This window comes from Fenollaria sp. C0166D3 (assembly GCF_056590255.1).
Map to the genome: position 1 here is coordinate 111,875 of NZ_JBWPVU010000004.1, position 57,671 is coordinate 169,545.

The following is a 57,671-nucleotide window of genomic DNA, read 5'->3' on the forward strand; positions in this document are numbered from 1 at the left end:
ATAAAAAAAGACATGCCATAATAAAATGACATGCCCATATATAATATATTTATTTTTCTAATTCTTTTAGCGCTTCCAATATCAATTCCAAAATCAGCTCTACAAAGTACGCCGCATCAACATTTTTATCTGAAGTGGCAAGAGCATCGTAGTAGTCCTTCTGTCTTGATTGTATCAGCTCTTCGACAGGAAGCCAGTAAAACACTTCATTATAAGTGCCTAATAAAACTGTGTGCCAAAGCCTTCCCATTCGGCCATTGCCATCTTGAAACGGGTGAATAAACTCAAACTCATAATGAAAGATACTGCTCTTAATAAGTGGATGAAGGTCCGAGTCCTCATACCACGCAAATAAATCACTTACTTCTTCAGCTACAAGATCTGCAGGCGGCGCCATATGTATAAGCTTGTCACCATCGAAGATGCCAACTCCTTCACTCCTGAATCTGCCGTTCTCCTTAATAAGTCCTTGCATCATAAGTCTGTGTGCTCTAAGAAGGTCGTCTATAGAACCCGGCTTCATCTCAAGCATTAGCTCATAAGCGTCATAGGCGTTTTTCACTTCTCTAATCTCGTTTGGATTGCCAAGGACCCTCTTGCCAGCGATGATGCTTGTCACCTGCTCAAGCGAAAGAGTGTTCGCTTCAATCGCAAGCGACGAGTGTATAGTCTTGATCCTATTTTCTTTTCTTAGCTTCGGATTGATTTTGCCCGGCTTTATATTTACTCTATCTAATTCGGCTTCAATTGAATCTACTAATTTAGCTATCGTTTCATTCATTGTAAATGGTGGAGCATAGTTCTTCATAGTATCACCTCTAAATATATATACCCAAAAACACAAATTGGGTATATATAAATAAGGGGGATGATAGTATGAAAGTACATGTAATTACAGGCGGCGGTAGTGGTATAGGCCTTGAAATCGCAAAGGCTTTTGATAGTGGTCTTGTTATCATTACTGGAAGAACTGAGGAAAAGCTAAAAAAGGCGTGCGAGGAGCTAGAAAAAACTGGCAAAGCGAAGTACGCGTACAAGACTTGTGACGTTTCTGACAAAACAAGCGTTATGGATCTACTAGAATTTGCTTCAGAGAAGGGCGATTTGATGACAGTAGTCAACTCAGCTGGCGTTTCAGGCGTCGGAGCAAGTGTAGAAGCCGTTTTGAACGTTGACCTAAAAGGCACTAAGTTCATCACTGATGCTGCTTACGACTACCTTGCAAATGGCGGCGTCCTTATAAACATAGCGTCAATGATGGGCCATATCGTTCCCGTGAGTGACGCATACATCAACGAGCTAATTGAGCCAGACAAAGATGGTGCTATAGAAAAAATCGCTGGCCTTGTTAATGGCAATAGCGATAACGCATATAACTTTGCTAAGCTTGGCGTTATTGAGATGGTTAAGGCAAACGCAATGAAGTTCGGCAAAAAAGGACTTCGTATCATGTCCGTATCTCCAGGCATCATCATGACAGAGATGGCAAAAAACGCACAAAAAGACAATGCAGATATAATGAAAAAGATGGTAGAAAATACTCCAGCACAAAGAACTGGCGAGCCAGAAGATATTGCAAATGCAGTAAAATTCTTAGCAAGCGACGAGGCAAGCTTCATCACAGGATGTGATTTGCTTGTAGATGGCGGCTTATCACTAGTATTAAAGTCAATGTATCAATAATTTTACGCATACGAAAGGAGCGGACAAATTGTCCGCTCCTTCTTTTTGTATTCATCTAAGTCCTTGGGTTTAAGCTCATTGCAACAAGTGTTACATTCACAACTAGCATAAGCATAGTCGCTGTTAAATACACTGCTAATTTTATTTTACTTGACGTACTGTCTTTATCAAATTTTTTATTTGCCCACACAATAAATTCTGCTAGACCAAAGACAGTAAAAACAATCAATGGTGTAGTAAAAAATAGCATAGTGTCTGGACTAGAGCCTCTTTTAATTGAAAACATTATTAAAAAGTATAAAATTTCTATAATTATCATTTTGTCACCTATTTAAAAAAGCTCACTACGCCCGCTTCACTTATCTCTTTCATGCCGATGGCCTTGTAAAAAGCATTGGCTACTTCATCTTCACCATCGGTATTAACTTGTATCCATCGAACACTTTTATACTTTTCAAAAACTTCCTTCATAAGCTTTTTAGCTAAGCCCTTGCGTCTATAATCCTTCTTAACAATAAGGTCTTGCACTAAGACTACGTGTTCAGCGTCTCCTACGCATCTTACAAAGCCTAGGAGCTCATCTCCATCCATATATCCAAGCGTTAATAAAGAATTTTTTATCGCCCTACTAAGCTTTTCGTCATCAGCTAAATAAGCGCTCCATCCCGATTCTTCGTAAAGAGCCTTTATTTGTGATAAATAGCTTTCGTCTATTTCTACTAGCTTCACTAGTCTATCTCCCAAACTACTGTTACAGTGTCATTGACATCGATGTCATCAGCATCTATGTCAATATCTAATGATTTCAATGGCGCAGCACAGATTTGGCTATCCATTAAACTTAGCGGCTCAGAATATATCTCAATCTCGCCCCAAGAGTAATTAATGTCTACAACGCTTTTTAGCTTAACACCTGCAGCCTCGCTAAGGATTTGCGCCTTTTCCTTTGCATCCTTGATAGCCTCTCTAAGTAAATCATTTTTCGACTTTTCAATATCTTTAACAGTGTAGCTTATATCAAATCTCACATCAAGTGGCGACGCACTCACTTCATATAAAAGCTTGCCTAAAATCTTGTTGTCATTATCAATCTTGATCTTTGAGTTATGAGTGTACTTGTAGCCAATAAACTTTTCATGTCTATGGTTATTGTCGTCGTACCAAGTATCATAATCTGGACTTACGTCTAAGTTAGTAGTCTTTAGAAGCTCGCTATCGATGCCAGCCTTTGCTATAAGAGCCTTTAAGTCCTTAGTTGCCTTGCTTGCCATGGCAATGGTCTCTGCATAATCAGTGTAGACTGCACTTGATTTGAAGCTTACGACAATGGTATCCGGCTTTAATGATAATCTTCCTTTTCCTGTTACTCTTAAAGTTCCCATTTATTTATCTCCTCCATTATAATATATGTATGCTAATATAATTATACCACAAAATAATAGCGCCCACTTGATAATAGTTAAGTGAGCGCTAAAATATTTTTATTTAATGCAATTTTTAAATTTCACGAATAAAATGTGATGATTGAGCGACGTGGACCGACGAGGCAAGCGGAATGTACAAATGTACCTGAGCATTGCCGAGGAAGGAACGAGCTCAAGGGCACATTTTAACGTGAAATTAATTAATATTGTCATTTGTTTTTGGTTTCGCCACAACTGTCACAACTATAAACAAGGCTGCAAATCCAAGCATAATAAGTAAATTCGTTTTTATTGCGTCAAAACTTGGATTTGAGGCTAAAACGTCATTATTCTGTATATAGTAGTAGCTCGGGAATATCTTTCCTATCTTTAAAGCTGTTTCGCCTAAAAACTCTTGCGGAACAAAGGCGCCGCATAAGAAGGACGAGCCGAGTGAAACTACATTCGTTACTCCTCCAACGGCGTTGTCGTTCTTAACTAGGCTTGATATCATCAGCGCCATCGGCACTATAGCAGTAGTAAATACAAGTGAGTTTAGCATCATAAGATTTACGTGTAATTTTGAAAAATCATACTTATACAAAATCACATACAAAAGCATATACAAAAACCACACGATTAGCGCATTTGCGATGTGCCCAAGCGTTAGATATAGATTCATCTTTTTACTTGGCACAGGCGAGGCCAAATTTCTCATCGCAATCTTCTTTCTCTTGTAAACTTTGACAATGATTGAGACGATGAGTATAATTTGCGAAAGAAGTAGATAGTTTAGGAAGTTAAAGAAAAATCTCGCGTCTTCGTCAGTTTTAACAGCACTTCCACCTTTGATGGCTATATCAAAGTTCTTTTCTAAGTCCTCGTCACTATACTTAATCGCATCACTTAGATCAAAGCCGGCCTTCTCGTAGGCAGCCACTTGGCTTAAGTAGATATTGACCTTCTCTTTAACATTCATCGCGTAGATATCGTTAGGCGCCGACCTATATAAAACTTCCCTCGCTTCGTCAAAGTCCTCAGGTATCTCAAGCATAGCACTTATCGATCCATAGAACAATTTATCCTCGACCAAGGACTCATCCATGTCCACGATCTTGTCATTTTTAGCTAAGTATGTGCCGAGCGCCTTCGAAAGCTCCGTCCCTGCCTTGTCGTTTAAGTATATATCAACCCCGACACTCTTGTAAGCCTCTTTGTTCTCACTTTTTGTTGAAAATACAAGTAAAGCCGCAAATATAACTGTATATAGAATTATGGCTGTCCTGTGCGCCCATACTATTTTGAAATAATTTTTAAAGACTTTCATATTCTTTACCCCTCATGAAACATAGCGATACTATAATGAAAATGGCTGTAACGATGCCTAAGTAAATCATATTTTGCATAAACCTATCCATCGAATCGTAGTAGTATAGTGAGCAGACCGCATCAGTCACGATGGCAACAGGATTGATCTTGTTGATGATAGGTGCCTTCTCAGCTACAATCACCTTCATATCGCTCTTCATCATGCCTGCCAAAAACGACATCGTCATGGTGATGGCGATACCCAGACCTATCTTAGTGTCGATCGTTGCCTTATTTGATACGCCTAGCAAAATGCCAAAAGCAACGCCCGTTAGTGACGATAGCGCCGACAAAGCTACAAGCGGAAGAGCTCTGTCACCAAATTCTATTCCTAAACCATTTTTTAGGTAAAATATGAAAAATAAAGTTATCGCAAAATTAATAATCCAGCTCGCAAGCACTGCGGCTCCAAGGCTTACACTCTTTTTAACAGGCGATATCGCATTCCTTTTAGCGTTAACCGAAAGATTTGCTTCGTATTGGTAAATTACATACATTCCCCACATGTAGCCGTATATAGTCGTCATACCAAGAAGCGTGTAGAAAAACGCATTGACTGGATCCATATTTTTTCTAGAAAGATCTTTTATATGATTATCCACATCCAAAATTTTGCTCAAATCAGCACGTGGATCCTTTTGCATGATCCTAGACACCATCGAAGCCTTTTGTGAATACACATTCATGATCGTCTCAACTATAGTCTCAGATATGCCAGAGCGCTTAGTATAAATCTTGTCCATCGACTCGACATAGGCCTTGATACTATCGTCCTCATCCAAGATGTCTTCACTCTTTGCACGAGTCACTTTGAAGTAACCTTCGTCCTCCATTTCCTTCATAAAACTACTAAAGTTCTCATCCTCCATAAGGCTCTCGTTCACCGCCACGCCTATGGTCTTGAACTTCCAGTTATCACTAATGCCGCCAAAGGCAAGCTTGAAGAATATCCCTAGAACTATAGGGAATATCAAAGCCCAAAATAGCATTGCCCTCTGCCTTAAAAGGTATCTAAATGTATTTTTAAATGAGTGCAAAAACATCTTAATCCCTCAAATCTTTGCCAGTTAGTTCCAAGAAAACGTCGTTAAGGCTTGGCTTTTCAACATTTAGAGAGCTGTAGCGAATCTTGTTCTCATCAAGAAGCTTGATTAAGTTCATTAAGTAGCCATCGCCATGATCAAAGCTTAATTTGACAGAGCCGTCCTTGTTCTCATAGCTAAGTAAGTGCTCAAGCGCCTTGATCTTTGTAATGACATCATCATTTAGATTTTTCGAAGTAAAAGATATTTTTTCATTCATAGTAATCATGTCCTTAAGCTCTTCAGAAGTGCCCTTTGCAATGACCTTACCCTTGTCAATGATGACTATATCGTCACAAAGAAAGTCAACCTCGTCCATGTAGTGCGATGTGTAAATGATAGTCGAGCCCTCATCGTTAAGCTTTTTGATCCCTTCCAAAATACTGTTTCTTGATTGAGGGTCAACAGCCACAGTCGGCTCGTCAAGAATGATAATCTCAGGTCTGTGAGCAATGCCGCAAGCAATATTAAGCCTTCTAAGTAGACCGCCAGAAAGCTTTTTCGGTTTAAATTTAACAAAATCATTTAAGCTAACAAGGTCCAGAGCCCTCTCTACAAGCTCCTTCCTCTTAGCCTTATCACTTATATATAGACCGCAGAAGTAGTCGATGTTCTCGTAAACACTTAGCTCGTCATAAACGCCAACGTCTTGAAAAACAACACCAATCCTTCTTTTAATGTCATAAGCATCAGGCGACATAGGCTCACCAAATATCTTCACAGTGCCCGCATCCTTCTTAAGAAGAGATAAAATGCAGTTTATAGTCGTCGACTTACCACTACCATTGGGCCCAAGTAGACCCAAGATCTCGCCCTTCTTCACGTCCAAATCCAAATTGTCAACAGCAGTGAGCTCCTTGTACTTCTTTACAAGACCCCTTACCTCTATAACAGTATCCATAATTACCTCCTTACAAGTGTTCACTATAATTATATCACTAAAACCATTAACATAGAGTAAAATATTTGTAAAATACATGTAAATTCATACAAAATACAAAATATACGAAGTGGCAAAACCATAAACATGGTGAAAATGGATGCAATAGCTTTACATTTAAAAATAAATGGAGTATAATAAACATAGATTGGGGGAATAGTTTTGAAAAAGTTATACCAAGGAAAAACAAAAGACGTTTACGAACTAAACGACAAAGAAGTATTATTAAAATTTAAAGACGACGTAACAGGCAAAGACGGCGTGTTCGACCCAGGCCAAAACCAAGTCGGCCTAACAATGGAAGGCGCAGGACACAGCGCATGCCTACTAACAAAGTTCTTCTATGAAAAATTAAACGCAAAAGGACTAAATACACACTTCGTTTCAGCAGATCCAGAGAAAAACGAAGCAGTAGTTAGAAAAGCAAAAGTTTTCGGTAACGGCGTAGAAGTCATCGTGAGATACAGAGCAGTTGGCTCCTTCATTAGACGCTACGGACAATACGCAGAAAGCGGCATGAAACTACCAGCCTACGTTGAAATCACACTAAAAGACGACGACAGAAATGACCCACTAATTACAAAAGACGCACTAGAAATGCTAGGCATCATGACAGGAGCTGAATACGACGAACTAGTAGGTCTTGCTAAGAACATCGGTGAATTCGTAAAAGATGAGCTTGCAAAGAAAGACCTAGAGCTATACGACATAAAATTCGAGTTCGGCATGGTCGATGGTAAAGTCGCTTTGATAGATGAAATATCAGGCGGCAATATGCGTGCATATAAAGGAGACGAGTACGTAGAACCACTTAAATTGGAAAAGATATTATTGGAAGACGTTAAATAGATAAGAGATAAATGGATAAGGAAAAGGCTATCGGGTGATAGCCTTTTTTGTGTGGGTTATTTGTTTTTTGTCAAATAATCATCATTTTCATCTGCAGCCCAGCTTAAATTATCAAGCTTTTCTGAATAAGTTGTATTTAAATCAAGTTTATTTTTCTTAATTAAATTATAATACTTGTTATCATTAACGTTATCACTAAAATAATAATCTATTTTATCTATTATACTTGCAAAATCTAAGTAATTTATATATTTAAAATCATCTGTTTTAAAACCTGTATTGAGAACATATTTATAATCTTCAAAATCATAGAATTTATCTTCATTTTCTGAAGTTAAATCAATATATATACTAGTTGCTTTTGCCAATAAACAAATATATTGAAAATCCCTATCTATATATTGAGTATTATTGTTAGGGTGAGCCATTGAGTAGTGTTGATTTGGTGTTAGCATTATTAAATTTTCAACATAATCAGCAATGCTAGGATATTCTGATTGCATAAAAATATGATGAGCTTGTGAAGCTTTAACTATTTCAGTATCTTGTATAACTTCTGATAGTCCGCTATTATAACGGTAATTATAATTTCGTAAAGCTTTTTTAGCCTTATTAACAGTATAGTTAGCCATGGCTTTTGCTTGCAATTGTTTAATTGTTGGTTCATGTTCAGCTCTTGTTATAGATTTATCTTTACCACTAAGTTCATCTCTCCAATTTGATCTATTATATTGTAAATCACTTAAAATAATAGTATTCTTTGAAATTCTGCCTTGTTCCGTCCCTTGCTTTTTTAACTTAAATGCCAATGGATTTAAAACTTTTGTAAATATTCTACCACATTCAGTTTCCCCGTTTATTTTAGTATGCTTAATTGTAAAATCAATAAAATTATCTCTTAAAGTTTTATATGATTCTTTACTTTGCTCTTCAAAAAATGTTTCAAATGAATCTAATAAATCACTATCACTCAAAACTTTAACAATATATTCGTAAAGAAAATTTAGAGCATTCATAGGTCTTAACGCTATTTTTTCTAATATTTCTCTATTATTTATAGAATAGTAGTATCTATTCTTTTCCTTTCTCACATTGAGCACCTTACTATATCCTAATAACTTAATAGGCTGACCAAAATATTTGTCATATTCATTACTAGCTTTTAATTCAGGATCTGGTTTTGAAAATATTGTTATTACATTTTCTCTAGCGTAATCGCTATGCCAAATATCAGAAACAGTAAACTCTTTTACATCTTTTTCGTCAACATATTCTATGATGCAGTCAGCAATTATAGATACGACATCATAAGTGCATTTCTGATCAATCCATCTAGCATCTCCTGATTTTCGTACATCATAATCATATTTGTTTAAAAATGTTTTTAGTTTATTTTCATTCATTTTATTTTTCTCCCAAACCAAAATACACTAGTCTTATCTATATTTAATGACCTTGTTTGCTTATTTCTTGCTATTTTGTAAAACTCTCTAAACTCTTCTGTTGAAAAATAATTTCGCTGTTCTTCCGTTAGTATAACATTTCCCTTTGGTATTAAAATAGCAATAGAACCATTTACTACATAACCTTTTTCTTTTTTCATTACTCTTGGCTTATAGGTCATATTAGGAGTCATATAAACAGATACGTTATCCATAAATTTTTTTACAGCTAAATTTTCTAAGTCTTTTAAACTTATGTATGCATCATAACCCTCTATATTTATTATTTTGCAGCCATCATCACTTATATTTCGAGATTTTAAAACTCTTACATAATCAGTTAGTTTATTTTTGTTCGCAATTTTAGAATTTTTATTAGTAATTTGTCTGTCTCTAAATACATCAAATATATCAAATTCCATTTTTGCTAAAACATTGTCAAAAAATTCATTTCTATATATAACCCAATAAGGAAGCTTTGGATCAGATATATAATCAATATTCTGGCTTAATGTAATACTATCAGTAATTGATTTTACAATAGTTTTTAGTCTTCTTTTTTGTGTATCTATCATTAAATTGATTGTTTCGATTAGAACACCTTTAAATCCCAATTCTCCAAAATCGTGTATATAATCTACGGTATAGTTCCTCAGCAAATCTCTTGTGTCCCTAAATTCTGGAGTATTCAATATATTTTTAGGTAATATTAGTGATACATAATTTGCAATGCTAATCGCTTTTTCTAAGAAAAACTCAGCTAAATTTTTTGAATATTTATTAGTATTGTTTTCTAAATATTTTTTCAGAGTTTCTCCACTTATTTTTGTGAACGGCGGATTGCCAATTAACAAGTCAATTTTTTTACCTTTAAAATCATATTCAAGAAAGTCTTCACATATATAAGTAAGTTCAAAATTTGCAGGTGGATTGTTTAAAGATTTTAATATTTTTAAAATATCTTCATCTATATCTACTAATATTAAATTTACTTTTTTCTTATTCTCATATTTTTTGTATAACAAATTTAAAAAATTACCGGCACCAACTGATGGCTCAACTATTGTAATTTCATCTTCTTGAAAATCTGGCAAATCTTCAATTATGTGTTCCACTATAAATCTGTTAGTATAAAAGGCTGAATGAGATTGTCTTTTTGTATTAGACATCTCAATAATTCTTAAAATTGTTGATTCAGAATATATTTCTTTAACATCCTTTACAAATTTTGTTAAATTATTAATATCGTCAAGTTTTCTTTCTTCTATTATCAGCTTTATTTGAGTATCTTTAAGTGTTTTTTTTGACATAGCATTTTTTATATTTTTTGCTATCTCTGAAAAAATAGCTGTAGGCACAGCCTCACCAATACTTTGGCGAACATTCATTTCTAATCTTTTGGATATATCTTTTTTTTCTTCAATACTTAACTCGTTTAATTCTTTAAGAGTCTCTTTAGTCCATTTGAATTCATTTGGTATTGTCATCATTCTCATAAGCTCACGTATTGAAAACACTCTGTCATCAATAGGATGGACTGTATTTTGACTAGCTAGCTGATCGTTTCTAGTGTGTACGCAAGGAGCCACTTTATCAAATTCTTGTCTAGTATATTTGTCCGCATTTTTAGCCTTATTATACACAATCTTTCCATCTATTATTCTATGTGGAATCAATTCAGGTTTTTTATTATTAAACGCACTTTCACCTTGTTCAAGACAAGATATCCAATCTCTCATTCTTGTAGGGTATTCCCTAAAGCTATGAAAGAAATCATTTTTATCATATTCGCCCCAGCTTAAGCTTTTCATATCTCCTATTACTTCATATAATGATTTCTCTTTTCTATATTTAGGGAATAATTCTAAAGGTACTACCAAGTCAGATAATTCTTTTCTTACGCCAATTACCAAAATCCTAGTTCTTGATGAATTTGATCCGTAATTTTTAAAATTAAGAATTTTTTTAGAAATTAAATATTGTTCAGATAATTTTGTCTCTATCATTTCACCTATTGGCATTATATCGCCATCATTTAAAGTGCACCCAGTTTTCCAAAAAGACGCCACATTCTCAAACACAAAAAATCTTGGGCTAATATCTTTTATTATTTCAACACTTTCTACAATTAAACTATTTCTTTGTAAATCATTATTATTTTTTTTGTGATTAGCAACGCTCATTCCTTGACAAGGCGGAGTTGCAATAATTACATCTACTTTATCATTTCCAAGTTTTTTCCAACGTTTAATTTCATCATATATCTTTTCTTTAGTCTCTACTTTCGTTATATCACCATCAATATATCCTGAATCAAATTTACATTTAGCATTTAACTTTTGAATTTCTAATCGTCTTTCAATTATTTCATTAGTTGCGATGCACTCGAAACCTTCTTGCTTAAATCCATAACAGCCAACACCAGCAGATGAAAACAAAGAAATATAAGTAAGTTTATCATTTAGCATTTAAATTTACCTCGCTTTTATATTCAATAATATCTTCAATATTGCACTGAAAATATTCACATATCTTAGCTAAAGTATCTAGGCTTACATTTTCATCCCTGCCCATTTTAGCTATAGTCTTTGGTGTTGTTGATATAGCTAATTGTAAATCAGTTTTCTTCATGTTTTTATCTATTAATAGCTTCCATAATTTATTATAAGAAAATCCCATATTAATTCTCCTGTTCTATATAATTACTTCCCAAATATATATTTTTACTATATTATTATATCGGTTAAACTTAGATTTGTCAACTGACAGTTGACTTATATGATTTAACAAATCTTAATTTTCAAATATAAGTAACAATATCTATAGCGATATCATATAATTAAATTCTTTTTCTGGTGATGTTCAATAAAAAAGAGCCGCCATGCGACCCTAGTTTGTTGTTTATTCAGTTATCTGCGCAGTTGAATCTTGACTTAAACCCATCATCTTAAATAATCCCGAAAAATATTTATCCAACAATTCTTTTCTTAAAGCTTCATTGTGTTGTAGCCTGCCAATAGCATGAATTTCGTAGTCGTTATAATGTATCTCTTTACCGACTATTTTTAATATATCTTTAAAATGACATATTTTTAACGCCTCTTTGTAATTCTTTGTAGAAATAATTTCTTCTAATTTCTCACTATATTCTTTTTTTACCTTTTCTATATCTAACCTCCGTATTCTAGAACTAACATAATCTATTATCTTTTCAGTGTCTTCACACTCATCCTCGGCAACTCTTTCGGCTTCGAAAAACTCATCAACTTTTGTTTTTATTTTTTTATTAATTATTTCTTTTTTTCTATTCTCCATAGTCTTAAAAAACTTATCCTTGAAGTTTTCTTTTTTTATATTATATTCATCGGATAATTCTTCAATCAAAAGATTGACTATCTCTTCTGAAATCAAAAGCATCTCAATCTCATTAAAATATAGTACAAATATATTATTATTTTTATATTCTTCTATTTTTGGGAGACTATGCTGATCTCTGTCTATTATTCCGTAAGCAGTATTTATCTTATTTTCAATTTTGTTATAAAGTTTTGTGTATTTTTCAACTTCTATATGACCTCCAACCGGTACTATTGATGCTTTTCCATCGAAAAGAATAGAATAAACTTTATTGTCGAGACTGCCTTTAGTCCCTTCACAAAATATTATTGGTACCTGGGAACCCAGTATCTCCGTTAGAAGTTCTCTTGGCAATCCAAAAAGATCTTCATCTATTTGTTTAATTTCCCAATTTTTTTCTCCATCAAATGACCTGAGCCAATAAAGATCATTATTAAATCTTGTTGAAATAAAATCTACATTGTGGGAAATATAAATAAATATACAATCTCTCCTAATATTTTCAAGCAAATTCCATAATTTTTTATAAATTGAAGGATTCAAAAATGTCTCCGGCTCATCAATTATTATATAACTGTTTTCTTCTGCATTTAGAACACTTAATATATATAAAATAACGACTTTTTCACCGTCGCTCATATCATTAATATTATATAATTTACCATGTTTAGAAGGCATTATTATCCTATTATTCGTATCTTCTTCCCATGATATTTCAGGATATATTTCACTCCATAATTTAATGAATTTTTTATAATTAGTATTTTCAACAATATTATTCTTTTCTTCACATGAATTTATTTTTTCTTTATTGTTAAGGGCTTCAATATACTCATTTATAGTTAATGAAATTAATGCGCCAAAAATAATAGTTAAGTTATTAAACCTATCGTTATATCCATTGTTATATTGATCATCAAAAATTCCTTTTTCATTATAATTCATTTTTTGAATACCCAAAATTTTTTCTCGATTCATAAATGGTATGTCTTTGTCTTTTTTATTGTAGTATAAAATTTTTTGAGCAGGAATCACTACAATATTATCTGATAGAGAGTTTTTCATATATGCAGAAAAAGCTGATTTCCCTGAGCCATTTGCACCTAATAATACCAGATTTTTTTTGCCTAATATTTTTAAATATCTAATTCTATCTTTCTCTTCTTCTATATTTTTAAATAGCTCCTCAATTTCTTTAATCAAATTATCTTTTTCATAGCCTACTCTAAAAGAAAAACTTTGAATCAGATCATTAGCTGTTGATGTTAGAGATTCTATTGAATCATTAATCATATTGGCTAAAACTTTATTCTCTTCTAACTTACCATCTTGTGTTATCTCTGTTTCCAGTTCGTGTAAATCAGTCATAACATTGTTTTCTAAAATATCTGTATTTAAATTTTCTACACCTTTTACCTTCTCCCTAAGTTCTTCTAACTTACTTCTTAGATTTTTTATATTAGTAATATTCATAATTCCTCCATATTTAAACTATATTTCTTTTTGTTTATATTATTATTATATCATACTTGCAAAAGTTTTAAAAAATATAGCTATAAATTGCAACAATAACTTAGCCACCCAGACATCATACAAACAAAATGTATAGTATAGCTTAAAAGTATTTATTTTTATTAAACTAGATACTTTTAAGCTGTTTTATTTCCTTTATGAACTCTTCTTTTGCAGTTTTGTAATTAAAGATTTTTCTTGATAAATTATTCATCCACTCGTTTATTCTGTATATTTTTTCTTTTGATACTTCTTCTAGTGATGTACCTTTTTGTATAAATCTTCTTATTAATTTATGTTGGCACTCACTGGTTCCTCTTTCCCATGATGTATATGGATGACAAAAATATATATCTACATATTCTGCTAATTCTGATAAGCTTGAAAATTCTGAACCATTATCTGATGTTATACTTTTAAAGATTTCTTTGTTTAACTGCGTTTTATCTTTTAAGAACTTAAGTCCAATGTCTACTGCATCGGGTGTTTTTCCATTTATTTTTATTAGTTTTTCATATCTTGTTTTTCTTTATGTCTTCATCTGATAATAATAACTTTAATAAATCTTCGTTCATAGTCATTATATCTGAATAAACTTTTGCTTTTAATAGCTCTCCATCATCTGTAACGTAATTGCTATTTGATTTAAGCAAATTAGCAACTTTGTCTAAAATATTTTCCTTCATATATATTACCTCCCATCATTCCTACTCTAATTATATCACATAATACTCTTTTTAACTTATAAAAATAGATGCCAAGTACTTTTATCTCTTGACATCTATCCTATCCTATTTATCTTTTATCCTTAGCAGTGTCGCTATTGCCTGCTCTTTTGTGTAATGGCTCTTCGGTGAAAATCTTCTTTCGCTTACCCCTTGCATGATTCCTGCTGTATAAACTTTTTTAACGTCATCTATTGCCCAAGTGGAGATGCTTTGGCTATCTGCAAAGCTAATATCGCCTGATGCTAAATTCATCCCAAGCTTTTCGCTTAGCTTTGACAAGATCACTGCGGCTTCTTCTCTTTTTATTTTGCCATTTGGATTGAATTTATTATTGCCAAGGCCATGTACTATGCCTTCGTAAGCTAATTTTTCAACGGCTAGCAAAACGTTATCGTCAAATTTAACTCTGCCTGTAATTTCTTTTTTTGTCATGCTCTCATATAGGTTTACGGCGATGCTGCAAAACTCGCCTCTCGTTATATCGTCACGATAATTATTTTGAAGTATTGCAGGAACTAGTCTTTCGTCTATGGCTTTCGTAATCTCTTTTTCTGCCCATGCTGATGGCTTTTGCCAATCTTTAATCTTTTCACTCTTGTTTAAATCGATGCTATATTTTTTATTATTTTTATATGCATCAAATTTACCTTTGCCAAGATATTCTACTCTATTATATTCAAATGCTACAAGTACATTTCCGCTTCTATCGATCACGCCGCTTTTTGCATTGTTTGTAGTTGCCTGAGAGCCAGCGTACCATTCATTTGCCTTGCTTTTAACGATGGCGTAGTCGTCTTCAAAAACTATTCCCGATGGCCAAACTTCATCTATAATAAAGTCTAGGACCATATTTTGCTTATGGTCAAGTAAAGCTAGTTTAGGAACAAGGGTTTCTTTAATTGCCTCACTTTTTTCGTTTAATACATTTTGCTCGTTTTTTGCATTTACTTTTAAATATCTAGAAAGGGTAATGTATCCAGCCCCATCTACTCCGCTTACCATGCCATCGAAATGTGTAGGCGTTAAATTTCCACTCATATCGGAAATATAATACTTTTGATCTGTATCGGACTTATCTTTTTCTGTCAATAATAATTTATTCTCTGGTAAAAAGTATATGTCTTTATACTTAAATGGTATTGTGACGCTTCTTTCTTGTGTGTCTATCACGCCGACAAAGCCACTTGCACCATCATTTGAAATGTAAACGATGACGTAGTTATCTTTTGTTTTGTCAAAGGATATATTGTGTGAATTGTATTCAAAGTGGTAGCCAAGAACTGGTTTAGGCGCTTTTTCAAGCTCTGATACAATCGCATCTATTTCCTTTTGATTTAGACTTATATCGCTAGATGCGTATGTGCCTTTGCTAAAAGCTATTGTTAAAAATATTAATAAGACTATTTTAAATAAATATTTTTTTATTTTCATTGTCATTTACCCCTAATACCAACTATTTTTAATTATTTGAGTATCATTCTTTACTATAATTTCATTCTTCGCTTACGCCATTGAAGTATTCATCTGTATATAATACTTCTACTTCTCCTGACCAATTAAGAATAGATCCAATAAAATCATTAATATCTAGTCCTGGCATTTCATATATTTCCTCATCTCCAAAAGTTCCACAGGCATCCTCTAAAAATACAGTTTCGTAACCTCTATCAGAGGATAAGATGCTACTAAACAAGCAGCAATATTCTGTGTTAAAACCACAGATATATACCTTTGATACTTTGTTTTCACTTAATATTTCATGAAGATTTGTATTATGAAATGGATTACATGATGATTTTGGTATAAGATAATCAGCAGCTTCTCTAAATTCATCTAGCAATTCTACATCGCTAGAACCTTTATAAAACGGACTGTCGCTGTCGTCTGAAAAATGTTGTGTCAAGACTACGATATCGCCTTTACTCTTAAAATCATTTATTAACAAGCTAATATTCTTTAAAGTGTTTGAGAAATCTTTTTTCTTTAAAATCCCTTTTTGTACATCTAATACAATTAATGCGTTCATAATTGATATGACCTCCTTTTATTATTTATATTATATCACATATCCCCTCTCCCTTGTTTATTTTTCTATTATAGTATATAATTTATATATAACAAATTTATCTATAAAGGAGTGAGCGCATTGAAAGAGTTTTACAAGAAGTACTTTATGAAGCAAAAGATGATGCATCCTGTGATTTACTCCATGATCCCTATCGCCTTAGTGGCAACGTATTTCTACGGTCTAAGGGTTTTGGCTCTCTTAATCACAAACGTGCTCGTCGCTCTATTCGTTGAGTACTTATCGAACAAGAAGATTTTTAAGCTCGAAAAGGTTTCTGAGGCGGCTTTCGTTACTGCCTGTCTCTACACTATGACGCTGCCTGCATCGATCCCGTTTTGGATCTCGGCTGTGGGCATGGCTTTTGGAATTTTCTTTGGGAAAATGGTTTTTGGCGGCTTCGGCAAGAATATTTTCAATCCTGCTTTGGTTGGCCGTGTATTTATCTATGTTAATTTCCCTAAGTTCATGACTATTTACTGGAATGAGGCTGCAAATGGCCTACCTGGTGGCTTTGGAACTTTCTTAACTAGGGGTCTTGACTCTCTATCTGAGGCGACACCTATGACGATGTTTAAGCTTGACGGCACTCTCGAAGGGGTTCAAGCGATGCTTTTAGGTAATATCCCTGGTGTTATCGGAGAAACTTCTAAGGTCTTAATCATCATCGCGGCTATATACCTAATTGTAAAGAAGGTGGCTAGCTGGGAGATCATGGCTGGAAGCACTTTGGGCTTCGTTGCTCTAAGTTTAATTCTTCGTGCTATGGGCGTGACTACTGTGCCTGACCCAATCAGCGGCATCTTGATGGGCGGTTTCTTATTTGGTACTGTCTTTATGGCGACTGACCCGATATCTGCTGCTAAGACTACTCTTGGCAAATGGATTTATGGCGTCATCATCGGCGTTGTGACTGTTATCATCAGGGGCTTTGCTCTATTCGCTGGCGGGGTTATGTTTGCGATTTTGATTGGCAACACTTTTGCTCCTATCATCGACTACGCCATCAATGCGGCGAAGGCTAGGAAGAAGGAGGCGCGTGCGAATGGCTAAGAAAAAGAAATCTATTGTTTATCCTGTAGTTTTTATGTTCGCTCTAGCACTGCTATTGACCCTTGCTCTAGCTTTTCTAAATGAGGTAACTGCTCCTGTAGTTGAGTTTAATCAAGACATTGAGCTTAAGAAGAAGATCTTGAATGTATTTGACATCTTGCCTTCGGACGCTGATGCGACTACTATTGACAAGGTTTTCAAGGACAATGTAGTGAGTGAAGACTACGACGGAAAGAATTTATATATTTATAAAAGTGGTGAGGAGGCTCTTGCATATGCGGTTCCTATAAACGGACCGGGTCTATGGGGCTCGATTAGTGGCTACATCGGTGTTACAAATGATTTGACTAAGACGACTGGTCTTGAGTTTATCAAGCAAGATGAAACTCCTGGTCTTGGCGGACGTATCACTGAGGACGCTTACAAGAATCAGTTCCGCGGCCTTGACATAAGTAATTACACTGATAAAAACATCGTTATCAACAGACCCGCAAGTGGCGGCAACATTGATGCGATAAGCGGTGCGACTCAAACATCGACTTTCGTTGTGAATATGATCAACGAGGACCTAGACGAATTTATTAAGAAGGGGGTTAAGTAACTATGTCTAATAAATACACTAAACTACTTAAGAACGGCGTGCTTGATGACAATCCGGTTTTGGTTCAAGTCATCGGTATCTGCTCGACTCTAGCTGTTACTAACCTATGTATGAACTCGCTCGTTATGGGTCTTGCTCTTGCCTTTGTAACTGGCTGTTCATCGTTTTTGATCAGTCTACTAAGAAAGGTAACGCCAAAGCACATACGTATGATGGTTCAAGTCTTTATCATCTCGTTCTTTGTTATCATCGTTGATATATTCTTAAAGGCTTATATGCCTGAGATGAGCAAAACTTTAGGACCATATGTCGGCTTAATCATAACTAACTGTATAATTATGGGACGCGCTGAAGCTTTTGCCATAAGTAACGATCCTATCTCAAGTTTTGTAGATGGCGTTGCGTCTGGACTTGGCTACACTTGTGTACTTGTCGCTATCGCCATAATCAGAGAGCTGATGGGCTTTGGAAGCATCTTTGGCTTTAGGGTAATGCCTGAGGGCTTCGTGCCTTGGACTATGATGGTTATGCCACCTGCGGCATTCTTCATACTGCCAATACTTATGTGGATCGCCAACAATCGTTTAAAAAAGAAAGGAGATGCTAAGTAATGAGTATACATCCTTTAGTAATATTTTTCGCATCGATTTTTACATCGAACATGATATTCTCAAACTTCCTAGGCATGTGCTCCTTCATTGCTGTCAGCAAGAAGATAGAGACTGCAACGGGTCTAGGCATCGCGGTAACATTCGTGCTAACGATAACAACGGTTATCAACTACTTTTTATACAAGCTCGTGGTGATGTTTAACATAGAATATCTAAGATATATAATATTTATCATATCCATAGCGGCCTTCGTTCAAGTTTTGGAAATGATTTTGGAAAAGTACGTGCCAAACCTTTATTACGCTTTGGGAATATTTCTTCCACTAATCACTGTTAACTGCGCCATCTTAGGTGTAAGCTTATTCATGGTTATCAGAGAATACAATTTCCTACAAACTGTTGGCTTTGCTATAGGCAGTGGTCTTGGCTGGATGCTTGCCATCGTGTCAATGGCTGGAATTAGATCGAAGATCAAGGAAAATTCTATACCTGAAGGTCTTAGAGGCTTCCCTATCACACTGATTATCACTGGGATTATGGCGATGGCCTTCATCGGATTCTCAGGCATAGTGCAAATATCGTAGGTGACGGCTATGGGACAAATAATTATTACTACTTTAGTCGTAGCTGGTCTATGCGGGATATTTGCTCTACTATTATCAATAGCGGATAAATACATCGCGGACTATGGCCAAGTGAAACTAACTATTAACAACGAAAAAGAATATACTGTTGATGGCGGCGAGAGCCTTTTATCAACACTAAGAAATCAAAAGGTCTTTATACCATCGGCTTGCGGCGGCAAGGGCTCATGCGGCTACTGCAAGGTTAAGGTTTTAAGCGGCGCGGGCCCCGTGCTTGCGACTGAAAAACCGCAACTAAGTGAAGAAGAGCTTAAGACTAATGTGAGACTATCTTGTCAAATCAAGGTCAAGAATGATATTTCTATAGAGATACCTGAAGAGCTATTCAACGTTAAAGAGTACGAAACTACTTTGGTTGAAAAGCTTCCACTTACTGATAGAATCACGAAATTTAGATTTGAACTGCCTGAGGGCGAGACTATCAGCTTCAAGCCGGGTCAATACGTTCAGTTAAAGGCTGAGGCGTATCCAAAGGGCGATGACTATGAAGGATCTGACGAAGAAGTGTTCAGAGCCTACTCCATCGCCTCGAGTATCAACGATACAAAGCACATCGAGCTTCTTATCGGCTTTACTAAGGGTATATGTACTACCTACTGCCACAAGATTTTGAAGGAAGGCGACAAGGTCACTATCAACGGACCTTACGGCGACTTCTATTATCATGATGATGATAGCGAGATAATTCTAGGAGCGGCAGGAACTGGTTTTGCTCCGATACGCTCGATACTAAATCACATGAAGGACCACGACATCAAGAGAAAGGCGAGATTTTACTTCGGTGCTAGAACGCCTGACGACTTATTTTTACTTGATGAGCTAAAGGACTTCGAAGAGACTTTGTATGACTTCAAATTTATACCAGTCCTATCAAGAACAACGCCTGAAATGAATTGGGAGGGCGAAACAGGACATGCGGATGACGCAATCAGAAAGTATTGCACTGAAACTGGCAAGAACAGCTCCGCCTACTTATGCGGCTCGCCTAGGATGATAGAGTCATTAACGGCAGCACTTAAGGAAGTGGGCGTGCCTGAAGACAAAATTTACTATGACAATTTTTAGATAAGAACAAAATAATGACAAAGCCCCGATGCACTTAGCATTGGGGCTTGTTTGTATCTCATCAACTTTGGGTATAAGTATTATCGAGAGAGGATGATTATATGAAGAAATTTAATTTAGTACTAGTACTAGTTTTAGTGCTTTCACTTGCACTTGTGGGCTGCCAAGGACCTAGTGCTCCGGCTAATGAAAATGCTAATGGCACTACAATGATTGAAACAAATCCAGATGAGGTCACTAACACGCCAGCTGCTGACAGCACAGCGACTGTGAAGCTATCAGCTGAAGACGCTGTGAAGATCTTCAGTGATAAATATGCAAATGTAAATATTGATGAAATTAGCTTTGAATTAGACAATGGCGTTTACGCATACGAAATCAATGGCTTTGACGATGCTAATGAATATGAGCTTGAAGTAAATGCAGCTGACGGAAGCATAATCAAGGAAAAGAGCGAAAAAGATAATACAGCTGACAAAAAAGCCCTTGATCTTACTTTGATCAAGAACATTGACGAACTTGTGGCTACTTCTCTAAAGGACGCTGGAGACGGATATCACCTAGACTCATTTAGTATTGAGCATGAAGCTGGTATCAATAAACTTGATATTGAAGTAGAAGATTCAAATGGCAAAGACATCGAGTACGAATACAATTTAGAAACAAAAGAATTGATTAAAAAAGATTTATAGTAAATAAGAAATCCCCGGTACGAATTTGTATCGGGGATTATTTTTTTGCTTATTTGTTAGTATTATTTTGATAAACCCATCGATTTCGAGGGGTTATATTTTTAATCCTTTAAATAAATATCCATCTCTATTCTAAGCCATTCGTCAACCGTCTCTTTGTCCTTGATTCTTGCGTAGAGCTCCTTGCCTGCGTCCATAAGCCTTGAAAATACTGCGTTATCGCCTCTTGGTACATAGCCAACTTTTTCTTTTTTAAGCGTTTCCACGCGTATGGCTTTATTGTCATGAGGATTATCTTCTCTAAAAAATAATAATTTATCGTCAATATTTAAATGCTTTTCTATCTCGAAAATATTGTCAACATGCGTTGTTCCTGCAACATGCGTGGTAAATAGATAAATTTCACGCTCAAATGGCTTTGGAACGACAAGACCACCAGTGCCATGTAAAACACCTAAAAGGCCGCCGCCATCATCTTTTTTAACTAAATCACTCATCTTTCTCCTCCAATAGTTTTGCTATATTACTTTCTGACTTTCCAATATCCATTTTTAGAGCTTCCTATATATTCTATAGCACTATCATCACTTAACTTTTTTAAATCTCTTTTAACAGTACTAAGAGATACAGATAATAACTTTGATAACTCACTTGCAGTAATACTTGGCCTATGCGTCATACAGTCAAGAATTTTAACTCTTCTATCGTGAGCTGTTAATTTTTGACCCTCATTTTGAGTGTCATTTTCGGTGTCATTTTGAGTGTCAATTTGAGTGTCATAGTTCATATTTTTCATAAGTACAAAAAATGAACTCTCTGTAGACTTAAATTCAGGCATTAAATCAGCTCTATAATTTTCTTCTGCCTCGTATGCTTCAATGATTTTTCTAAGTCCCGAACCTCTTCTTTCCATCAAATTCATTCTTGCGAATAAATCAGCTATTATAGGATTTCTCCTTCTTGAGTAAACTTCATATGGGTTTATATCCTGAACAAAAGTGCCATCAAACATACCACCCGGAGAATATATTTCTAATCTATCATCATATATATCTACATGTACTTCACTCCCTATCACAGAATAATCTCTATGAATCAGCGCATTTACTAAGGCCTCTTGTACAGCTCTCTCAGGATATTCTGGATATTCAACTCTATACATTGCTCCTTTTTTCCACATTTTTTTAGTATTTCTTTTTATAAAATCCATGGAAGCTTTTAAAAGGTATATGATGTTGCCCTCAAACTCTTGATCATCTAGCGCATCCATTAATCCATTTGCCTTATTTAATCCGTTCCATCTCGTACAAAATACTCTCGACTGATAAACTTGATAGCCGTCAGCAAATAAAGCTCCTGCTATGCTTAATTTGCCTTCGTCATTTACAAGACCAAATGATTTTAAATCTTTCTCTTGAAGTTCTTTTCCTGTTCTTTCTTTATACTCTATAGAAAGTTCTTTAAAAGTTACTTCTTTTAGACTTTTCTTTGATTCTAAAGAATCATAAGTTATATGCTCTCCTTTTAAAGATAAATTAAATAAATCTAATCTAGTGGCAGTTACACTTTGATTTCCGATTCTCTTATATGCAGTTCTTGAGCCAGAATCAACAACAAAGTATGGAGTGTTTTTTCCTTGAAAAACTGTTAATATTAAAATAACTTTTCCACTAAAATCTAATAACTCTATATCAATTTCAGGTACGGGGTCCATTTTTGTCTTTATTAATTCACTTATACTCTCAGAATCCTCTTTGTATTTTTTTAAACCAAGTATAGTATTATCTTCTTTGACACCAAAAATAAGCTTTCCACCTAAACCATTAGCAAAAGCTGATACAGACTTCAACCAAGATTTTGCTTTATTTACTTCTAACTTTTCTTTTTTATCGTATAAATTTGTTTCTCCTAAATATTCTTTTAGTTCCAAAATTTACCTCCAAAGATATTTCTTGAATCACTCATCTTTTTCCTCCAGTAGTTTTGCTATAGCCTCTTCTAAATCCATTATTGCATTTTCATAATCTTTTATCGATTCACTAAGCTCATCCTGCTTTTTCTTCATAAGCTCCTCATCATCAAGGTAGGCCTTAAGTGTATATGGGAAGCGGCTCATAATCTCATCCATGTTCTTTTTAATATTTTCAACAAGCTTTTCAAGACGAGCCTTCTCCTCAGCCATATCCAAGACAGTTTTTAGCTTAGTATCATCATCTTTTTTCTCTTCATCAGCGCCAGAAACTACATAGATAAGCTTCATGCTAGCGACGTCACCAGCTTTATACGCTTCGACCGCTCTTACAAATAGCTCTTTCTCAGCCTCAGTTACTTCTGGATTAAGGTCTGGGTGCAACTTTTTAACTACTTTTCTATACATATCCTTAAAGTCTTCGCTCTCGCCCTCGGACAAAAATTCACCCTCGCTTCTCTTGATTGACTCGTTTACTTCCTTAAGCTTTTCTTCAAGGTCTTTCTTGTACTCTTCAAACTCTTTATCAAGAATCTCATCTATCTCTATAACGCTGACTTTTTCCTCTCTATAGACCTTTGCTTGAATGAGCTCCTTCTTTCTCTTGAGCCTTTGGTACTTAAGGCTTAATTCGTACAGTTTGTATTCAAGATAGCCAGCCTCAATCATATACCTCATCTTGATATTGGGACAAGTCGTGTATATTAAATTGTCGCGCTCCTCAACAAGCCCTACAAGCTCCTCTCTAAGCGCCTTTATATCGTCCTTTAGTTCAATTTTACCCTTGAACTCCATAATATCCGCCATAGTCCACCTCTTTAACTAATTATATCACTATAAATTACAATTTTCAAGGCAAAGAAAAGCTCTCTACTTAATAAGTAAAGAGCGAATTTATTTATTCAATACTATTTAGTCCATCATAAAGCTCATTGAAGGACTTAATCTTACTCATCCTTCCGTATGAAAGCTCTTTGTTCTCGCCAAACTCGTATAAAAAGCACTTTGCGAGCTCTTCTACTGTCACTTCAAGTGTCGTGAAAAACTCTTGATAAGCAAAGTTTTGCGCCTTGCTCCCTTCGTCGAACATATTTATAATCATCGATTCACAAACTTGGTCGAGTGGATACATCTTTATGTGCATTAGCTCGTGGACTATGGTCTCTTCGATGTTCTCGTCCTTTGGATTTACTGCGTTTAGCATTAGCACCGCCTTTTTGTCTGTGGGGTCAATCTTGAAATCGCCCGTCTTCTTCCAGTCGGGATCTTCGACAAATTCAAGCCTTATGTCCCACTCAGGCACTATGCGTAGCTTTTTTGTGTATTTATCAAATAATTCTTTTACTTTTTCTCTGTCCATAATTTTACCTCTTTTCTATTTAATAACTATGCTAATGGTATAGCCGCCATCCTTAATCGTTTCTGCTTTGATCACTTTGCCATCGTCAATCACAATGCCATCATTAACTTTCCTTACGCTAATGGTCCTCGCGTCTTTATGAAAGCCTTTGCCAATGTATTTTAGATAGGCTTCAAGGGCTGTGAAGCGCATAAGAAATTCTTCCTTATTATTATAAGCGTCCTCATCGAAGTTTAAAAATTTTGTTCTTTTAAACTTTTCTAAATCAATATCGCGCTGATTGTCTTCTATATCAATACCTATCGCTTCACTTGCGACTGCCACGAGTGAAATGTCTCTAGTATGTGAGATGCTAAAGTCTTTGTCCCAGCCTTCTATATATGGCTTGCCATAGCTATTTAGCTTCCATATAGGATTCTCTCCGCCATTATCTCGCAAAAAAAGTATATTTACTAGGCCTCTTGTCTTTATGAAGCGAAGTTTGTCTTCTACGCTGCTGATCTCATCTAGTTTTGCCTTGTTTGCTAAATCTATATACTTTAGAAAATCACTTTCATTTTGCAAGGCCATTGGCAATTTGAAAATTACTCTCTCAGCTAAATTTACTTCGCTTAAATCTTTTGGCGAAGTGACTTCCATTATCATGGGTATTTTACTCATATTCACTGATATCGGTCTTTTCATCTATATTGATTCTCTTAAGCTTTTTAAGCGTTTCAGGAAGGCCCTTTACGATGTAATTTTTGCCTGGCTTAACGCCTAAAGTAACCTTGTAGCCTTCTTCTTCAGCGATTAGCTCGCTTAAGCCGTCTAGGTCGCCTTCTGGATAAGCAAAGACAAGTGGCTCGCCATCTGCAAAGTCCTTGTAAAGTGCCTTGAACTTGGCGGAGTCCTCTTTAAAGGCTTTGACGTAAGTCTCTTCGCTCTCGCCCGCAAGTCTCTTGGCAGTCTTTCTGAATGTATATTTCTCATCGGGATATGCTTGGTGCATCCAGTATGTGTGTGAGCCAAACTCAATCACGCCAGCCATCTCCTTGGCTTCGGCCGCGCTAAAGTGCTCGTAGATATCCTTATCTGTATCCGGATACTTATTTAGTCCCATCGTCTTGCCAACTGGGAATATTGTCGCCTTTGCGCCATATTTCTTTAATAATGGAAAGGCTTCGGTGTAGTTTGATCTATAGCCATCGTCAAAGGTTAAAACGCAAAACTTTTGAGGTAGATCCGCATCGCCATTAACATAGTCGTATATATCTTTAAAGGAAACTGTCTTAATATTATTTTCTTTTAAATATTTTAAAACGCTCTCAAACTTTTCTTTTGTGATGATGTAAGCGTTTTTCGGGTCTTCGTCTATGTGATGGAGCTCGAAGATGTAAAACTCTCTCGCATCGGGCTTTGCCTTTGTATATAGAGGCGCCTCGGCCTTGTCTACGTAGCGACCAAAGTCCTTGCGCGCGCCGTAAATGGTCTCGAGCATCATCTTGCCAAGGGCGTTTCTGAAGTGAGCTGGGTCGTAGAAGAATCTCGGATCGTTCTCGTACTCAGTTCCTGTGAAGTCCCAGAAAGGGCTGATCTCAGCAAGTCCCTTGTAGTAGCTCTCGACCTCGGCCTTATCGTACCTAGATGTCTCGTCCTTATACATTGGGCATAAAAGCATGGTTAGCTCTACGCCAGCATCGTCGCAGGCCTTTTTCATGCGGCGAATTGCTTCAAGCGCATCATTTGCATGAGCCATCTCAAGCTTAGTATAGTCCTTATTAAAGCCTTTTTCTGCCTTGTAATCGTCCTCGCTGCCGATGTACTCGATGTCCCTTTGGCTCTTGTCGTAAGAGCCGTCAAGGCTGAAGACGTCGAAGCTCTCTTGAACGAGCGACCTCTTTCCCATTGCCCTAAACTTTTCAATCGCATTTCTCGGATTGGCAAAGAGGTATCTCGCATAAAACAAAATTTTGCTCTCCCCCGAAACATCCGGATTCATGTAGTAGTTTAGTGAAGTCCTCTCGCCGTTGTACCTAAGCGCTGATGGTATCGAAAGTGGCAGTATCACTGACTCCACCTCATAATTTTTCAAAATATAATCCAAATTCTTCTCAACAACATAAAGGTCCGCGCCATAAGAGAAGAGGTTAAAATACTTTTTGCCAGTGTATTTCTCAAGCTCCTCTGTGGGAATGGATGAGGCGCCACTTGCGCCCAAGATGAAGTTTTTATAATCTTTTCCCTTGATGTACTCGATCTTGGCTGTCCTTGGGTTTTGTGTAAAATCATAAGTATACCACTTAGTAAATCTATCGCCAAAGACGTTGAATGGGTCAGCCACTACATTTAAAATGGCTATGATAATGGCAATAATTAAGATGCACGCAAAAAATATTCTGATGAATTTTTTCTCTTTCATATAATCACCTAATAATTTCTATAGATAAAGTCTACCTTTGTAAAGCCACTTGCAAATACGCCGAAGTATGCGACGAAAGCCATAAATATAAGTAGTCCTGTGAATAAATATATTGGCTTAAGCTTAAGAATTTTTTCTTTCACGTCAATTTCTTTCTCTTCAGCGAGTGAAACGATGAAGACAAGGATAAGCGAGATAAGTATAACGGCGTAATCAAGCTTACTTAGACCAGTCGCTGCGTATCTTAAGCCCCTATCGACAAGGGTCTTCTTCATCATGTGAAGGGCTGTTCTTAGGCCAGCTGATCTTGTAAAGTACCTGCCTATAAAGACTATGAGTAGCGTTGAACATATTTTTAAGACTCTATAAGTAAGTGATGTATCTTTTAAGCCGATTTTTTCTCTGAAGGCTTTATTTCTATCTTCAAAGATAAGGCCCAAACTGATTATAGTACCGTTATATAGACCGAAGGCCAAAAAGTTTAGACCAGCGCCATGCCATATACCTATGATGAAGTAAACAACAAAGCTTGCTATACTTAGTGTTAGGTACTTACCAAACTTGCGGCCGAAATGCTTTCTCGACCATTTATTTATAAATACAAAGGCCTTTGACAAGGATAGACTGTAGAAAACGTAGTCCTTCATCCACGAGCCAAGGCTTGTGTGCCAGCGTCTCCAAAAGTCTGCAAGGCTTGTCGCGAAGAATGGCCTTTTGAAGTTTCGGTCAAGCTTCACGCCAAAAAGGTACGCTGCGCCTCTTGCGACGTCGATGCCACCTGAGAAGTCACAGTAAATTTGAATTGAATAAAATATAATTGCAATAAAAACGAAGATGCCCGAATATAAATCTGGCTCAGTAAAAACTTTGTTCACAAAAACCGCTGCCCTGTCGGCAATGACAAGCTTCTTAAAGAAGCCATAAAGTATGAGCATAAGGCCATATGAAATGTCTGTGGCACTACTATCATCATAATAAAGGCCATCCGAAATATCATCGTAGCGCGAAATAGGTCCTTGCATCATTTGCGGGAAGAATGAAACGAAGAGCGAGTACTTGAAGATGTTCTTTTGCGCTTCGTACTTGCCCCTATAAACGTCAATCATGTAGCCAGTCGCCATGAAGATGTAGAATGAAATGCCAAGCGGAATGAAGTTTTCAAATATATTGACTTTTGTAAACTTAACTAGACTTAGCATGCCAAAGTTTAAGATGAGTGCAAGAGCCAAAACGAGCTTATTCTTATGCTTTTCTAAATAAATGGCAGAAAAATAAGTGCTTAAAATTACAAAGATTAAATAGACGAAGGCCTTTACACTAAAGCTTGCATAATAAGCTAAAGAGATGAGTAAAAGCGCCTGCCACTTGTACTTAGCAATCTTAAACACAATAAAGGAACATAGTAAAAATACTATGAAAGTGAAGCTTGTAAAACTCATTGCAATGATTTAATTAGTTTCTCTATCGCTAAAACGTTTGCGAAATTCTCTGGTAATAGCTCGGAAACTTGTATTTTAACGCCAAAAGCGTCGTTTAATTCTATGACTAATGTCACTATGTCGAAGGAGTCAAGTATGCCTTCTTCGATGATTTCAGTTGCGTCCTCAACCGCTTCTCCAGTGACGTCTTCGATTATTTCTTTTATTTTTTCTTTCATTGGTCTTCCCTCCAAATATATACGTAGGACTTAAGTCCGTCCTCTTTAAATCCATGTTTATGGTATAGTTTTATCGCTCTCGAGCCTTCATCCGTCCACACATTGACACGTTTTTTCTTAGAAACGCATCCAAGATAATGGCGTAAAATCTCGCTGCCAAGTCCCTCGCCTCTCTTAGCTGGGTCTATGTAGAAGTGCTCGATACTGTCCTTAAACGCATCCGTGCTAAACTCGATAAAGCCAGCGCCGTCAATCCCGATGAAAAGTTTTTTCGCTATGCGCTCCTTGATCTCATCTAAGTCAAGTCTTTCGCCTGAGTACTCATCAAAGCTTTGTAGCGCTTCGCAAATAAATTCTGCGTCGTCGATGTATTTGACTCGCTTTGATTCATAAGGCTCTTTATGATTTAGGCGCAATCTCACTCTTGTCTTATATAGCTCAAAGCCAATATCTTCAAGCGTCTCATCCATTTCCTTAGAAACGATTTCGCTCACAAAAGTGCCTTTCGCATCAAATTTTTCATTGATATCATTTATATAATAATAAAGTTTGTAATAGCCCTCTCTTTTTATCAAGACATAGAAATTCCTATCGCCTTTTATGTAGTAGAGCCTAGCTATATTGGCTTCATATAGCGAAGTGTTCATGTAATCGTTTGTGATGGAGCCTTCATAAGATTTTAAAATCTCAAGCTCCTCTAGTGATTTAAACTTCTCCACGTTCATAAATTTCTAAAAGCCTCTTCTTATCAATCTTAGTGTTTTGTGTCTTGGGAAGAGCGTCCATGTGCACAAACTTCGATGGAAGCATGTACTTTGGCAGCCTTTCAAGGATAAAGTCCTTAAACTCCTTCCTTGAAAATTCCTTTCCAGAGTAAAACAAAATTATAATTTCATTTTCTTTGTCAAAAACAGCGCTCGCTTCGTGTATGCCCATGGCGTAGACCTGTCTTTCTATCTCGTCTAGCTCGATTCTATGGCCAAAGACCTTGACCTGATTGTCCTTCCTTGCCAAAAACTCTATCTCGCCAAACTTATTTCTTCTAACAAAGTCACCGCTCCTGTAGACAATCTCTCTATATGCCTTGTTTAGCGGGTTTTGCACGAAAGCCTTCTCAGTTTGATCAAGCTTATTGTAATAGCCGTAAGAAACGCCTCTACCCCTGATAACAAGCTCGCCCTCGTCAGCTTCACGATCGCCATCAAGTATCATGACCTCCATATTCTCACAAGCCTTGCCAATAGGGATGATCTCATCATCTTGAAAATCCCTGTCAAGCTTGTAATAGCAACAGTCGCAAGTCGCCTCAGTCGGTCCATATAGGTTAAAGTACTCAGCCTCTACAGCTTTGCGCCAGATGTTCAGCTTTTGCGCGCTCATTTGCTCGCCAGCAAAAGTAACTAGCCTTATATACTTTGGCTTATCTATATCAAAAACATTTGAATTTGCAAGTATATTAAGCGCCGACACCGACCATAGTATAGCCGTAATTTTATTTTCGTTTAAGTATTCAACTACCTTGACTGGAAATAAAAAGTCCTTTGTATCCATTAAGTATAAAGTCGCTCCAGTCTTGGTAAATAGGCAAAGCTCCTTAAGCGACGCATCAAAGAAGAGCGGCGTTTGATTTGCAAGCCTATCGTTTTCGTTTATCTTAAGCGTTTTGTAAAGCCAATCTTGTAAGTCCACGAGCATGAAATTGCTGATAACAACGCCCTTTGGCTCACCAGTCGTGCCTGATGTAAATAAAACATAAACAGGATCTGCGTCTATCATCTTTGCTCTGATCCCTTCAAGAGCCGCCTCTTCACAGCCATAATCATGGTTATAGTCATATTGAAGAGCATAATCTTCAAAAATATTCTTCGTATGATAAATGCCTAAAGTGCTCTCAAGACGCTTTTTGATAGTTTCAATCCTCTCATGAGGCATGGCCGCATCGATGGGCACGTAAAAGTTGCCGCTGTAAAGAACAGCGAAGAAAGAGATTATAGTCTCAAGTAGCCTGTCAGTCTCAACCATGATGGGACGCTTCGTCTGTGGATGAATTTTATGTATCTCACTTGCAAGACTCATAGCCCTCGCGCGAAGCTCACTGAATGTGATGGACTTCTCCTTGTCAACGATGGCTACTTTGTCAGGATATTCACTTGTTATACGGTCTAGTTGATCGATGAATAGCATATTACACCTCATAATAATATTATCACAAAGCCCTCTAATTGTCAATAATTTCGCATTCAAAGGGCGCCTGGAACTAATAGTGAGAAAAGTGATTTTCACGAGCGTAGCATTCGGAAAAAACTGTTTTAATTTCGTAATTTGCAAAAAAATCAGGATGATTTTGCGTTGTACAGAATTTTTTGGAGTGAGGTGTGCAATCGCACTCCGCAGCGACAAAATAATGCGAAACTAGCAAAAGGGCTTGATTTAATGCAAATTTGGCGCAGTGACGGCCGTTGAATCCATCTAGTTGAGCGAAGCGAACGAATATGGGCTCACAGGTGAACAAGCTTAGAAATTATCAGTTTTCGTAGACCAGCAAGCGAAGGAAAACACTTTTCGATGTGCAATGCTCAAGTACATTTGTACGGTTAAATCCATGCACCAAGAGAACGAGCGTTAGCGATGTTCGATTGGCTATGCATGTCTTATGCCAGAGTTTACAAAGAGACGGAGCGTTAGCGAACGTCGATTTGCATAAACTTACGGCCAAGCTTGCTTCGTCAGTCCACTTCGTCCCATGCATACGTTTGCTCTGCGAAATCCGTTTCAAAAAGAAATAAAGATCTTATCAATATCTCACAAAAAGATCTTAATATTTTATAAGAATTATTATAAAAATTTTTTATAGTGTAAGATATGTTACAGCAAGAAGACTCCCTTAAGTATAAAATATAGACAAGATAGAAGATAGAAAATGAAAAATTAAAGGAGGAAAATTATGTTTTGTTACCAATGTCAAGAAACTTTAAACAACAAAGGCTGCACTAAGGCTGGTGTCTGCGGTAAAAAGGCGGATGTTGCCAGCGCGCAAGACCTACTAGTTTATACTACTAAATTACTGTGTGATGTTTTAAATAATCTTAGAGGTGAAAACTACACTATAGATAAAAAGTACAATCACATGGTTACTTACAACATGTTCATCACCATTACCAATGCAAATTTTGATTTAGACATGATACTAGATCAAGTTATAAAAACTATAGAAGCTAAGGATGAGCTACTAGCTAAATTAAATGATAAATCTAAACTACGCAAGCTAAGTCTTTATTCTGACAAGGACAAAGATAAGCTTATGGCTTTGGCTGAAATAGTCGGTGTTTTAGTAACTAAAGATGAAGATCAAAGATCACTTAAGGAGCTAGCAACATACGGCATCAAGGGTATGAGTGCATATATGAAGCATGCCAACACACTTAACTATGACGATGAAAGTATTGATATCTTTATTCAAGAAACACTTGCAAAATTCATAAATATAGAAATTCCAATTGACGAGCTATATGAAACAGTATTAAAAACTGGTGAATACGGCGTTAAGGCCATGGCTCTGCTTGATAAGGCAAACACTGAAACTTACGGCAACCCAGAAATTACAAAGGTTAATATCGGCGTTAGTGATAAGCCTGGTATACTTATATCCGGCCACGACTTAAAGGATATTGAGATGCTTTTAGAGCAAACTGAAGGAAGCGCTGTTGATGTTTACACTCACTCCGAGATGCTACCTGCGCACTACTATCCGAAGTTTAAAAAGTACAAGCACTTCATAGGTAATTATGGCAATAGCTGGTGGATGCAAAAAGAAGAGTTTGAAAAGTTTAACGGACCAGTCCTATTTACTACTAACTGCATAGTGCCACCAAAAACTGATTATATAGATAGGATATACACAACAGGAGCCGCTGGCTTCCCAGGATGTAAACACATCGTAGCTGACGAGAACGGTCACAAGGACTTTACAGAAATTATTGAGCACGCTAAAAAATGCAAGGCGCCTGTTCAAATCGAAGAAGGCGAGCTAGTAGGTGGCTTTGCACACAATCAAGTTCTTGCACTTAAAGACAAAGTTGTAGATGCAGTTAAATCAGGAGCAATCAAAAGATTTGTTGTCATGGGCGGCTGCGATGGAAGGCAAAAAGGAAGAAGCTACTACACAGAATTTGCAGAAAAGCTTCCAAAGGATACTGTAATACTAACTGCTGGCTGCGCAAAATACCGCTACAACAAGCTTAATCTTGGAGACATAGCAGGTATACCAAGAGTATTGGATGCAGGTCAATGTAACGACTCTTACAGCTTAGCAATGATAGCACTAGCGCTTAAGGACGCCTTTGGCCTTGATGATATCAATGACTTGCCTATAATCTACAATATCGCATGGTACGAGCAAAAAGCTGTCATAGTCTTACTTGCACTGCTTTCACTTGGAGTAAAGAATATACACCTTGGACCAACACTACCAGCTTTCTTAACAGGCAATGTAGTTAATATAGTAGTAGAAAAATTTGGCATAGCTCCAAACTCAAGTGTTGATGAAGATCTAGCAAAGTTCTTCGCATAAGAATATTTAACAAAAAGAAAACCATTGTTCAGATAAACTCTGTTCAATGGTTTTTTTCTATAATAGGTCTTCTAGCTTTGTTCTAGAAAAATATATTTTATTATCCCTTTCTTCGATAAGCCCCTCAGCCTTCATCTGCGACAACTCTCTTGATAGAGACGGTCTCGGTACACTTAAAAATTCTGCAAAAGCAGTCTTTGTAAATGGCATCTTAATAAAGTCTCCCTCGTCATTAATTAGAAGGTAATTGATAATCTTGTTACGAATAGACTTAGCCGTGCATATCATAAGCTTCTTGTTTAGGTAGTAGGCTTTGTTTGCAAGTATGCTAATGATATTATTTATTATCATCTTATAATTATCTTCTTGATTTACAATAAAATCTTTCTTTATAGTAAGAAGCGAAGTGTCTTTAGTAGCGCTAGCATAGTGATGCAAAGGTTCATCTACAAAAAGATACACCTCAGCAAATACAGTGCCAGGCTTATCAAAGACATTGACTATAGTTTTTTTACCGCTCTGAGTGATGTTCTCAACAGCAATCTCGCCAGATAGCAAGATATAAAGCTCCTTTGCATAATCACCAGCAATGAATACACTCTCTCCACGCTTAAAATTTTTCACCCTTGCCTTTGCGAAGTTTAGATAATCTTCAATATCTTCACTCTTCATGCCTTTAAATAGAGACGATTTTTTCAAAATATCTATCATATATCCTCCCTAGCAACTGACTTTATCATTCTTAGATATAATCCTTATACCCATAATATATAAGTTTGTATGTGTTAAGATGCAAAAAAGAGAGCAAAACTCAATTTGCTCTCTAATGATATTTTATTAAAATTTTTATCGTGTCAATGAGCCATCACCAAACTAAATTTTTAGATAAAGAAGAACCTCATCCATCATCAAAACTTCGTTTTGGATGGGTCCTGGCCGTAAGTTTAATCAAATCGACGTTCACTACGTTCCGTCTCTTTGTAAACTCTGGCATAAGGCATGCATAGCCAATCGAACTTCATTTCACTCGTTCTCTTGGTGCATGGACTTAACAACCTTAGTGCTTCGCACTGGCCTGAAAAGACCTACTAAAGATTTCCTTTAATAGGTCTGAAATATAAAAATAACTATTAACTTGTGATTAGGGAAATGAGATAATTAATCGTTCCATTTTCAATCAATATATAGAGACCGAGCCCAATAAACACGACTGGTACAATTATTTTTTCGTACTTTTCTACAGTTTCTCCGATAGCAGAAATTGAGGCGAGTCTTTGAGATAATTTGCATAGAACTAAAATTCCTAACGCAAATATTACTAAACTTATACTAATCTCAATCAAACTCTTTCCTGTAAAATAGGGAATATAAATTCCTAAATTATCTCCACCCATTGCCACTGTTAAGCTTGTAAATGCTAAGATTTTTGATCCATCTCTGGTAATTTTTCCCTCGATATCTTCTTCATCAATATCTTCATCCACAAAAATTGCTCTTATACCAAGACCTAGTGGAATTAGACCAAGGAGTCCGATAATCCAATCTTGTGGAATAAAATTTAAAAAGTAAGCGGCAATTAGACTAACCAGAACAAGCAGTCCTGTACCTAAATACTGTCCTGCATAAATTGATTTCAAACCTTTCTTGCCTTGACTGGCGAATAAAATAGTCAAAACAACTAAGTAGTCAATTGATGTAGAGACAAAAACTAATAAAGCTGATACTATTGTTTCCATTATTTCTCCTTTCAAAATGTTTAATTTTTTTAGACAATCAAAAATTGACTGCAAACGCATTGTGCCTTGGCAGTTGCCAATGGAGACACTTGAAGAAATAACTTCACAATTTTCCCACCTTTCCTTTTAATATTAGCTATAGTATACTATAATAGTCGGATTTTGTCAAATATGCTGATAGATATCCACGCAAACTATAGAGATTGAAATTATATAAAATTAGATATGCCAAACAGAGTTTGCAGAGCAAAGAAGAACCTCGTCCAATATGGACGAGAACCTTTACGCTAGGATGGATGGGACGAAATAATCCGCCGCCATGCAGAGTTTGTGCAAAAAAGAGAGCAAAAATTAATTTGCTCTCTAATGGTATTTTTATTAAAATTTGTATTGTATCAACGAATAGTCGCTGTACTAAATTTTTAGATAAAGAAGAACCTCATCCATCATCAAAACTTCGTTTTGGATGGGTCCTGGCCGTAAGTTTAATCAAATCGACGTTCACTACGTTCCGTCTCTTTGTAAACTCTGGCATAAGGCATGCATAGCCAATCGAACTTCATTTCACTCGTTCTCTTGGTGCATGGACTTAACAACCTTGGTGCTTCGCACGAACGCAAAATCCTATCCTAGCATAAAAAAAGAAGGCCAATGCCTTCTTTTTTTAAGCTAGTGAACCCATCGGATCCCACGGTTTTAGTACAACCGGTGCCTTCTTATAATCTTCTTGTTCTTTCTTAGTCAAGTACTTCTTATCAACCACTGCTTGATAAACAAAACTATCGAACCATTCGTCACTCATAACAAAGTGACCTTTGTAGCCAAATTCATCGCCCCATGAGTTTTCAACTTTGAATCTGACTGGCTTAGTGCCGTCCATTTCAACGCCTGTAAATGTCATGGCGTGTGTCATTAGTGAGTAGCCATAATCAAGGCCATCTTCCTTAGAGATTTCTAAATCCATATCAAATAATGTTTCGTAATCGATAACGTCTTTGGCAAGTGTTGCTCTCTTGTCATCCTTATCGCCTGTGAACATGTCTTTGCCTACATCACAGCCGAACCAAACTGGCATGCCGTCTTGCAATTGCTTAACGATGGCTCTCTTTAGGTCTTCGATTTTTAGATTTAAGTGCTTAACTTCTCTGCCTTCAACGATATTGCCAAGGTACTTGATTGTGAATGTCTTGTTGAATGGCTTATCCTTTGTTGGCGCGTTTATGATTGAAACGAAGTCATCTAGGTTTAAGCCGACATATTTCTTGAAAAAGCTTTGAGGAGTTAAATTCTTTTCTTCGATAAGTTTATGGTCTTTGTCATGTGCAATGAAGTCGAAGCTTTCTGGAAGCTCGCCAAGTGTTGCAGTTAGTACGTTAAATACGTCTTGTAGAGCCGCTTCTTTAAGTGCGTTTACTTCTGCTTTGCTCTTGCCTTCTTTAACTGCTTCTCTTAAAGTAACTGTGTTCTTTCTAAGTATCTTTGAAAGGTACTTATTTAGCTCTCTTGTGTTTGATGAAGCGACTGTTTCTGGATAAACGTATTTTGGCACAAGACCATATTTATTAACGATGTTTACAAACATATCCCATTGGCCGCCGTCACATAGTGGGTCGCCCATAAGGTATTGCATTACTCTATCTTCTATCGGTTCATCTGCCTTTTCTATAACTGTTTCGAAATAGTAATTACTTCTTTCTAATTTATCAAAGAAGAATGGATAGCTTTGCGATAGTTCAAAATTTTCTAAGTTATATTTTTTAATTATGACATTTCTCATAAAGTTTAGTGAAGCAAACATCCAGCATCTGCCTGATGCCTTTTGGTTACATACGCAACCATTGTCAATATCGATGTTAAACTTATATGGATTTGCCTTGATCTTGTTTACATCTGTCGCAACTTTTCTGATACCGCTTTGAACTGCAGCGTTCATGGCAACGATATTCTTCTTGTCAGCTAAAAATTCTTTTTCTAATTCATTTAATTTATCTGTGCTTAATTGTCTCATCTTCTACCTCCTACGATTCCCATGGCATAAGCTTGATAGGCTCTTCATCAAGGGCTGCAAGCTCTTCTGCGTTTAGGTATTTCTTCTTCGGAATGATTTCGAAAGCATAGTTATCAAACCAAGCCTCGTCCATAACTAGGTAGCCTCTGATGCCGGCCTTTTCGCCCCAAGAGTTTTCGACCTTGAACTTAAGTCCTTCATCAGTCCTGTCGTAGCCAACTAGGACCATGGCGTGAGTAGTGTTTGACTCGCAAGTTTCCATGCGTTCAACCTTAGTTTGCTTTGTATCTATGTCGAATAAACTGTCTCTATCAAGTAAATTGTATACAAGGTGGCCAGTTCCATCGCCATCACGCGATACGAAGGAGTCCTTACCAACGTCGCAGCCAAACCATAGAACTTCGTCGTCATCAAGCATAGCTACCACTATGTCCTTCATTCTTTGCATTGAAACGTTTAAATATTTTAGTGAACCGCCAATTCTTTGTTGAATAAAGTCTCTTTCATAAACTTTATTTTCTTCCTTGCCCTTGCCTGGATAGTTGCCTAGTTCAACGTATTCACTTATATCGTCTGCCATAAATTCTCTGTAAAAGTCAATGGCTGTGATGTTTCTTCTCTCAATAAGTTCGTCGTCTTTGTTTTTCATAATCAAATCGAATCTCTTTGGAGGCACACCTAGGGCAATGGCTGTGATTTTGTAAACGTCTTTAAGTGCCTTATCTTTGATCTCTTCGATTTCTGCATCAGTTTTTGCATTTCTAATGTCTTTAGCAGCAATCTTTAGTCTCTTGTCTAAAACGAAAATAAGGTTATCAGTCTTTTTCACGTCAGCTGTGTCTGGATAAACGTATTCAGGGACTATACCATATTTGCTGATTAGTCTTGAGAATGTTGTCCACCAAGCTCCGTCATCAGCAGCGTAGAAGATAACGCCTCTATTTAACCTATCATCAAGGTCTTTATCCTTAAGTGCGATAACATCTTCAAGGTATTGATTAGCCCTTTCAAGCTTGTCAAAGAAGTATAGGTACTTGTGTGAAAACTCCATGTCGCCTAGCTTAAACTTCTTCATCATATTGACTCTGATAACATTAAGGCCGGCAAACATCCAGCATCTACCGGATTGTCTTTGGTTTGTCATCTTACCTATATTGATAGTTTTCTTGAATACATCTGGGTTTTTTGTAAGCTTCGCATAATTTATGGAAGCGTCCATGATGCCAGCAGATGCGATCATATTTTGTGCTGCCTTGTTAAAGTTCTCGTCATATGACTTTTTGAACTTAGCAAGGACATCTTTTGTAATTGATTTTTGCATATTGTCCTCCTTTATATATAAATTATTTCATCTCTCGTAATAATTATAACTCTTTAAAAATATTTTTGCAAGTATATTAAAAGGGAAAGACAGAATCTTTCCCTATATATCCAGCCGTATAAATTAAACTATTTAGATCCTAATTCTCTGTCTATAGTAATCTTTGCTGCGATGTTGCCATCAGCAAGTGTGAAGTTGTCAACGATGTCAAGAGCAAGCTCTTCTTCTTCGATTTGTTCATTGATAAATTGATGCATAAAGATCTCAGTTGCGTAGTCATCGTTCTTCTTAGCTACGTCATGAATCTTGTAAATTCTTTCAGTTACTTTCTTTTCATGATCTAAGATAATCTTTGCTACTTCTAGAGGTTCCTTAACTTCAAGAGCTTTCATTTCAATAGTTTTAAGCTCAGGCTTAGCGTCACGCTTTTGGATAAATTCGATGAATTGATCGGCATGAGCTAATTCTTCTTTGTAATGATTAGCAAGCCACCTAGCGTAGCCTTTGTAGTTTTCTCTCTCCATAGCGATGGAAAGGTTTAGATAGATATAACCAGAGTATAACTCATAGTTAATTTGTTCATTCAATGCGTCTAATACTTCTTGTTTCATTGTATTTCCCTCTTTCAAATTATTTATTTAATATACAGCCGAATAACAAAGTTATTGCTATGAAGAAAGCCGGCGCAAACCGGCACTTCATATAAATTTAATTAAGCTTTTTCGTTTTTCTTCTTAAGCCACTCTTCGTAGCCTTTTTGTAGTTCTTCATTATTCTTTGCGCAATCGCCGCAATGAGGGCAACCTACGCATCCGCCTTCCTTGACTGAGCTTCTGACCTTCTTTATACAGAAGAAAACTATAATCAAAACTGCGGCTACTATAATTATATCTGTTGGGCTCATTAAACCACCTTCTTGTATTTTTGTCTTTGCTTAAATCTTGCGTATAAAGCGCCTACAATAGCTACAACGACTAGGCCTGCTAGCACATACAGAATTAGATTGCCTTTTACGTCAACTGCTTCTGAGGCTTCTTCAGCACTTGCGTAATCAAGTAAGATCTTTTCTGTAAATTTTGTGCCTTTGAAAATTAAATTTCCTACTTGGTTAACGATTAGGGCTAAGACATAGGCAAGTCCAGTTTGGAAGCCTACAGTGAATAAAGTGTCCTTAGCGTTACCAAGCTCTCTTTTCATAGCTCCGATAGCTGCAAAACAAGGGGCTGCAAACATTGTAAATATAATGAATGCAAAAGCACTAACGTAGCTGAAGTAGATAGGCACCTTTGATCCAACTGTCGCAAATGTAGCAACAACTACTTCCTTCGCAACAAGTCCAGTGATTGAAGCAACAGCTGGCGCCCATGAGTCGCCAAAACCTAGTGGAACGAAGATGTATCTTAGTACGCCGCCAATCTTAGCAAGCATCGACTCTTCAATCGCATCGCCCAAGAACTCAAGTTTAAAGTTAAAGCTTTGTAAGAACCAAAGTGTTAGGCAAGCAAGTAAGATAACAGTTCCCGCCTTGATGATAAAGCTCTTGCCCTTTTCCCACATGTGTATAACAACGTTCTTAAATGTTGGTATTCTATATGGTGGCAGCTCCATAACGAAAGGAGCAGGATCGCCTTTAAATCTATTCGTACGCTTTAAGATAATACCCGCTATAATTACAACGACTATAGAAATAAGGTATATCATCGGAGCGATCCAAGGGGCACCATTGAATATCAAAGTGATAAACATGGCAAATATAGGTAGTTTCGCTCCGCATGGTATAAATGGTGTTAAAAGTATTGTCATACGTCTGTCCGCGTCTGACTCAATAGTTCTAGTCGCCATAACGCCTGGGATAGAGCAGCCCGTACCTATAAGCATAGGGATGAAGCTCTTACCAGATAGACCAAACTTTCTGAATAGCTTGTCCATGATGAAGGCAACTCTCGCCATATAGCCCGAATCTTCTAAAAGTGAAAGGAAGAAGAAAAGTAGCATTAGTTGCGGAACAAATGTAAATATCGAGCCTATAGGTTGAACGATACCGTCATTTACGAGCGATGTAACTACTTCAGATGCGCCTATTTCAGGAAGCTTTGTAGTTAGGAACTCGCCAATCTTTTCAAAAGTATTTTCAATAAAGCCTATGCAATAGTCGCCAAGCGTTGATATTGACACATAGTATATAAACCACATGATAGCTAAGAATATAGGGATCGCTAAAAATCTATTGGTAACGACTTTGTCAATCTTGTCAGACAAGCTAAGTTTCTTTTCGCTCGGCTTTTTGACAATGCCCTTAATATCCTTTTGAATATTTATATATCTTTCACTTGTGATGATGGACTCACTGTCATCATCTTCTTTTTCTTCACAAGCTTTGATAATCTCTTCAACTTTATTAAGTAAATCGCTTGAAAGATTTATCTTCTTGATAAGTTTTTCATCGCGTTCAAATATCTTGATTATAGTGTATCTCTCACTATCATAGTCAAGACCTGTAGCCTCAGCTATTCCCTTAAGAGCTTCTTCGACATCATCTGCAAAAAGCTCTTTCATAGGAAGCTTTTTTAAGTGGCCGATCTCTATTGCCTTAGAGATAAGATCATTAAGACCCTTGCCCCTAACAGCAGCAGTTGGCACTACATCAACACCAAGCTTATCTTCAAGCGCTTTTACATCGATTTTTGTGCCGCCCTTTTCAATCATATCCATCATATTAAGGGCGATGACAGTTGGAACGTTCATCTCCAAAACTTGGCTTGTTAAGTACAGATTTCTTTCAAGGTTAGTCGCGTCAACTATGTTGATGATAACGTCAGGCGCCTCGTCCTTGATATAATCTCTAGTAATGACCTCTTCCAAAGTATATGGGGATAATGAATAAATACCTGGAAGGTCGACTACTTCTATGTCTTTATGTTTTAATAATTTACCGGTTTTCTTCTCAACGGTTACCCCAGGCCAGTTACCAACGTATTGATAAGCGCCAGTTAGGTCGTTAAACATTGTAGTTTTGCCACAGTTAGGATTACCAACTAATGCAATTCTCAAAATAATACCTCCGTTAATAAATTAATTAGCCTAAGTTAATTTGTCTAGGCAAGGCTTCTAAGTGAAAAATAATTACTCTATCTCTATGTCTTTTGCTTCACTAGCTCTAATAGATAGCTCGTATCCACGCACTTCAAGCTCCATAGGATCACCTAATGGCGCAACTTTAACAAGGGTAAGTTCAGTACCCTTAGTGATGCCCATATCCATGATGTGTCTCTTAACAGCCGATGTGCCGTGAAGCTTTTTGACTACGCCCTTCTCACCAATTTTTAAGTCAACTATAGTTTTCATACTACGCCTCTCTAACATCAATCTTCGAGCCAAGCTTCATGTCAATAGCAAGCCTTGACTCAAAAAGTTTTACAATAATTCCACTGTCAGTCTTTTGCAAGACAGTTAAAGGCGCGTCAGGAACAAAGCCTAAGTTCTTTAGCCTCGTCAAAACCTCTTCACTTCCTCTGATTTTATTAATGATGTAGTCTTTGTTTTCACTAGCCATGATTAAAGGCATCGTCCTCACCCCTTTTCGACAATATGTATATTAGCCCACGCTAACGAATCTATTATACACTGCTAACTCCACTTTGTCAATAGCTTTTGTAAAAAAATATTTCTTATCACAAAGATTTATAAAATATATCTATAATAATAGCCTTTAGTATAAACTTTGTCAATGGCGAGAGGGTGAAAAATATTTGTGTTTTGTGAAAAACGTTTATAAATTATATCTATAGCATTGACCTTATGTATATACTATGTCAATGGCGAAGCACAAAAGAAAAAAGAGTGCATATCACTTGATACGCACTCTTTGTATAATTATTATTCTATTGTTTAAGCTTATATCCTTTACTATTTCGCTAGAAGAATTGATGGATAAGGCGAAGCATAGCGAGCGACCGACCGACATCGTACTAACTGGTACGTTGAGGAAGGAAGCGAGCGATCCGTAAGATCAATCAAAGCTGTCTTCGTTTTACTCGACACCTTTGTGATCTCTGGAATAAATCATACATAGTCAATCGAACTTCGTTTCACTCGTTCTCTTGGTGTATGAAATTAACAATCCTTAGGCGCAATATTAACGCAAAAGAAAAAAGAGTGCATATCACTTGATACGCACCCTTTGTATAAATATTATTCTATTGTTTAAGCTTATCTTTCAGTAAAGAACTGAAACTTCTTTTGATAAATTAACAGATCATCCGTAATAATGTTGTATGTTAAAGTGTCATTGTCTATAGCATTGGCCTTATAATATCTTCCATCTGTCAATAATGTGTTACTTGCACATAAGATGTCTTCATATAGAGGCATGCTTGGATTGATGTCTTTGTAATGTATCATGTTGTTAACATTTCTATTTAGATAAGCCTTGTCAAGAACTCTGTCGAAAGCCTTGTTAGATACAGCTGCTACCTCTTGTCTAGTGATAGGAGCGTTCGCATCAAAGTATGCTATGCCCGATGTGTATACATCTAGCCAGCCAGCTTGGTATGCTGCTTCTATCTCTTCAGTAGCCCAGTGACCCATGCTTAAGCCCATGTCGTTGCCACTAACTTTCTTTAGGTCTTGGAACCTTCTAAGCGTTGCCACCCATTCAGCTCTAGTGATCTTACCTTCTGGTTTGAAAGTACCATCGTTATAGCCTTGGAAAACTCCCGCTTGCGAAACTATTCTAACAGCTTCTGTGTACCAAGTGTCGCCAATGTCTGTGTAGCTTATAGGGTAGAATGGATCATATTCGTAGCCGTCAGCCTTAAGTGCGTTTGCTAAGATTTGAGCAGCTTCAGACCTTCTTAGTCCGTCATATGGTCTAAACTTGCCATTGTAGCCTTGCATATATCTTAGTTCCTTAAGTCTTTCGTTGTCTTTGATCTTAACAATCTTTTCAACGATCTTTTCTTTTTCCACGATTCTATCTCTATAGATAATTTCTGGATATTGTCTATCTTGTCTTTCTTGTACATAAACCTTTACATATACCTTAGTTTTTGTTCCGTCTTCATATACTACTTCGATTAGCGCTTCAGTACGTCCTGGTTTAGATACATCTGGCTCTTCTTTTATAGTTGTGCTTATTATTTTTTGTGGTCCAGTAATATACTTTTCGTAATCTTCTGGTCTTGGGAGCACACCTACATCTGTTACTACATAGTCCGCATCTGGTGTAGGAACATCGTCTTTTCTGTAATTTGCAAATATAGTTGTCTCTTTTGTAAATTGATCTCTAATCTCAGTTCTATACTCAGCTCCATCAGCAGCATCAACTTTCCAGTAATCAAAGATCCAAGTTCTGTTATCTGTAGTATCCTTTATTCCTTTTGGTTTATTAACTGGTATAGTAACTTCTACTTTTGGATTAACCCAGAATTTTTGTTCTTCATATTCATTTACATCAAGCTTAGCCTTATCTGTCTTCTTAACAATTACTAAGACAAAGTTATCTGGAACAGTTGGTTTTTCGCGTCCATGTTCTTGTTCAACTACATCTCCTGTAACCTTGTAAGGAACTTCGATAGGTTTTACTTCTCCGTTTGGATAAGTTACTACTATCGTAGTTTTTCTTTGTTCTGGACTACTTGTATTTGGTTCAGTACCAGGTTTAAATTCAAATATTGTTCCTGGTGGAAGATTGTCTGGATTATTAGGGTCACTGTCATCATAAATATTCTCTATGAATTCCTTTGGTCCTGGATTTGACTTTAGTGGGAACCAAAGATTTTCTTTTCCTTTAGGCTCAATGTTTTTATTGAACTCATAAGTTGCAGTAATATTTGTTTCATCTTTTGTAAATTCATCAGTAATATTTGTTGTATACATTTTTCCATTATCATCTGAAGCCCAATTGATGAAATTATTTGTTTTCATTATTCCATCAATAAGTTCTTCTTTTCCAGTTGGAATATTAACAGGTATCCAAACATCTATATTTGGTTTTACCCAGAAAGTCTTCACAAAGTAAGTGTTATCCGTAGCTGTAACTGTTGTGTCAACTGTAACTTTTACATAATTATCTGGTACAAGTGGCTTGTCTTTACCAAATTGCTCAACAACGTGGTCAACTACTGTAAGAGGTACTTCTACTATAGTATCTGCTCCGCCTGGGTACTTAACCTTAACTTTTGCAGTTACATTACCTGTGTTGTCAACATTAGGTTCTTCCTCATAAGTTATTTTTGTTCCATCAGGTAGATTATTAGGATTTTTAGGGTCATCCTTGTCAAATTTATTCTTAATTAAGTCCTCAGGATTTGGTAAATCGCCCTTTGCTGTAACAGCATTTTCCTTTGGCAATGGTTCTTGAATTATATTGATCCACTTAAACTCATATTTAGCAATGATATCTGTATCTTGTGTAAATGTGTCTTTTATATATTCGTCAGGCCAAGATCTTACAGTGCCTTTAATAACTGTCCAGCCTATAAATGTGAAGGAAGATATATTTCCATTTATATTCATTTCTTTTCCTTCAGGTTTATTTGTGATAGTAACTTCTTCTTTTGGATTTACATAGTAAACTTTTTCTTTCGGATCAGTCGCTTTATTTGTTGGAATAAGTTTTACAGTTACATAGCCCTTAGGTTTTTCTGATTCATTATCTTTTGTTTTTGGTATAACATCATCTAATGCTTTGAATTTAAATGTATATTCAGCATTTTCAGTATAAGTCTTATTTGTAATTTCTGGTGTCCATGTGCCATCTTTTTCTGTATATCCTAAGTTCGGATTCTTAGTAATAGCTTTTGCTGTGTCTGTTAGGTCTATAGGCTTATTAGGTTTTACATAGTAAACTGTATTTCCTGATAAAGTTCCATTAGCATCTGGCTTAAATGTTACTATATGGTATCCATCTGGTTTATCTGAACCATCAGTCTTCTTTTGAGGAATGATATCTCCTAGTGTTTTATAGCCTGCTGTAATCTTTGTGTCTTCAGCAAATGTTTGAGTTAGTGCTTTGTCCCATTTCTCAAATTCATATCCAACGCTTGGCTTAACATCTGGAGCAGGTACTGTTACTTCTTTATTTGGTTTTACATAGTAAACAGTTTTGCCGCTTAATGTTCCATGATCTCCCTTGTCAAATGTTACTGTTAAATAACCTGCTGGTTTGTCTGAGCTGTCTGTTTTTTCTTGAGGGATTACATCATCTTTTTCATTATAAAGAGCCTTAATTGTATCTCCGTCACTGTATTGAATCTTCTTAGCAATTTGTGTATCCCAGTCAGCAAAGTCATATCCTGTATTTGGTGTAACATCTGGGTCAAAGCCCTTTAATGCAACTGCCTTATTAGGATTTACATAAACAACTTTTGTTGTATCAGTTGTGCCCTTTATCTTACCATTTGTTTCTGTAGAGAAAGTAACTGTGATATAGTCATCTGGTTTTTCGTTTTCTCCGCCTGTAAGCTTATCCTTAGGAACAACATCGTCAATATCATCATATTGGGCTGTTACTACAATATCTTCTGCTCCTGTTATTGGTGTTGTATCAGCTTTGTCCCAAGCATCTGCACCAGCTTTTTGCTTCCAACCTGTTTCTGCTGTAACTTTTGGTTTTCTTAAATCAGCAATAGTTATAGTTGTATTTGCTTTTGGATTTACATAGTAAACTAACTGTCCACGTAATTGACCATGTTCACCCTTGTCAAATGTCACTGTAATGTAGCCTTCTGGTTTTGCATTTGACTTTCCAGTGTTATCAATTGATGGGATAATGTCGTCAATCTTCTTGAAGTTTCCTTTAACTATTGTGTCACCAGCATACTTCTTAGCTGTATTAACAGTATCTTGATCCCATTTTTCAAATTCGTAGCCTGTATCTGCTACTGTCTTTGGTTGAGGAACAGTTACTTCTTTAGCTGGATTTACATAGTAAACTGTAACTTCTTTATCAGCTATCTTTCCGCCTGTTGCCGGATCTATTACAAAGGTAACTGTCTTATATCCTTCTGGTTTTTTGTTTTCTGTTCCATCTGGCTTTTTATTTGGAATTACAGCTTCCAAGTCGTTAAAGCTTCCTTCAATTGTTCTATCTTTATCATAAACTGTAGGTCTAGTAGTATCGTAATCCCAAGCGCCAAATTCAAAACCTGTATTAGCCTTTGTAGCTGGTGGGTTAATTGTCACATATTCTGTAGGATTTACATAGAATTTTGCAACGCCATCGATTGAACCCTTATTTCTATCTTCAACTTTAACTACAAATACTACTTCCTTGTAGCCTTCCGGCTTAGTATTAGGAGTTCCATTAGTATCTTTTTCTGGAACAACTGTATCAAGCTTAGTAGCTTTTGCAGTTACTGTTATATCAGACTCTTTAATTTCAAGTGTATCTTCTTTATCCCACTTATCAAACTTATATCCAGTTCCTTCTTTATATCCTGGTTTTACAAGATCAGCATTGCCAAGCTTTATACCTGCATTTTTCTTTACATAGTATGCTTTTTGTGCTGTTAAACTTAATCCATCCTCAGTCGCAAATGTTATTCTTACATAAGTATCATCTGGTCTTGGCATTGGATTAGGATCACTTGGATCATATGAGATGATATTCTTATCATTTTCCCATTTAGCGATGGCTGTAGTATCTTCTTTTAATTTAATTAAATCGCCAGCTTGATAAGTTTTATCGCCAATCTCCCATCCAAGGAATTTTGCGTCTTTCTTAGCAAGATCGCCCTTGCCTGCAAGTCTAACATCTGTATCATAATCAACTGTCAATACTGGAGGTACTGTTCCTGTTACATCGGCTCCGTTTTTATCGTAAGTTAATTTAACTTCCTTAGGCTTAAACATCGCTATATGAACCCTACCTCTTGTAATTTCATTTTCCTCGTCGATCTTTGTACGCCATTGGTCGAAGATATATTTATTAGGATCATTTGGAGTAGTGCTTGGTACAGGTAATAGTGTTTGACTTGCTGTTGCGTTTGCGTCTGCAAGTTTAACGCCCTTATCAGGATTTACAAAGTAAACTATTTCGCTTTCATTCTTTGCTGGTGGAGTTTTCTCGTATGCTGGATTGCCTGTTATTGTACCCCTACCATCTGTTTCAAAGATAATTACTACATAGCCTGCTGGGGCTGTATCTGTAGATCCTGCCTTGATTATATTTGGTAGTTGTGTGTATTTTGCTGTTACATCTATATCACTTGTTCCAGTTATAGCTTTATTCAATGGAGTATCCCATTGACTGAATTTATATGTTTTTTCTGGAACTATAGTTATATCTCCAGGTTTAAGATCTTCTATCTTCTTACCTGCCTTTGGATTGACATAGAATGTTGTTTGTCCATCTAGATAGCCATGCTCTCCTCTTAGGAAGCGAACTGTAACGTAACCTTCAGGCTTGTCGTTAATTTTGCTACCGTCTTTAGACTTAATTACATCATCTAGCTTTTTGAACTTACCTTTAACAGTTGTTTCTTCATCATTATAGGCGGTTGGAGTTGTAGTGTCTTTGTCCCATTTATCAAATTCATAGCCTGTTTGAGCTTCTGTCTTTGGTGGTTTAATTGTTACTGCTTCACCCTTCTTTACAAAGTAAGTTATAATTTCTCCTGTTTCAATCGCTCCTCCTGTAGCTGGATCAATTACAAAGTTAACTGTTACAAAGCCTTCTGGCTTTGTAATGGTATCATCTGTCTTAGGTCTAACATTGTTTTCTACGTTAAAGTTTGCTGTGATTATTGTATCTTTCTCATATTTGATATAGTTATCCAAGCTAGATACTTTACCATCGCTCTTCCATGATCCGAATACAAACCCATCGTCAGCTACTGGTGTTGGTGCTGTTAATTGAACGTACTTATTAGGATTTACATAATAAGTCTTTTCTCCGCCCACAAGCGTACCATTGTCTCCTGCCTTAAATGTTACTGTTACATAGCCCTTTGGTTTTTCTGTATTTTCGTCTATTTTTTCAATTACATCGTCAATTTTTTCATATTTTGCAACTACGAACATGTAATCTGTTATCTTTGTCGTATCAGCTTCGTCCCAGCCTTTGTATTTCCAACCTGTATCAGGTGTTATAATAGGCTTAGTTGTTATTTCTCCTATAGTCTTGCCTGCTTCTGGATTGACATAGAATATTGCATTTCCTTCCATGCTTTTAGCGTGCTCGCCTTGGAGGAATATCACTGCTACATAGTCTGTTGGTTGCAAGTTTGGAGTACCATCATCATTTGTTGCTGGTATGATGTCTTTAAGCTTAGTGAAGTTACCGTAGATAGTTGTATTATTTTTATATTGCTTTTGCTCAGCAGGATTAATTTTATCAGCAGTAATATTATCTACAAGTCTCCATCCATCAAAGATGTAGCTTGTGTCAGCAACTCTCTTAGGTGCCTTAAGTGAAACTTGTCTATTTGGATCTACATAGTAAGTTTTAATTTCGCCGTCAGCAATATTGCCGCCCCTGCCTGTAATTTTAAAAGTAACTTCTACATAGCCAGCCGGCTTATCTGATCCATCGTTTTTAAGTTTTGGATATACTGCGTCCTTTTGGTTGAAATTTGCAGTTATAACTGTATCTTCAGTGTAATTTATATAGTTTGCTAGACTAAAGTCGCCTGTAACTTGATCGCTGCTCCATGCAGCGAAGTCATAGCCAGTCTTGCCTTCTGGTGTAGGCGCTGATAAGCTTACGTACTTATTTGGATTTACATAGTAAACTTTTTCGTCTATCTTATTGCCGTTACTGTCTTTTATTACACCATTATCGCCTGCTACAAAAGTTACCTTTACATAGTCAGGGTGCTTTTCTGTATCAACATCTTTTAATACATTCGCTTTGGCTGTAACTACTATATCAGCACCTTTTATTTCAGTATCGTCAGCTGGATCCCACTTAGTAAACTCATATCCAATTTCTTTAGTATAAGTTGGATAGCCATAATTTGTTATATCTTTCTTAATAGTTTCAAGCTTTATGCCTGCATTTTTCTTTACATAGTATGCTTTTTGCTCTGTTAAGCTTAAGCCTTTATCTGCCGCAAAAGTCACTCTTACGTAACCATCTGGTCTTGTCATTGGATCTGTTTTACTTGGATCGTAAGGAATGATATTTTTTGAGCTATCATAAGTCGCTGTGATTACAGTTAAAGCATCAGTAAACTTCTTTGGTGTTTTTGGATTATAAGTTGCTCCATCAGCATTTGCTCCCATCTTCCATTCTTTGAATGTAAAGTATTGAGCGCCTTCTGGATTTGCAATTGGAATTGTTACTTCTTTTGTAGGATTTACATAGAAAATCTTTTCTGCTTTGTCTGTTGCATTATCAGTTGGTACGAATTTTACTTCTACGTATCCATCTGGTTTTTCATTTGCATTGCCACTTCCATCTTTTGCCGGAATGACATCAGAATCTTTTTCATAGTAAATCTTGATAGTTGCCTTATTGTCTAGGGCATATTTACCGTCTTTTGGATTTAATTCGATTCTGTTGAATTTATATCCTATAAATTTCGGTGCTGTTGTAGCTGTATAAACGTCTTTGTCAATGGCTTCATCAGCTTTGCCGCCCTTTTCTGTAGGATATTTATTGTTCAAGGCAGCTTTCTTTTCGTCTTCATCTAAGCCTTGTGCTTCCGCATCTGTTAGGAATTTAAATTTATCAGCTATAGCCTTGCCATCTAGGTCAAGGTATTTGATAAACGCACTTGCCTTGCCATATTGAGCGTAGAAAATTTCCGCATCATCCCAATTATTTGGGTTTTTAAGTTTTATTACATAAGCTTCGTCAACTTTTGTTCCATTTGTATCTTTATCTTGCCATTCTATGAAAGTTTCATCTGCCTTACTTGGCTTGCCATATTTTTCTTCTACTGCTTCTCTTACTTCTTCAAAACTTACAGGTTCATAAGTCTCACCACTGCCTTTACAGTATACATAGACAGTAACTTTTGCTTTTCCACCTTTAAATGCACCTGTATTAGCATCAAATACAACTGGGAAATGAGCAAGTGATTCTGATTTGTCATCTGTTGTTACTTTCTTAAAGTAATGATACTTTATTGTATCTAGCTTAGGATCTGCCGGATCCTTATATTTTTCAGACTTTGTTTGATCTCTACTAGTAAAGATGTAGCCCTTGAATTGTGGAGCCACTTTTTTAGCGTCGCCAAGGTCACTTTCCGTAACGAATGCATCAAGCTTACCAAACTTTTCTGCTGGATATTCAACACCATCTATATGGTACTTAACATCGATTTCCTTGTTATTTTCATCAAGATAGACAATTTTTACTTTTCCTTCTTCGTATTGTGCTGTAATTGTGCTTGCTTCTGCAAATTTATGTCTTTTCTCTAGCTCATAAGTTGTTCCCGCTTCATCTGCAGCTGCGCTGTCTGCCTTCATTGTCCATCTTGTAAATGCTTCTTTAATGCCTTCAGGGTTTTTGCCCGGTATTTTAACCTCAGCAGCTGGATTTACATAGTAGAAGTACTTTTGTGGCTCTTTCGCCTTAGTAGTTGGATCTAGAGTGACCTTTACATAGTTATCTGGCACGTAGTCTGGCTTGCCTTCTTCTGTCTTTGCTTCGTAGATGTTCTTGATAACTTTAACCGGTATATCAAGTGTTTGTTCTTTTCCATTCGCAAATTTTACTTTTACCTTTATATTTTCAATTCTGCTTACTTTGCCGTCGTTATGTTCTTGTAGCTTTTCATATAGGGCAGCCTTTAATGCGTCAGCATCTGCATATTCCTTGCCTGCGTCATCTACTATAGTAACTTTATCGCCATCACCTAAAGCTGTGGTGCTACCATTTTGCACTTGAACGGCTGCTTTAAGTTTATCTTCTTTAAGATCTGTAGCAATGAAGTCGTTAATCCAGTTCTTGCCTTCTTTGTATGATTCATGAACTACAAGCTCAGTAGTTTTTGAGAATCTTGGGCTGATAACTGTATCTTCAGTAAATTTATGACGCTTAGCAAAATCGAATACGCCATTTTCATTTTGGGCATCCTTATCAGCTGTCCAATTGATAAGTGGTCTTGCGCCATCAGCATTAAGCTCTGGAATTTCTACCCAAGCTTTTTTATTTACATAGTAAACCTTGTTGTCCTTTGACTTCATATCGCCTGTTGGAGCAATAGTGACCATTACGTAATCGCCTGTTACGTCCTTCAAACCCCCTTCTTCTGCTTTCTTTCCTTCAGCTTCACTTAAGAATAGTGGTTTGTCGCCTTTTTTGTTAAGCGCTTCGTAAACGTTTTTGTAAATAGTTATAGGTATGTCAAGCTCTTGTGGATCTTTTCCGTCTGGGAAAGTAACTTTAGCTTTGACATTTACTGTACGAACAAGCTCTTCTTTATCGGCTTTGTTTTGTTCATTTACTAGTTCATAGACTTGCTCATCTGTTGTTAATTCATTGCCTTTGTCATCGTATAATTTTATTACAGTTCCTTTTGGAAGCGGTTTTACGTCGCCTTTTTCCTTCCAAACTAATTGTGCTTTTAATTGGTCAATAGTTGGAGCAAAGTCATTTGTCCAAGTGCCATTAGGATCTTTGTAGGCTTCTGTTCTTACTAGACCTTTTGCACTTAGGCCTGACCATTCAAAGTAAGCTGTAAATACATAGAAGTCTTTTGTATCATTATCAATAATTGTGTTTTTGTTTAATAACGCTTTATCGTCCCACTTAGTAAACTTCTTGCCATTGTCTGGAGTGATGTAGTACTTGTCTTTTTCTTTGTCATTAGGAGTTCCATCAACCTTTGTTCCTAGTTCTTTTGGAACAGGAAGTAGGTCTGACTTAAGTCCCTTGATTACATCATAGTTAAGTTCTTTTATGTCATTACCCTTAGCATCTTTACCAAATGAGCCGCCCTTATCTGCCTTAAATGTTACTCTTACATAACCTTCTGGTGGATCAGGAATTTTTTGTCCCTCTGGTGGAGTTGGTATTTCAATTACTCTTACGTCTTTATAATAGAAGAATATTTGATCTGAGCCTGTGCCATTGATGCCAAGGAATTCGTTTGTTTCTTCATTTACATCGAAGAATAGTTGTTGTTGTGGGTCGCTTGTTAATTTCCAGCCAGGTATTGCTCTGTAGTTTCTTGCGTCGTAGTGACGATTACCGTTGGAAACGTTTTCTGAGTCTATAACTTGATATTTTTTAAAGATTTTTTCTAAATCTGTTCTCTTAGCTTCAAACTTTTCTTTGTTTGCTTGATTTGCTTCTAGAAGTTCATTATCTTTTAAATCCTTTGTATCTATAAGTTCCAAATCCGTAAAGAATTTTTCAACTTCTGCTTTGCCTTTTTCATCAAGATAGTTGACAGTGTATTCACGTTGTCTGAATGGTCTGTAGAAGAAGTGGAATTCATTGCCTTTGTAGTTAGGATTGTCTTTGTATGCAATTTTGGCTTCTGTTGACTTGTCTTCGTCTTTAATCTTTTCTGACTCTATACGTTGAGTTTGGAAGTATCTGTTATTGAAGCCAAAAATTTTATTATATTCTTCATATTTTTGCTTGATATCTTCGTCTTCTGAAGCCATCAATTCATCATGAGGTGCAAGCAGCCACTTTTCTCCTTGTTGATCAGCTGTAGTCGCTGTATAGTAGCCAACTCTCTTGTCTTCTAGTATTTCTAGAAGAGGCTCTCCGTCCTTTTTGCAATCTTTATCTAAAAAGTGATGATAAACTTTTACGTCAACTCTTTGGTTTGGCACCCAAATTGCCTTTAGATATAGTGGGGATACTACATCGTTACCAAAAGTATATAGCTCTGGAACTTTATATTTTTCACGGTATGAATTGTCAACTTTGTCTGTGTAATCGCCTTTTTCGTTTTTCTTGTAGCGAATTACTTCCCAGCCCATGAAGTCGTAGCCCTTCTTTGTAGGCTTGATCCTTGGTTCTACAAGCTTTTGTCTTTGAACCACTGTAAAGACTTGCTTGTCGCCTTCGTTAGTTTCTTTCTTTGCATAGGTATTTTCTTCTTCTTGGCCTATGTCTCCTTCTTTTATTTTTTTGCGGCTTGTAGTTATCTCTTCTTCCTTAATTGGCTTTAGTTTTCCGCCATCTGGATCAAATGTTACCTTCCATTTATAGTCTGGTTCGCCCCACTTGGCAAATAGATGCACTGGATGAGTAGGCATTGTTTCCTTAGGATTTTCCCAAATAAGTTTTGTGCCGGCAGGGTCTAGTGCCCAGCCCTTGAAGACCATTTGGTCTGAAAGATTGTCTGGTCTTTTAACTTTTAACTTGCCATCAGTATCTGTAAATACTAGGTCTGTAAGGCCTAATTTTTGTAAATTTTCCGGATTATCTAGGAAGTTCTTAGGATTGTCTTTGAAATACTCTCTGTCTTCCCTATCTAGATTTGAATCTACCAAATCAGGACTTAAAACCTTTAGTGGAAATTCATAAAAAGTATCTAATTGGTTTTTGCTATTAAACTCACTATCGTCCTTAATCTTAGTCGGGTCGTAGTTAAATCTTAGTGGATACTTATTACGATGGTATTCGAAGCGTAGATAACCATTTTCTTCAAATGCTTGACCATCGTCCTTTACGTCTCCATAATCGTCTTGATCGCTATAGAAAACGGGGATAAAGTCTAACTGACCGATAGGTAATTTTATACCATTGTTGTTATAGTATGTCCCACAATTGTTAGGTGTTATTTCATCACGCTCGTCGTTTAGCTCATTAATTCTATCTTCGTCCACGCGGCCATCTTCCTGCTGTCCCTCTTTTATACTCGGCCATTGTTTTTTAGGTTCATAGCCATGAGGGGTAAAGCCTGTAACTTTCGGGTATCTGTGGCCATAGTCTGAGGCGATCGTATCCGCCTTGGTTCTTACAAGGTCATAACGTATGATGGTTTCGCCGTCCTTAAAGCCGTCCATCCAAAAGTCCATGTGGTGAGGTATAGAAGGCTTATCCTGTTTTATACCGAAGGAAAGGGTTGTAAAGTCGAATCTATCTAAATCGATTGTTGTGCCGTCGCCCTTATCTATATGTTTAACATAGCCGCCCCAATTAGTGTAATTAGCCATGTCAAGGAACTCATCGGCATTTAATCTATAAGGCGGAGTGTCTAAATGAAGTGGAAAATTCGGTACAGTATAGTTTGGTCCCCAGCCGAAGGATTGATATCCCGGTGTAAAGCCCTTTGTTTGCTTGGCATCGTTTGGCCACTTATACATCATCTCATTAAATCTAGCCTTGTAGTGATATGGATTGCCAGGTCCACCTACTTTAACTGCCTTACCTTTCTTTTCGTCATATTTCCAAATTTCAGGGTAGATGGTGTTTTTTTCAGGTTGTGCATTGGACTTAGTAAAGTATAGGTCGTAGACTTGTCTGTCGTAGTAGATGTTGTAGACAGTCTTACCTGTTGCTGATACAGACTTGTCCCCATTTTGTGAATCTGTAAGTTTTTTGTTGTAGACAAAGAATTTGTTTAGATAAAGATTCTTGCCAAAATTAAATATTGCGTTATTCCATATCTTATTTAGACGGGCTTGGTCCAGGTCTGGGAATTTTAAGCCTTGAAATTCTTGCTTATCTGCACCTTCTCCAATCACTACAGGTCCTGGGCTCTCACTATCCAAGTTTGGTTTCGTACCAGTTTTTTGGTTTTTATAGACACGAGTGCCCATGTAGTCGTACTTGTCCATTATAGATGCATCGTCAGCATGGTCAGCCTTTTCTACCCAGAACTGTATTGCGTAGTCAGCCTTTTCCTTGTCCTTCCAAACTGCAGTAAATGTCAGCTTTTCTCTTGACTTTTCATCCTGGCCTAATAAGAGAGCAGACATCTCTAACTTGACATCAAGGTCTAGAGCAGGCTTTCCATCTGCCTTATTAATTATTTCACCTTTTTTATAAGTTGTTTGTCCGTCTGTAGTTTTTAAATCATGAGACGGCATCCAGCCTAAAAAGTTAGAGCCAATCTTTGTAGGAATGTCTTCCTTAGCTAATTTTGGAATCTCTTGCTTATAGTAATAAGTTCTATTCGAAAGCGGCGAACCGCCCTTAGTATCGAAAACTACATCATAGTGCGCAAGATTATAACGGTACTCAAGTACAAAGTCATTGGCATCTTCAGGCACTTGCATAGTGATAGCAGGCGCTTCTGGAATATATCCCTTTCTATCATTCTCATTTAGTGGACTTACTTCCATAGTTGAACCAGTATTACCTGTTTGAGTAGTGATCTTTTCATGCTTATAGATTTCTTCTTCAGGTTGATTTTTACTTTCAACACCATTTTCGTCTATTATAGTACCAGTTTTTTTATTAGTATTCGGATCAACTTCACCAAAAGAAGTGATTGTTCCATCAGGATTAGTATACTTAGCAAAGTCCTCCATTGTTTGGAATATATGTTTGATCTTTATTTCATTTGGTTTAGCCTTGTAATTAAAGTCTTTACTTGCAGAATATCTCTTGCCATTGATAACGTCGCCAGTTTCATTCTTTCCATTCGCAGCATCTTTTACAGCATCATATTCAATCATAAAACTGTCATCTAATTGCGACTTATCATAACCAGCTAAATCAGGCAAGAAAATTTCCTTCTTAACCTTAGCTTTTTCGTCATCAGTCGCAGCCTCACCTACACTAGCGATGTATGGTTGATAGTCAATCACATACTTATCGCCATTTTGCACCTTATAGTCAGTGCGGTAAGTGTAAATCGCTGGCTGATCCGGATTTTTAATTAGCTCCTCAGCATTATCCGACTTAGCTGGATCTACAGGCGTCTTGCCATTAATAATTTTTGACTTATTGTTTTCTAATTTGTCGTAATTATAATCAGTCTCTGCCAATAAGCCTACAGGCATAGCGGTAACTAGCATCATCACTGCAAGTACTAGTGTTAATGCTCTTTTAAAAGTAAAATTCTTCTTCATACTTCTCCCCCTCTTTTGATAGTATATATATCTTGTATTCATTTACAAATACTCACTGTTATTATACCACATATCAGCGCTCATGTGAACCTTTTCTCAAAATTAATTAAAGTAATAAACGAAATTATATATATGGCTTATTGATTTATGCGCATGGCCTTGCCCCTTCAATTAATTTTGCTTGAGTAATGACGGGCAGATGACATATGACGGACAGATGGTATAGGCTGGGCGGATGGTATACGCTGAGCAGATGATTTTTTCTTTTACTTACACTTCTCTTCCTATATATATAGGCGAGGTAATATTATTAAAAAAACGTTTTTCACGAGCGCAGCATTCAGAGAAAACTGTTTTAGTGAGAAAAGATATGTTCCAAAAGCAGCGCATTGAGACAAATTGCTTCAATTGCTTTGCGCAGGACGACGGCCATAAATCCATCTAGTGGAGCGCAGCGTAACGAATATGGATTTATAGTCGGACAAGCTTAGCAATTGTCAATTTGTTGAACTAAGCTGCGTGGAACTATCTTTTCGATGTGCAAGCGAGAGAAATCAATTTTCGTTGTTCAAGCGGTGAAAATAATTTTTGATGTACAATCACTTTCCGTTCAGTACAAAGCTGTTTGTAAAGTATATTTTACAAATACAAGCCCATTTTCGTAAAAAATCAAAAAAATTTTGGTGATTTTACATATTTTACATAATCTTTACATAATTAATATACATTCTTAACACAAGGCCACTATAATCAACTTGTAAAAATAATTTAAAGGAGTGTTATTTAAAAATGACAAAAAAATTAATTTCATTATTGCTAGTACTTGTATTAGCATTCTCTCTAGTAGCTTGCTCTAAGGACGAAGAAAAACCAGCTGAAACAGCTACTGAAACAAAAACAGAAGAAAAGACTGAAGAAAAAACTGAAGAACAAGCACCTGAAACTTCTAACGAACCCATCACTGTAATCTCAAGAGAAGACGGTTCTGGTACTAGAGGAGCTTTCATCGAAATCACTGGTATCGAAGAAAAAGAAGGAGACACTAAGGTTGACAGAACTACTGTTGACGCTGTTGTTCAAAAATCTACTAACGCTGTTCTAATGACTGTTAACGGTGACAAGAACGCCATCGGTTACATCTCTTTAGGTTCTTTAAACGATAGCGTTAAGGCTGCTAAGGTTGAAGGCGTTGAAGCTAGCGCTGAAAACGTTTTAGACGGTTCTTATAAGATTGCAAGACCATTCAACATTGTTTACAAAGGAGAAATTGACGGACTTAAGAAAGACTTCATCGACTTTATGATGTCTAAGGAAGGTCAAGAAATGGTTCTTGAAAACAAATACGTTCAAGTTGACACAGCAGCAGCTGAATACAAACAAAATTCTCAATCTGGTAAGCTTGTAGTAGGTGGTTCAACATCTGTTACTCCACTTATGGAAAAGTTTGCTGAAAAATATATGGAAATGTATCCAGACGTTAAGATCGAAATTCAATCAACAGGATCATCTGCTGGTATCCAAGCAGCTATCGAAGGTGCAGCTGATTTAGGTATGGCTTCAAGAGACTTATCTGATGAAGAAAAGGCTGAATTAACTAACGTGGTTATCGCTAAAGACGGT

General features: G+C 36.6%; 44 protein-coding genes and 1 pseudogene (1 of these 45 cut by a window edge). 10 read left to right on the forward strand and 35 right to left on the reverse strand.

The window, feature by feature from the left end; translation table 11 throughout:
• Nucleotides 1-49: 49 nt before the first annotated feature.
• Entirely contained in the window at nt 50-808 is a 759-nt protein-coding gene (locus AC1EJ0_RS04120) for a Fic family protein (protein WP_480023315.1), read from the reverse strand.
• 68 nt (nt 809-876) lie between these two features.
• On the opposite strand from AC1EJ0_RS04120, the gene AC1EJ0_RS04125 reads away from it, so the two are divergent.
• Nucleotides 877-1,683, forward strand: a complete 807-nt coding sequence (locus AC1EJ0_RS04125) for an SDR family NAD(P)-dependent oxidoreductase (protein WP_480023314.1) — start codon at nt 877-879, stop codon at nt 1,681-1,683.
• Nucleotides 1,684-1,738: 55 nt separating this feature from the next.
• Here AC1EJ0_RS04125 and AC1EJ0_RS04130 read toward each other — a convergent pair whose 3' ends face one another.
• From AC1EJ0_RS04130 to AC1EJ0_RS04155, 6 genes are all read right to left on the reverse strand, one after another.
• Nucleotides 1,739-2,002 (reverse strand): hypothetical protein, encoded by a 264-nt coding sequence (locus AC1EJ0_RS04130; RefSeq protein WP_480023313.1) that lies wholly within the window; start codon nt 2,000-2,002, stop codon nt 1,739-1,741.
• An 8-nt stretch (nt 2,003-2,010) separates the two neighbouring features.
• On the reverse strand, nt 2,011-2,412 hold the full coding sequence (locus tag AC1EJ0_RS04135; protein ID WP_480023312.1) for a GNAT family N-acetyltransferase: 402 nt from the start codon (nt 2,410-2,412) through the stop codon (nt 2,011-2,013).
• Nucleotides 2,412-3,065, reverse strand: coding sequence for an SIMPL domain-containing protein (locus AC1EJ0_RS04140; protein WP_480023311.1), 654 nt, complete (start codon nt 3,063-3,065; stop codon nt 2,412-2,414). The genes AC1EJ0_RS04135 and AC1EJ0_RS04140 overlap by 1 nt, the downstream gene beginning before the upstream one ends.
• Nucleotides 3,066-3,303: 238 nt before the next feature.
• The gene (locus AC1EJ0_RS04145) at nt 3,304-4,413 is read right to left on the reverse strand and encodes an ABC transporter permease (protein ID WP_480023310.1); all 1,110 of its coding nucleotides are present in this window, start codon (nt 4,411-4,413) and stop codon (nt 3,304-3,306) included.
• Nucleotides 4,400-5,443 carry an ABC transporter permease gene (locus tag AC1EJ0_RS04150; RefSeq protein WP_480023309.1) on the reverse strand — a complete coding sequence of 348 codons (1,044 nt, stop codon included), beginning with the start codon at nt 5,441-5,443 and terminating at the stop codon, nt 4,400-4,402. The genes AC1EJ0_RS04145 and AC1EJ0_RS04150 overlap by 14 nt, the downstream gene beginning before the upstream one ends.
• 55 nt (nt 5,444-5,498) lie before the next feature.
• On the reverse strand, nt 5,499-6,437 hold the full coding sequence (locus AC1EJ0_RS04155) for an ABC transporter ATP-binding protein (protein WP_480023308.1): 939 nt from the start codon (nt 6,435-6,437) through the stop codon (nt 5,499-5,501).
• Nucleotides 6,438-6,638: 201 nt separating this feature from the next.
• On the opposite strand from AC1EJ0_RS04155, the gene AC1EJ0_RS04160 reads away from it, so the two are divergent.
• Entirely contained in the window at nt 6,639-7,325 is a 687-nt protein-coding gene (locus AC1EJ0_RS04160) for a phosphoribosylaminoimidazolesuccinocarboxamide synthase (protein WP_480023307.1), read from the forward strand.
• 56 nt (nt 7,326-7,381) lie between these two features.
• Here the strand turns inward: AC1EJ0_RS04160 and AC1EJ0_RS04165 are convergent, their stop codons facing one another.
• The 8 genes and pseudogenes from AC1EJ0_RS04165 to AC1EJ0_RS04200 form a co-directional block, all read right to left on the reverse strand.
• On the reverse strand, nt 7,382-8,728 hold the full coding sequence (locus tag AC1EJ0_RS04165) for a hypothetical protein (RefSeq protein ID WP_480023306.1): 1,347 nt from the start codon (nt 8,726-8,728) through the stop codon (nt 7,382-7,384).
• Entirely contained in the window at nt 8,725-11,235 is a 2,511-nt protein-coding gene (locus AC1EJ0_RS04170) for a DNA cytosine methyltransferase (RefSeq protein ID WP_480023305.1), read from the reverse strand. The genes AC1EJ0_RS04165 and AC1EJ0_RS04170 overlap by 4 nt, the downstream gene beginning before the upstream one ends.
• Entirely contained in the window at nt 11,225-11,446 is a 222-nt protein-coding gene (locus tag AC1EJ0_RS04175) for a helix-turn-helix domain-containing protein (protein ID WP_480023304.1), read from the reverse strand. Before AC1EJ0_RS04175 ends, AC1EJ0_RS04170 begins: the two co-directional genes overlap by 11 nt.
• A 222-nt stretch (nt 11,447-11,668) precedes the next feature.
• A complete protein-coding gene (locus tag AC1EJ0_RS04180) occupies nt 11,669-13,597 on the reverse strand; it encodes an AAA family ATPase (RefSeq protein ID WP_480023303.1) in 1,929 nt (642 codons plus the stop codon).
• A gap of 166 nt (nt 13,598-13,763) precedes the next feature.
• A pseudogene (locus tag AC1EJ0_RS04185) lies at nt 13,764-14,165 on the reverse strand (IS30 family transposase); the annotation flags it as partial.
• Nucleotides 14,149-14,322: a hypothetical protein gene (locus AC1EJ0_RS04190; protein WP_480023302.1), complete on the reverse strand. Its 174-nt coding sequence runs from the start codon at nt 14,320-14,322 to the stop codon at nt 14,149-14,151. The gene AC1EJ0_RS04190 and the pseudogene AC1EJ0_RS04185, both read right to left, overlap by 17 nt.
• Before the next feature lie 105 nt (nt 14,323-14,427).
• Complete coding sequence (locus tag AC1EJ0_RS04195) at nt 14,428-15,795, reverse strand: S-layer homology domain-containing protein (protein WP_480023301.1); 1,368 nt, start codon at nt 15,793-15,795, stop codon at nt 14,428-14,430.
• Nucleotides 15,796-15,856: 61 nt separating this feature from the next.
• Nucleotides 15,857-16,390 (reverse strand): cysteine hydrolase family protein, encoded by a 534-nt coding sequence (locus AC1EJ0_RS04200; protein ID WP_480023300.1) that lies wholly within the window; start codon nt 16,388-16,390, stop codon nt 15,857-15,859.
• A gap of 120 nt (nt 16,391-16,510) precedes the next feature.
• On the opposite strand from AC1EJ0_RS04200, the gene AC1EJ0_RS04205 reads away from it, so the two are divergent.
• The 6 genes from AC1EJ0_RS04205 (at nt 16,511) to AC1EJ0_RS04230 (ending at nt 21,095) form a co-directional block, all read left to right on the forward strand.
• Nucleotides 16,511-17,482 (forward strand): RnfABCDGE type electron transport complex subunit D, encoded by a 972-nt coding sequence (locus AC1EJ0_RS04205; protein ID WP_480023299.1) that lies wholly within the window; start codon nt 16,511-16,513, stop codon nt 17,480-17,482.
• Nucleotides 17,475-18,083, forward strand: coding sequence for an RnfABCDGE type electron transport complex subunit G (locus AC1EJ0_RS04210; RefSeq protein WP_480023298.1), 609 nt, complete (start codon nt 17,475-17,477; stop codon nt 18,081-18,083). The genes AC1EJ0_RS04205 and AC1EJ0_RS04210 overlap by 8 nt, the downstream gene beginning before the upstream one ends.
• Nucleotides 18,084-18,085: 2 nt before the next feature.
• A complete protein-coding gene (locus AC1EJ0_RS04215) occupies nt 18,086-18,694 on the forward strand; it encodes an NADH:ubiquinone reductase (Na(+)-transporting) subunit D (RefSeq protein ID WP_480023297.1) in 609 nt (202 codons plus the stop codon).
• Complete coding sequence (locus tag AC1EJ0_RS04220) at nt 18,694-19,278, forward strand: NADH:ubiquinone reductase (Na(+)-transporting) subunit E (protein ID WP_058259538.1); 585 nt, start codon at nt 18,694-18,696, stop codon at nt 19,276-19,278. Before AC1EJ0_RS04215 ends, AC1EJ0_RS04220 begins: the two co-directional genes overlap by 1 nt.
• 9 nt (nt 19,279-19,287) lie before the next feature.
• Nucleotides 19,288-20,403, forward strand: coding sequence for a 2Fe-2S iron-sulfur cluster-binding protein (locus tag AC1EJ0_RS04225; protein WP_480023296.1), 1,116 nt, complete (start codon nt 19,288-19,290; stop codon nt 20,401-20,403).
• A gap of 101 nt (nt 20,404-20,504) precedes the next feature.
• Nucleotides 20,505-21,095 (forward strand): PepSY domain-containing protein, encoded by a 591-nt coding sequence (locus AC1EJ0_RS04230; RefSeq protein WP_480023295.1) that lies wholly within the window; start codon nt 20,505-20,507, stop codon nt 21,093-21,095.
• A 101-nt stretch (nt 21,096-21,196) separates the two neighbouring features.
• On the opposite strand, the gene AC1EJ0_RS04235 is transcribed toward AC1EJ0_RS04230, so the two are convergent.
• The 10 genes from AC1EJ0_RS04235 to AC1EJ0_RS04280 form a co-directional block, all read right to left on the reverse strand.
• Complete coding sequence (locus tag AC1EJ0_RS04235) at nt 21,197-21,592, reverse strand: HIRAN domain-containing protein (RefSeq protein WP_480023294.1); 396 nt, start codon at nt 21,590-21,592, stop codon at nt 21,197-21,199.
• Between the two features lie 26 nt (nt 21,593-21,618).
• Nucleotides 21,619-23,025: an ATP-binding protein gene (locus tag AC1EJ0_RS04240; RefSeq protein ID WP_480023293.1), complete on the reverse strand. Its 1,407-nt coding sequence runs from the start codon at nt 23,023-23,025 to the stop codon at nt 21,619-21,621.
• 27 nt (nt 23,026-23,052) lie between these two features.
• Nucleotides 23,053-23,871 (reverse strand): hypothetical protein, encoded by an 819-nt coding sequence (locus tag AC1EJ0_RS04245; protein WP_480023292.1) that lies wholly within the window; start codon nt 23,869-23,871, stop codon nt 23,053-23,055.
• A 91-nt stretch (nt 23,872-23,962) separates the two neighbouring features.
• Nucleotides 23,963-24,424 (reverse strand): hypothetical protein, encoded by a 462-nt coding sequence (locus AC1EJ0_RS04250; RefSeq protein ID WP_480023291.1) that lies wholly within the window; start codon nt 24,422-24,424, stop codon nt 23,963-23,965.
• Nucleotides 24,425-24,439: 15 nt separating this feature from the next.
• A complete protein-coding gene (locus tag AC1EJ0_RS04255) occupies nt 24,440-25,108 on the reverse strand; it encodes a 4'-phosphopantetheinyl transferase family protein (RefSeq protein ID WP_480023290.1) in 669 nt (222 codons plus the stop codon).
• Nucleotides 25,077-26,825, reverse strand: a complete 1,749-nt coding sequence (locus AC1EJ0_RS04260; protein ID WP_480023289.1) for a polysaccharide deacetylase family protein — start codon at nt 26,823-26,825, stop codon at nt 25,077-25,079. Before AC1EJ0_RS04260 ends, AC1EJ0_RS04255 begins: the two co-directional genes overlap by 32 nt.
• Nucleotides 26,826-26,833: 8 nt before the next feature.
• Complete coding sequence (locus AC1EJ0_RS04265; protein WP_480023288.1) at nt 26,834-28,213, reverse strand: MBOAT family O-acyltransferase; 1,380 nt, start codon at nt 28,211-28,213, stop codon at nt 26,834-26,836.
• Between the two features lie 47 nt (nt 28,214-28,260).
• The gene (locus AC1EJ0_RS04270) at nt 28,261-28,482 is read right to left on the reverse strand and encodes an acyl carrier protein (RefSeq protein WP_480023287.1); all 222 of its coding nucleotides are present in this window, start codon (nt 28,480-28,482) and stop codon (nt 28,261-28,263) included.
• A complete protein-coding gene (locus AC1EJ0_RS04275; RefSeq protein WP_480023286.1) occupies nt 28,479-29,207 on the reverse strand; it encodes an N-acetyltransferase family protein in 729 nt (242 codons plus the stop codon). Before AC1EJ0_RS04275 ends, AC1EJ0_RS04270 begins: the two co-directional genes overlap by 4 nt.
• The gene (locus tag AC1EJ0_RS04280) at nt 29,188-30,666 is read right to left on the reverse strand and encodes an amino acid adenylation domain-containing protein (protein ID WP_480023285.1); all 1,479 of its coding nucleotides are present in this window, start codon (nt 30,664-30,666) and stop codon (nt 29,188-29,190) included. The genes AC1EJ0_RS04275 and AC1EJ0_RS04280 overlap by 20 nt, the downstream gene beginning before the upstream one ends.
• 760 nt (nt 30,667-31,426) lie before the next feature.
• On the opposite strand from AC1EJ0_RS04280, the gene hcp reads away from it, so the two are divergent.
• On the forward strand, nt 31,427-33,052 hold the full coding sequence (hcp, locus tag AC1EJ0_RS04285) for a hydroxylamine reductase (protein ID WP_480023284.1): 1,626 nt from the start codon (nt 31,427-31,429) through the stop codon (nt 33,050-33,052).
• Between the two features lie 57 nt (nt 33,053-33,109).
• On the opposite strand, the gene AC1EJ0_RS04290 is transcribed toward hcp, so the two are convergent.
• From AC1EJ0_RS04290 to AC1EJ0_RS04335, 10 genes are all read right to left on the reverse strand, one after another.
• Nucleotides 33,110-33,763: a Crp/Fnr family transcriptional regulator gene (locus tag AC1EJ0_RS04290; protein ID WP_480023283.1), complete on the reverse strand. Its 654-nt coding sequence runs from the start codon at nt 33,761-33,763 to the stop codon at nt 33,110-33,112.
• Between the two features lie 419 nt (nt 33,764-34,182).
• On the reverse strand, nt 34,183-34,788 hold the full coding sequence (locus AC1EJ0_RS04295) for a CadD family cadmium resistance transporter (protein ID WP_480023282.1): 606 nt from the start codon (nt 34,786-34,788) through the stop codon (nt 34,183-34,185).
• Nucleotides 34,789-35,452: 664 nt separating this feature from the next.
• Nucleotides 35,453-36,796 (reverse strand): C1 family peptidase, encoded by a 1,344-nt coding sequence (locus tag AC1EJ0_RS04300; protein WP_480023281.1) that lies wholly within the window; start codon nt 36,794-36,796, stop codon nt 35,453-35,455.
• 10 nt (nt 36,797-36,806) lie between these two features.
• Nucleotides 36,807-38,117, reverse strand: a complete 1,311-nt coding sequence (locus AC1EJ0_RS04305) for a C1 family peptidase (RefSeq protein WP_480023280.1) — start codon at nt 38,115-38,117, stop codon at nt 36,807-36,809.
• A gap of 128 nt (nt 38,118-38,245) precedes the next feature.
• Entirely contained in the window at nt 38,246-38,728 is a 483-nt protein-coding gene (locus AC1EJ0_RS04310; protein ID WP_480023279.1) for a ferritin, read from the reverse strand.
• 101 nt (nt 38,729-38,829) lie between these two features.
• Nucleotides 38,830-39,021 carry a FeoB-associated Cys-rich membrane protein gene (locus AC1EJ0_RS04315; RefSeq protein ID WP_058259560.1) on the reverse strand — a complete coding sequence of 64 codons (192 nt, stop codon included), beginning with the start codon at nt 39,019-39,021 and terminating at the stop codon, nt 38,830-38,832.
• Nucleotides 39,021-41,168 carry a ferrous iron transport protein B gene (gene feoB / locus AC1EJ0_RS04320; RefSeq protein ID WP_480023278.1) on the reverse strand — a complete coding sequence of 716 codons (2,148 nt, stop codon included), beginning with the start codon at nt 41,166-41,168 and terminating at the stop codon, nt 39,021-39,023. The genes AC1EJ0_RS04315 and feoB overlap by 1 nt, the downstream gene beginning before the upstream one ends.
• A 72-nt stretch (nt 41,169-41,240) precedes the next feature.
• Entirely contained in the window at nt 41,241-41,462 is a 222-nt protein-coding gene (locus tag AC1EJ0_RS04325; RefSeq protein ID WP_058259561.1) for a FeoA family protein, read from the reverse strand.
• Between the two features lies 1 nt (nt 41,463).
• The gene (locus tag AC1EJ0_RS04330; RefSeq protein ID WP_480023277.1) at nt 41,464-41,682 is read right to left on the reverse strand and encodes a FeoA family protein; all 219 of its coding nucleotides are present in this window, start codon (nt 41,680-41,682) and stop codon (nt 41,464-41,466) included.
• Nucleotides 41,683-42,326: 644 nt separating this feature from the next.
• Complete coding sequence (locus AC1EJ0_RS04335; RefSeq protein WP_480023276.1) at nt 42,327-56,051, reverse strand: InlB B-repeat-containing protein; 13,725 nt, start codon at nt 56,049-56,051, stop codon at nt 42,327-42,329.
• A 789-nt stretch (nt 56,052-56,840) separates the two neighbouring features.
• Between AC1EJ0_RS04335 and AC1EJ0_RS04340 the strand changes: the two genes are divergently transcribed.
• On the forward strand, nt 56,841-57,671 hold the 5' portion of the coding sequence (locus AC1EJ0_RS04340) for a substrate-binding domain-containing protein (RefSeq protein ID WP_480023275.1). 105 nt of this gene lie beyond the right edge of the window; 831 of the gene's 936 nt are visible here — the first part of the coding sequence; the start codon lies at nt 56,841-56,843; its stop codon lies beyond the right edge, outside the window.

Coding starts and splice junctions, on each gene's coding strand:
- AC1EJ0_RS04120 (WP_480023315.1), bottom strand. CDS start 808: ATGAAGAACTATGCTCCACCATTTACAATGAATGAAACGATAGCTAAA.
- AC1EJ0_RS04125 (WP_480023314.1), top strand. CDS start 877: ATGAAAGTACATGTAATTACAGGCGGCGGTAGTGGTATAGGCCTTGAA.
- AC1EJ0_RS04130 (WP_480023313.1), bottom strand. CDS start 2,002: ATGATAATTATAGAAATTTTATACTTTTTAATAATGTTTTCAATTAAA.
- AC1EJ0_RS04140 (WP_480023311.1), bottom strand. CDS start 3,065: ATGGGAACTTTAAGAGTAACAGGAAAAGGAAGATTATCATTAAAGCCG.
- AC1EJ0_RS04145 (WP_480023310.1), bottom strand. CDS start 4,413: ATGAAAGTCTTTAAAAATTATTTCAAAATAGTATGGGCGCACAGGACA.
- AC1EJ0_RS04150 (WP_480023309.1), bottom strand. CDS start 5,443: ATGCTATTTTGGGCTTTGATATTCCCTATAGTTCTAGGGATATTCTTC.
- AC1EJ0_RS04155 (WP_480023308.1), bottom strand. CDS start 6,437: ATGGATACTGTTATAGAGGTAAGGGGTCTTGTAAAGAAGTACAAGGAG.
- AC1EJ0_RS04165 (WP_480023306.1), bottom strand. CDS start 8,728: ATGAATGAAAATAAACTAAAAACATTTTTAAACAAATATGATTATGAT.
- AC1EJ0_RS04170 (WP_480023305.1), bottom strand. CDS start 11,235: ATGCTAAATGATAAACTTACTTATATTTCTTTGTTTTCATCTGCTGGT.
- AC1EJ0_RS04175 (WP_480023304.1), bottom strand. CDS start 11,446: ATGGGATTTTCTTATAATAAATTATGGAAGCTATTAATAGATAAAAAC.
- AC1EJ0_RS04180 (WP_480023303.1), bottom strand. CDS start 13,597: ATGAATATTACTAATATAAAAAATCTAAGAAGTAAGTTAGAAGAACTT.
- AC1EJ0_RS04190 (WP_480023302.1), bottom strand. CDS start 14,322: ATGAAGGAAAATATTTTAGACAAAGTTGCTAATTTGCTTAAATCAAAT.
- AC1EJ0_RS04195 (WP_480023301.1), bottom strand. CDS start 15,795: ATGAAAATAAAAAAATATTTATTTAAAATAGTCTTATTAATATTTTTA.
- AC1EJ0_RS04200 (WP_480023300.1), bottom strand. CDS start 16,390: ATGAACGCATTAATTGTATTAGATGTACAAAAAGGGATTTTAAAGAAA.
- AC1EJ0_RS04210 (WP_480023298.1), top strand. CDS start 17,475: ATGGCTAAGAAAAAGAAATCTATTGTTTATCCTGTAGTTTTTATGTTC.
- AC1EJ0_RS04215 (WP_480023297.1), top strand. CDS start 18,086: ATGTCTAATAAATACACTAAACTACTTAAGAACGGCGTGCTTGATGAC.
- AC1EJ0_RS04220 (WP_058259538.1), top strand. CDS start 18,694: ATGAGTATACATCCTTTAGTAATATTTTTCGCATCGATTTTTACATCG.
- AC1EJ0_RS04225 (WP_480023296.1), top strand. CDS start 19,288: ATGGGACAAATAATTATTACTACTTTAGTCGTAGCTGGTCTATGCGGG.
- AC1EJ0_RS04230 (WP_480023295.1), top strand. CDS start 20,505: ATGAAGAAATTTAATTTAGTACTAGTACTAGTTTTAGTGCTTTCACTT.
- AC1EJ0_RS04235 (WP_480023294.1), bottom strand. CDS start 21,592: ATGAGTGATTTAGTTAAAAAAGATGATGGCGGCGGCCTTTTAGGTGTT.
- AC1EJ0_RS04245 (WP_480023292.1), bottom strand. CDS start 23,871: ATGGCGGATATTATGGAGTTCAAGGGTAAAATTGAACTAAAGGACGAT.
- AC1EJ0_RS04250 (WP_480023291.1), bottom strand. CDS start 24,424: ATGGACAGAGAAAAAGTAAAAGAATTATTTGATAAATACACAAAAAAG.
- AC1EJ0_RS04255 (WP_480023290.1), bottom strand. CDS start 25,108: ATGAAAAGACCGATATCAGTGAATATGAGTAAAATACCCATGATAATG.
- AC1EJ0_RS04260 (WP_480023289.1), bottom strand. CDS start 26,825: ATGAAAGAGAAAAAATTCATCAGAATATTTTTTGCGTGCATCTTAATT.
- AC1EJ0_RS04270 (WP_480023287.1), bottom strand. CDS start 28,482: ATGAAAGAAAAAATAAAAGAAATAATCGAAGACGTCACTGGAGAAGCG.
- AC1EJ0_RS04275 (WP_480023286.1), bottom strand. CDS start 29,207: ATGAACGTGGAGAAGTTTAAATCACTAGAGGAGCTTGAGATTTTAAAA.
- AC1EJ0_RS04280 (WP_480023285.1), bottom strand. CDS start 30,666: ATGCTATTCATCGATCAACTAGACCGTATAACAAGTGAATATCCTGAC.
- hcp (WP_480023284.1), top strand. CDS start 31,427: ATGTTTTGTTACCAATGTCAAGAAACTTTAAACAACAAAGGCTGCACT.
- AC1EJ0_RS04290 (WP_480023283.1), bottom strand. CDS start 33,763: ATGATAGATATTTTGAAAAAATCGTCTCTATTTAAAGGCATGAAGAGT.
- AC1EJ0_RS04295 (WP_480023282.1), bottom strand. CDS start 34,788: ATGGAAACAATAGTATCAGCTTTATTAGTTTTTGTCTCTACATCAATT.
- AC1EJ0_RS04300 (WP_480023281.1), bottom strand. CDS start 36,796: ATGAGACAATTAAGCACAGATAAATTAAATGAATTAGAAAAAGAATTT.
- AC1EJ0_RS04305 (WP_480023280.1), bottom strand. CDS start 38,117: ATGCAAAAATCAATTACAAAAGATGTCCTTGCTAAGTTCAAAAAGTCA.
- AC1EJ0_RS04310 (WP_480023279.1), bottom strand. CDS start 38,728: ATGAAACAAGAAGTATTAGACGCATTGAATGAACAAATTAACTATGAG.
- AC1EJ0_RS04315 (WP_058259560.1), bottom strand. CDS start 39,021: ATGAGCCCAACAGATATAATTATAGTAGCCGCAGTTTTGATTATAGTT.
- AC1EJ0_RS04325 (WP_058259561.1), bottom strand. CDS start 41,462: ATGAAAACTATAGTTGACTTAAAAATTGGTGAGAAGGGCGTAGTCAAA.
- AC1EJ0_RS04330 (WP_480023277.1), bottom strand. CDS start 41,682: ATGCCTTTAATCATGGCTAGTGAAAACAAAGACTACATCATTAATAAA.
- AC1EJ0_RS04335 (WP_480023276.1), bottom strand. CDS start 56,051: ATGAAGAAGAATTTTACTTTTAAAAGAGCATTAACACTAGTACTTGCA.